This window comes from Maribacter huludaoensis (genome assembly GCF_029350945.1).
GTDB lineage: Bacteria > Bacteroidota > Bacteroidia > Flavobacteriales > Flavobacteriaceae > Maribacter > Maribacter huludaoensis.
Genome location: NZ_JARKMS010000001.1, coordinates 981356 through 1039026, shown reverse-complemented (window position 1 = coordinate 1039026; position 57671 = coordinate 981356). Strand labels below are relative to the sequence as shown.

Genomic DNA, 57671 nt, shown 5'->3' with positions numbered 1-57671 from the left:
CGGTCTATACCCACACAATACAGATGCAGAACAACTATCTTGGCCCTTGCCAGATGATAAAAACACCTTCGTTGAACAACTTCATAATTCTGGATACTGGACCGGGTTGGCGGGCAAGCATCATCTTGGCGAATCTGTAAACGACGCCTTTGATACCATTTATGAAATGCAGTGGAAAGATGCACCCCTTGGGCTAGACCGAAGATTAGTGGGTGACGGTAGCGGCTGCGACGAATGGATTAAACTGCTAAGAAGTAGGGACAATAACAAACCTTTTTTTACTTGGCTAGCTTCCTTTGACGCGCACAGGCCTTTTTCAGAGGGCATTATCGATGATCCGCACAGACCAGAAAATGTAATCTTACCTCCATACCATCCAGACACGGATAGCGTAAGAAAGGATTATGCATTATACTATGATGAAATCTCCAGGATGGATGATTACGTGGGCAAAGTAATTGGTGAACTAGAAAACCAAGGTGTCGCAGACAACACCATAATTCTTTTTATTACAGATAACGGAAGGGCTTTTCCAAGAGATAAGACCACACTTTATGAGGGCGGAATAAAAACCCCATGGATTATAAAATGGCCGTCCAAGATTAAACCTGGCACTACAAACGATCACCTTGTCAGTTCAATTGACATTGCACCTACCTTTATGAAATTTGCGGGTCTAGAACCACTTTCAGAATTTGAGGGCAAAGACTTCACGCCGCTTTTAAATAATAATTCGGCCCCTATTAGAGATCAAATTTATGCCGAGGACCATTTTCATGATTTTGAAGACTATACAAGAGCTATTAGGACTACTGAATACAAGTACATTAAAAACTTTTATCCTGACCTTCCCAATACACCGTCCGCTGATATTATTAGAGATTTGACCTGGAAAAGCATGTTAAGCGAAAAAGAAAAAAAATTATTGAACGAGGCTCAAATGAGATGCTTCATCATACCCAGACCAACAGAAGAACTTTATGATATAGCAAATGACCCCAATGAGCTTAACAATCTTGCACAAAATGAAGCACATGCCAATATTCTAACTGATATGCGCTCTAGATTAAAAAAAATGCGCAATACCACAAATGACTCCCTACCAATTGCCAGAACAAATGATGATTTTTTTAGGGATACGGGACTACCTACCAAATACAGGTTAAGACCAAGGCCATCTAAAGATATAATGATGAAGGCAATGTTAGCAGGCGAGGAACTAATTAATCCAGACTTCGAATAAATTCATGGAGGTAATTTTCATATGTAATGCAGGCAAAATTAAATTTTAAAATGCCGTGTACACGAATAATTCAGATTAGGACCATGGTTTACCCAATCAATCTTTTGGCCAGCTTTAAATCATTGGTATTGTTGCTTGTGGCTTTATGTTTTATGGGATGTAGTTCCATATTTCATATCAATACTTTTGGCAGCGATCTTGAGGTATTGAACACTATTGACGATTTACATGTCTTAAAATCGGAAAACTCAATGATAGCGGTTTCAGGCGAATTGCAGGGCCGCGTTTTTACAAGTAGCTCTAATGGTTTAAATGGCAAAAGCTATGGTTGGTTCAATCGAAAAAGTATAAAGGACCATAGTTTTAAAAACAGGTTTGGCAATTTAGGTGGTGAAGATAGAATGTGGTTTGGACCACAATACGGCAAGTTCAATGTATTCTTTGAACCCGGGCTTACATTTGATGACAAAAACTCCCGTATAGCACATGATCTTGACACCCTATTATTTGAAACTAAAAAGAAAACCCATAAAGAAATAATTAGTAAGGGCCGTATGCACATAAAAAATTATCAAAACTATGTGTTCAATATAGATGTAGAAAGAAAAATCTCTATTTTAAATAAACATGAAATAGAACAAAATCTTAATATTTCTATAGATGATGAGGTTACCTACGTTGGTTTTGAATCTGTTACTAAGATGACCAATATAGGAACAAACAAGTGGTCAAAGAACACCGGACTTCTATCAATTTGGATCTTAGGCTGTATGGTCCCTACCAAAAACACCGTAGCCATGATACCGGTTAAAGGGCACCTTGACGAGGTCACCAACTATTTTACGCCCTTAGATGATTCACGAATAAAAATCAAAGACGGTATGGTCTATTATAAAGCCGACGCCAATTACCTGAATAAAATTGGCATACTTCCACAAAATACCATTCCTGTGTTTGGAAGTTATTCCCCTGAATTGAATTTACTGACCCTAATAGAATTCACCTTTGAGAACAATGAGCACTATGTTAACTCTAAAAGAAAAGATAACCAAGATCCTTATGCGGGTGATGTAATAAACATTTTTAACGATGGTGTTACCTCAACAGCAGGTCCTTTTGGTCCTTTTTATGAATTAGAAACTTCTTCCAACGCACAAGAACTTGAAGCAGGAAAAAACATGGTGCATATTAGCAAGACCTATCATTTTGAAGGTAAGAAAGAGTATTTAGATAAAATTTCCTATAAAGTCTTAGGTGTAAAATTATCCAATAGGGTTAAGCTATAACTCTTTGGAAAAAAGTAAAATATATCATAATCAGAAAAATTAAATGAAATCCCTTCTTAAATCAATAATTATAATCGGTTTGTGTATAGCATGCAAGAATAGCAACCATAGAAAACCTATGACCAAAGCTATAGCCGATACCACATACCCAACTATTGGGTATTTAGAAAAGATAGATGATGCATTTTATGAGCATATATCAAAATCTGCAAAAATTGAAGTGATTTCCAAAGGTTATGTTTGGACGGAAGGCCCCGTGTGGGTTGCCGAAGAACAATGCCTTTTATTTTCTGATGTGCCACAAAACATCAATTACAAATGGACACAACAAAACGGTGCCGTTGAATTTTTGAACCCCAGTGGTTATACCGGTAAGGACAAAAAACTTCAAGGCTCTAATGGTATGTTTCTGGACCATGAGAACAACTTAATTCTTTGCCAGACCGGTGATAGGGCAATTGCTCGATATTTAGGAAACTTCAATAATCCAAAACCTAAATTTGAAATTATTGCGAATCAATTTAATGGTCAAAAATTTAATGCCCCTAACGATCTAGTAGTTGACAAAAAGGGAAATATTTATTTTACGGACCCTAATTTTGGACTTGAAGATGGTTCCAAAGAATTGGATTTTGAAGGTGTATATAGAATTAACACCAATGGTAATGTTAAACTGCTAACTTCTAAATGGCCAACGCCCAACGGAATTGGTTTAAATGAAGAAGATTCAAAATTATACATTGCCAATTCAGAACCGCCATTATTTGTGAGCTACGATATTTCTGAAGATGGTAATTTAACAAACGAGAAGATTGTTTTGGACCTAAAAGAAGCACTGGACAAAAGTATTGCCAAACAAAAACCCGATGGTATGGCCATAAAAAAAGACGGTACCATTTTTTTGACCGGACCGGACGGTGTTTTTATAATCGATAAAAATGGTAATCACTTAGGCACTATAAAAACTGACAAACTAACATCTAACTGTACATTCAACGAAGATGAATCTGTTCTGTATGTTTCATGCCATGAACTTATATTAAGAATAAAATTAAATTAAATATGAAAAAATTTTCAGAAGAGCTTTTTGCACAAACTCCTATTGTTGGCATTTTAAGAGGCTATGATAAAGAGACCGTATTAGAAATTGCCAGAACTTTTGTGAGCGAGGGATTTACAAATTTGGAAATAACTAAAAATAGTCCAAATGTATTTGAAATCATAGAAGCTTTAGTTGATGAATTTCAGGGTAAACTAAATATAGGTTGTGGTACCGTTCTTACTAAAAAAGATACCAAAAAAGCGCTAAAAGCGGGTGCATCTTTTATAGTTACACCAATAGTTAACAAAGATGTAATCCGTTTTTGTGCCAAAAAGGAAATCCCTGTTTTTCCCGGGGCTTTCTCTCCAACGGAAATCTATACTGCCTGGAAATTAGGAGCTAAAATGGTTAAGGTATTTCCATCTGCCAATCTTGGTCCAAGCTATATAAAAAATGTTGCCGCCCCTTTAGATTTTATAGACTTTATGCCTACAGGCGGTGTTTCATTAGATAACATAGATGAATTTAAAAAAGCCGGCGCAAAAGCATTTGGTATGGGCGGCCTACTTTTTGATTCGGAAATGATCGAAAGAAAAGATTGGCACTCCTTGGCACTCCATTTTAGAAAATTCAAGGAGGCGCTATAAATTATTTATTCTCAGTAGGTTTTAAAATCGAATATTATCCAAAAGAAGGGTTTAGCGCTAGTTAAACCCTTCTTTTATAGTTGGTTCTTACTAATGAATATACCTGCTAAACTTTATACCTCCCTAAATATTTTAAAAACCAATTCTTTGGTCAAAGGCCTGCCGTTTGCTTTTTCACGAATGGCATCAAAACTACATCTAAAGTCGCAGCCCGATCTATAGTCACTACAGCCATAAGCAGTTTTACCTTTAACGATGGTACCTGTATTACATTTTGGACAGCTATTTTCCTCAGGTTTAGGCTTTGCTTGAACTTTTGCTTTCTTTGGTTCTAATTTCAATTTAAAACTATCGTCAAACCTAACCAAACCTTCTACCGAAGCACCATCAACCTTAAAACCTTTTAAATTTACCGTTGAACCTTTTTGAAACAGTCTAATAAATTGTTTTTCTGAAATGGTTTTTCCTTCAAACTTAAACGGAATTACAAAATCGCAGGTTGTATTAAACTCAGAACAGCCATAGGCAGCTTTTCCTTTACGGATGGTTCCTTTTTTACATTTAGGACAATTCTCTGCAGACAACCCTTTTGATTTTTCGGCTGCCTTTTTATTTGTCGTTTTTACGGGTTTATTATTTACTGCCGATATATTAGCCTTTCTAGTTTCACTTCGCACCTCATAGACCAATTGATCTACCATTTGCTTCATTTGCTTAATAAAACTACCGGCATTAAAGGTACCTTTTTCAATGTCTTTTAACTGCTTTTCCCATTTACCGGTAAGTTCGGCAGACTTTAGCATTTCGTTTTGTATAGTATCAATCAATTGAATACCGGTAACTGTTGGTATAACCTGTTTCTTGTTTCGCTTTATGTACTTTCTCCGGAACAAGGTCTCAATAATATTGGCACGTGTAGAAGGCCTGCCTATACCATTTTCTTTCATCAGCTCACGCAGCTCTTCATCTTCTACCTTTTTCCCTGCCGTTTCCATAGCCCGTAAAAGCGATGCTTCTGTAAATTGTTTTGGCGGTTTTGTCTGCTTTTCAAGAAATGAAGGTTCATGAGGTCCTTTTTCCCCTTTCTTAAAGGTTGGCAACATCCCTGATTCTTTAGCTGTGCTGTTAGGTGTTTCAAAAACCGTACGCCATCCTTTTTCTATGATTTCCTTTCCAGTGGTCTTAAAATTTACCTTATCGGCTTTTCCTATTACCGTGGTATTGGAAACTTTACAGTCTGGATAAAATACTGCGATAAAACGACGAACAATGATATCGTATACCTGCTTTTGATTGTATTGTAAGTTCATTTGTTGACCAGTAGGAATAATGGCGTGGTGATCCGTCACCTTACTATCATCAAAAACCTTTTTGCTTTTTTTCAGCTTCTTACCATCAAGTGGTTTTGTCAACGTATCATATTCCGTTAGGTTTTTTAGTATTCCCGGTACTTTAGGGTAGACATCATTTGGTAAAAAAGTGGTATCTACCCTTGGGTAGGTTACAACCTTTTGCTCATATAATTTCTGTACTATCTTTAAAGTTTCATCTGCACTATACCCAAATTTGGTGTTACAATAAACTTGTAATCCCGTTAAATCGAAAAGTTTGGGCGCATACTCGTTACCCGCTTTTTTAGTGGTAGAGACAATTTCAAAATCATGTTCTTTTACAATGTTCGCCAATTTCTCACCATCTTCTACCTTAAGAAAACGCCCTTCTTCATAACTAAATAACGTATCTCTATATAATGTTTGCAGCTCCCAATAAGGTTGTGGCTTAAAATTCTCTATTTCTTTAAATCTATTTACCAGCATTGCTAAAGTGGGCGTTTGCACGCGACCTACGGATAAAACTTGTTTATAACCGCCATGTTTTAAAGTATATAAACGGGTAGCGTTCATTCCTAAAAGCCAATCGCCTATGGCACGAGAGAAACCTGCGTAATATAAATTATCATAATCCGTTGACGGTTTAAGATTTTTAAAACCTTCTTTTATAGCCTCGGTGGTAAGGGAAGAAATCCAAAGTCGCTCAACCTTGCCTTTATACTTAGCCTCGTTTAATACCCAACGCTGTATCAATTCTCCCTCTTGCCCAGCATCCCCACAATTGATAACCACTTCTGCCTTATCAAACAATTGCTTTATAATCTTGAACTGTTTTCGAATACCGGAATCTCCAGAAACTTTAGTCTCAAAATGATCGGGCAACATGGGAAGGTTATTTAAATCCCAACTTTTCCAATGTGGCTTGTAATCATTAGGCTCCTTAAGTGTACAAAGATGTCCAAAAGTATAGGTTACCGCATAGCCATTGCCTTCATAATATCCATCTTGCTTAGAACTTGCACCAAGTACAGAAGCAATTTCTCTTGCAACAGATGGTTTTTCGGCAATGCAGACTTTCATTTTAGAAGTTAATTATTTAAGATTTAGGCTTGCTTTTTCGCCCGGCAAATATAAAAATTGTTTGCAGAAACCACCACCATTGGATAACTAGCATCCATTGGGTTTAATTGAACGGTAAGTTAATGAAATTTAGGTTTAGATATTTTTTTAAGCACCAGAATAGCTGCAAGCTTTTTCATGTTAGAACAATAAACTCTTCTTTAGCCAACTCTTCTTTTTTGTTTACGGATACTAAACTTAGCGATTTTAACAACAATTCTTTTAGCCCTTTAAAAGATGAAGATTTTTTCAAAAATTGATTAGCACCATCTAACTTTAGCTGATTTACCTCTCTATCTCTATAAATAGAAGAATATGCTATAATATAGATGTTATTGAATTTTTTAAAATTCCTTATATCCATGAGACACTCAAACCCATCCATAATAGGCATATACAAATCTAAAAATATAACGTGTGGCAATGTAACGTCAGTGAACAATTTATCCATTAAATCAACACCATTATCAAATTGAGACACTTTAGTATTTAAAGGAATACTGTTTAGTGCTTCCATAAAAAAATCTCGATCATCATAATCGTCATCCGCAATATATATCTTTAAATCTTTCATGATATCCATACAAAACTAGTATGGACATAAAATTATGTACAAGTGCTACATAATTTTCTACCAATAAAATGGAATCGTAACTCAATACCATTTTAACCATAATATATACTTAACAAAATCAAAAAAATGTAGTAAATTACTTACATTTGTTTTCTAAAATCATTAAATATTCCCCAGTTAATTTATGTAATGTACTATGGCATTTAAAAACTGTAATGAACTTTTAGAGACCCTAGAGCAATATCAGCAGGACTATTATACTAAAGGTAAAGCCTTAAAAATTCATAATGCCCTTACAGATGTTCTACCTAAACTAAATTTTAGAAACGATAAGGATTCTTTAGAATTTTATGAGCGCTACAAAAATTTAAAAAAAATTGAAAGCCTAACGAATATTAATGAATATTCAGAAAAATTTGCCCATAACCTGTTACGACTTATGCTAATAGTGAATAATTCAAAATTTTCTTCTGAAGAAAATTATAATTAATATTCGCATGTTGAAGCTTAGAATGACCAGGAAAAAAGAAATACAACCTAACTTATTTCTTTAACTTCTTTAATTAAAATTTTCATGCCCTATTTTATGAAGAAGTGCTTTTGCGGCAAGCCAAAATCTTTTAGAAGTTGGGTTAGGTAGAAAAGATTTGCCTACCGGTTCTGTTCCTGAATCAACTAGTTGTTCTATATACCTAAAAGCTTCGTTAGGCAGTTGATTTGAAAGGTATGCCATGCTCCAAGTATTAAATTCCCTAGAATAGATATTGCCTTTAGAGAGCAAATTGACCGCTCTGTGCCTCTTGTCCAATTTAATCTTTTCAAACAAGGCCAGGACAACCTCTGCTTCTCCCTCTAAATATTGAATAAAAAAACCTTGATGATAAATGAGGCAACCGGTAATGTCATGCCTAGCATTAAAATCTCTAGATACCGCTAAAATTTCATTGACCTGTGCTAACGTAAGAGTGTTGGCAATAGATTTATAGACAAGATTGTACATATTAGAATTTATATGACGCTACTTAACAAACCTTTAAGTTACTACCTTTTAGCAAATGAGTACTATTTTTCTTACTTATTATTTACAAACAAATTTTTACCGCAATCAATAAAAAAACATCACCCTATTTGACGAGTCAATTTTAAATGTGATTGCGTCTATAGCAAGTTATTTTAAATCATACTTTTCTACAAGAATCTTAAAATATGAAAATTATGAAAACCAATATTGCAATTATACTTGCCTTAACGTTTATTTTGACCTCTTGTTCAACTACAAAAAAAGCCTCTTCTACTACAGAAAAAGTTACTACACAAAATGAACTGGATAGCGGATCAACTGATGCCATGAACAAAACAGAAGTTCAAAGTACTTCAGAAAGTTTTAAGAGCGAATATGCAGACCTGTTTTCCGAACTGGAAATGAACAAGGACCAGATCAGCACTTTTACCGCTGCAATGAATCGTTTTAAAGAACAACAGGCCAATACCGCCAGTGGAGAAATTTTAGGAAGTATAGATAGTGAACGTACCCGCCAATTGGAAAATATTTTATCTAGTTCCCAATATGCAAAATACGAACAATGGATGGCAAAAAATAAGTAAAAACTCTTACAATTATGTATTGCACTATTAGTAAAAGGTATATAACAAATGTATACCCTTTAGCTTCTATAGCTTTATAACATATTAATTATAAAAAAATATTACAATGATAAAACCTACAACAGAAGTACCGCAATTAAAAATACCTTTAATTAACGATACACAATGGAGCTTGTACGACCAAACGAGCACTTCTTTTACCATGATCGTATTTTACAGAGGATTGCACTGCCCAATTTGTAAAAAATACCTAGAAGATCTGGCTACTAGATTAAAAGATTTTAGCGATAGAGGTGTACATCTAGTAGCCGTTAGTAGCGATAGTGAAGAAAGAGCGAAAAAAGCAGGAAAAGAATGGAACGTACCTGAACTACCAATTGGTTATAATTTACCTATTGAAACTGCGCGGGAATGGGGTTTATATGTTTCTAAAAAAACATCTGACAAGGAACCAGATGAATTCTCGGAACCTGGTTTGTTCCTAATTCGCCCAGATAATACACTATATGCAAGCGCCATACAAACAATGCCTTTTGCACGACCCCATTGGGACGATATTTTAAATGCCATAGACTATGTCAATAAAAACAATTACCCTGCCAGAGGCGGTGAATAATATACTTAAGATATAGGCAAAACAGTAAAAATGCCGGTAGGTTTCAAAAACTTACCGGCATTTTTATTGAAATAGTTGGTCTAGTTTCTTTCTAATTTCCAGTTTTCAAATTCCGCCTTTATACTTTCATCTACCATAGGGTATAGACCTATTACCGCCCTACCACGTTGAACTTGCTCAATAACAAACTCTTCATACATGGTCATTTGAATACACTCCTCTGCAACTTCATTAGCCAAATGTGCCGGTATTACCATTACTCCGTCATCATCCCCCAATATTATATCGCCTGGAAAAACGGCAACATCACCACAACCTATGGGATCATTGATGGCAATTGCCTGGTGCAACGTTAAATTAGTGGGTGCCGTAGGCCTATTATGATATGATGAAAAATCAAGGTCGGCTATTTCTGCGGAATCCCTGAACCCGCCATCTGTTACAATACCTTCTGCATTTCTAACCATTAGCCTTGTAACCAAAATAGACCCTGCAGATGCTGCTCTGGCATTTTGCCTACTGTCAATGACCATAACGGCGCCTTCTGGGCACTCTTCTACCGCTACTCTTTGTAAATGCTTTGGGTCTCTAAATACCGAAATAGGATTTAAATCTTCACGTGCTGGTATGTAACGTAAGGTATATGCCTCTCCCACCATAGTAGGCCTCCCTAGTTTAAGTGGCTTAACATGTTGTATAAACTGGTTCTTAAGTCCCTTTTTAAATAAACAGGTTGCAACGGTCGCCGTACTTACCTTTCTTAATTTATCTTTAGTTGCCTTAGCTATTTTGGTCATTGTTTTGTTATCTATTATTTATATTACTCAGCCTTTTTCCAGGTTTCCTTTAAAAAGCTCAAATCTTTTTTCATCTTGGCAAATACTTCTTTTTTATCCATTGTAATTTTGGATGCCCCTTTTTCAGCGCCGCCAAGTTCATATTCTAAATGCAAAGATATTGGCACGTTAATATTATATTTTTTGAGTAGGGAAAAGTATCTATTAAAATCTACCATACCCTCGCCCAAAGGAGTATTTATCGGCTCCCATGAACCATTTTTATTTCCCCATTTAAAATCTTTGATTACAATGGATTTTATATAGGACCTAATACGGCGTAGGTCTAATTCCCAACTTTTTCCTCCTTCTACAACAGCATGCCTTATATCATACTGACAACCTATAAATTCGCCATTAGTTCTTGAAAAAATAGTGGGCAAATCCCAAATTGGTGCCCCTACATGATTTCCTGCATGGTTTTGATAGCAGCCAACCAGACCTAAATCTTTATTCAATGTTTCCAATTTTTGGGCTTGACCTGCATATTTTAGTAAACTTTCGTCAATAGATGTATCATCCGGATAACTTAACCAACCTGTACGATAATAGCCAACCCCTAACTTACTTGCCGTTTCCAATACTTTTCGCTGACCTAAATCTTCTATATCCCAAACATTGGTGGTGATCATTTTAGGTGACAATCCAAATTTTTTCATCGCTTCTACCGCGGTAGGCAAATCTTCCTGTACTTTTTCTGGAAGTACATGGCCTTTTGGGCGTACGGTTAGATCTAATCCGTCAAAACCTATTTCTACCGCTGCGGCAGACATTTCGTGATAATCAAGAAATTGCAAATGTTTAGAAAAAAGGTGTACCTCAACAGCATCGTTGCTGTCAATTTTAGACCGTAAAAAATCGTCCTGAAACTTCACCAATGGCAAGCCAGCCAACGCCATAGCAGATTTCTTGGTAAAATTTCTTCTAGAAATCCCTTTTTTATCTTCTCTCATTTTTAATATCCCTTTTATATTTTATCAATAGGTTTTGTGTTAATTAGTTGTCATTCTTACAAATATATGTATTTTTGGTCAACCAAACTGGTTAACCAGTTTATTGTAATTTTCAGGTAAATTGCATTTATCAAACCTACAATTAGTTTCAAACCAGATTAATAACACACATAATGAAAAAGGTTTTCTTACTATTAACATTTATTTCCCTACTGTTTTCATGCGGTGAAAAATCTAGCACAAGTACTATTACCGTGAACGACATTAACGAACTAAACTCGGCAATTACAGATGCTAAGCCAGGTGATGACATTGTGATGGCCAATGGCAATTGGAAAGATGTGAGCATTAAGTTTGTAGCGTACGGTAATGAGAAAAACCCCATTACACTTCGTGCAGAAACTCCTGGTGAAGTTTTAATTACAGGCACTTCAGATTTAAAGCTTGCCGGTGACTACTTGAACGTTAACGGGCTATATTTTACTAAGGGATCATCTCCTTCTTCTGCGGTCATTGATTTTGGCATTAGTGAAGACTCTGTGGCCAACCATTGTAAAATTACCAATACTGCCATTGTAGATTTTAATAAGGCACAACGAAATCAAACAGATTTATGGGTATTGTTCAAAGGTCGCCACAATGAACTGGACCATTGCTACATTGCAGGAAAGTCTAATAGGGGACCTACCGTAAGAATAGATTTGGCAGGCAACAATAGCATTAAGAACTATCATAAAATCACCAATAACTATTTTGGTCCTAGGCCACCTAAAGGCGGACCCAGTGCAGAAACCATACAATTAGGAAATAGTTTTACTTCTATGGCACCAAGTTTCACCTTAGTGGCCAATAACTTCTTTGACAAATGTAACGGCGAGGTAGAAGTGATTTCCAGTAAAAGTAATTTTAACGAGTTTAGAAACAATGTTTTTTATAAAAGCGAAGGGTCTTTGGTAACAAGGCATGGCAATTATTGTATTATTGACGGTAATGTATTTATAGGGGACAAAAATTCTGAACAAATTGGTGGTGTACGTTTAATTGGCACCGGACACTGGGTTACCAATAATTACTTCTATAATTTAAAAGGGCAAACCTTTAGAAGTCCGCTGGCTGTAATGAACGGTATTCCAAAATCTCCTTTGAACAGATATTTACAGGTTACAGATGTTGTCGTTGCCAATAATTCTTGGATAAATTGTATATCGCCTTGGCAGTTTGGTGTAGGATCCAATACTGATCAAAAAGATATTTTACCAAAATCTGAAATTAGGTCTGCCACACCTATTAGAACTATAGTTGCCAACAACCTTATTTATAACGACAAGGGCGATAAGCAACCTATTGTTAAACATGACTCAATTGACGGTATTAGATTTAAAAGCAATATCATCAACAATCAAGGAGTTATGTTCAATACCGTTGACGGACTTACACAAAAGGATTTTGGTACTACTGTAGCCGATGGCGATATTTTAATGCCCGATAATTCATTGGCCGAATTTGAACTTTATTACGGATTTGAATTTGACCAGATAACCGCAGATCTGTTCGGTAACTCTAGAGGCGACAAAAATTTGGTAGGTGCCGTAATTGGGAAACCTGTCAATAAAAAAGATATGATGGATGTATCTCAATACGGTACAGACTGGTATTCTAACACAACTTCTAAGAACGAATCTGGTAAAACACATGCAGCGGGCACAACAACAGAACTTGTAAATGCACTTACATCTGCAAACAATGGAGACACTATCAACTTAACCGCCCAACGATACGATTTAAGTTCTCCATTAAAAATTGATAAATCTATAACTATAATGGCTGCTACACCAGATGCAAAAGCAACTGTTGAATACAAAGGGGCGTCTGAAAGTCCGGCATTTGAAATGAATCCGAAAGGGCAACTTACGCTTAAGAATATTCAACTTGTAGGTAACAAAGAACAATACGCTTTTGCTAGTTTAAAAAACAACATGTCTAGCCTTTACAATCTAAATGTTATCGATTGTGAAATATCAAATTTCGATTATGTTTTAAAAGCATATAAATTAACGTTTTCAGAGAACATCAGTTTTACTTCTACGCAAATTGAAAATTGCGCCAACGGTTTAGAACTAGCTGAAGAAACCGATGATAAAGGCGAATACAATGCCGAGAACATTACCATTGACAACTGCTTATTCGATGGTGTCGCCAATAATATTATCAATTACTATAGAGGCGGCTATGATGAATCTACCGTTGGCGGTAATTTAATTGTTACCAATAGCACATTTACCCATTGTGGATTAAAGGCGGACGAAAACCTGCTTTTTAATACTTACGGAATCATCAATGTAAATATTGCCAATAACAAATTCATTGATAACCCCGTTAAACTAGTTGCGCGTTTATGGGGTGCGAAAAACAATAGATATTCTAACAACGATATTCAAAATTCAGGAAAGATAGTAGTACAAGAAAACCTACCTCTTAAACTAATGTATTAATCGTACTTATAAAATTACTATAAATGAAAAAATCAATAGCTACCATCATTGCAGTAGTAACATTATTTGCATGTAAAGACAACTCAAAAAAAGCTTTAAATACTACTGAAAAAACTACAGAAGATAGTGTAGTTACCACAAAATACCCAAGCGATGTCATCCCGTTTATGGATGAATGGAAAATTCTTTTAGGTGATGGCACCTATGAAGATAATCTTAAAGATTACGCTAAAGATGATTTCTTTTACGTTGAAAACGACGGAAAAACGGATTGGGTAGTCTATAAAACACCAAACAGCGGAATCACTTCAAGAACCTCTAGCAATACAAGAACCGAGCTTGGCCAAAAGGAACATTGGATACCCGAGACAGGAGGAAAATTGACGGGAACTTTAAAAGTACAACACGTATCTACTTCTGGAGATGCCAGGGTAGCTGCTTCTTATGCCGTGGTCGTAGGACAAATACATAGTGATGAAGGACACGAAAATGAGCCGATAAAAATATTCTACAAGAAATTTCCGGGCCATACAAAGGGTTCCGTATTTTGGAATTACGAAATTAACACTGAAGGAGATAATTCAAAAAGATGGGATTACTCTTCAGCTGTATGGGGACATGACATGTCTGTAGTAGGATCAGACTCAACCACAGCCCCAAATGAACCTGAAAATGGAATTGAACTAGGAGAAGAGTTTAGCTATGAGATCAATGTTTACAAAGGGTTTATGTATTTAACCTTTAAAAGTGAAGGTCATGAAACCATCAAATTCACCAAAAACCTATTGAAATCGGAATTTACCAAGACCTTACCGGAACAAATTAAAACATTGTACGCCTCTATAGGTCGTAACGGTCTGGAACGTGAAAATGCCTATGCGGGCGAAATTCAGTATTTTAAGCAAGGCGCATACAACCAAACCAATGGTAAATCTCCTGAAGATAATATTGTTTGGAGCACGGGTGCGGACACGTATGATGGCGATATTGAAAAGCAATATGCAAATGGTGATTATGCAGAAGTCTGGTTCAGGGAAGCTACTGTAGGCGCTGGCACTCCGCCAAATGAAGAATAATATCCACTAATTATATTTAACCAACAATAGAAGTCCGTTCAACTAGAGGGAATATATTTTCACTAATAAACAGACTTCTATTCTTTATAAAATTGGTTGTTTACAAATTATTGAATTGATGAATTTTGAAGTAAATCATTATTGATTCGTAATTTAAACCACCCTTTTTATGTTAAATACTTGCCAGTCTTACAAATATCCTTATTTTTGGTAAACCAATTTGGTAAACCAATTTTGATTTATGAAACTATCTCGCCTTCTATTTTTAGTTGTTCTTATATGCCTGGCATATTCCTTTACCACACCAAAACAAGTATATACCGTAAAGAACGTAGCAGAGTTTACAGCTATTCTTAAAAAAGTACAACCTGGTGACAGCATCGTTCTTGCCAATGGTGTCTGGATGGATTCCGAACTTTTGTTTGAAGCCAACGGCACTAAAGAAAACCCTATAACCCTCATAGCGGAAGAAAAAGGAAAAGTGATTCTTTCCGGAGCTTCAAACCTTAGAATTGCCGGTGATCACTTAGTGGTTAAAGGCCTTGTTTTTAAAAACGGCCATACCCCTACTAATGCTGTTATCTCTTTTAGAAAAAGCAGGGAACAAATGGCAAATAATTCTCGCCTTACCGAATGTGTAATAGACAATTTTAACAATCCCGAAAGACAAGTACAAGATTATTGGATTATTATCTACGGAAAGAATAATAGAATTGATCATAATCATATTGCAGGGAAAAAGAACCTAGGAGTAACCATGATCGTTGGTTTGGATACTGAAGACAGTAGGGCCAACAACCATCAAATAGATCATAATTATTTTGGACCTCGCCCTACCTATGGAAACAATGGCGGAGAAACCTTAAGAATTGGCACGAGCCACCACGCTTTAGAAAAATCGAACACTGTAGTTGAATCCAATTATTTTGACAGAACCAACGGCGAACATGAAATTATCTCAAACAAATCTTGCAACAACACTTTCAAATACAATACCTTTTTTGAATGTACAGGTACATTGACCATGCGCCATGGAAACGAGACCTTGGTTGACGGCAACGTATTTATTGGCAATAACAAACCAAGTACTGGTGGCATTCGTGTAATCAATGAAACACAGACTGTCATCAACAACTACCATATTGGGCTAACAGGATATCGCTTTAGAGGTGCTTTTGTTATGATGAACGGTGTACCTAACTCACCCCCTAACAGATATGTACCGGTTATAGATTCTAAAGTAAACAACAACACTTTTGTTAACTGTGACAATATACTTTTTGGAGCCGGTAGCGATGCAGAAAGAAGTCAGGCACCACGTACTTCCGAGTTTTCTGGAAATATCATTTATAATGACACCAAAAAAGATGTTTTTACGATTGACGATGACATTAGCGGCATTACCTTTAAGAATAACATTCTTGGAGAAAATTCTGAAACTACGATCGAAGAAGGATTTAAGAATGCCAAAATTACATTGGTAAATGACAAAAATGGATTTCCTATTCCTACTTCAAATAAAATAAAATCAAAAGTATCCATTAGTCCAAAAATTGCAACAAAGGAAAATACCGGAGTATCATGGTATTCAAAAGCGGATAATACTGTTGCACTAAACTCTGGTAAAATTATAAATGTAGCCGCCGGCATCAACACTTTGTATGATAAAGTAAAAGAAACAAAAGCCGGTGATATCATTGTTCTAGAAAATGGCGGCACCTACTTGTTGACCAAAGCCGTTAAAATTAACCACCCGCTTACCTTTAAAACACTTGGAAAGGAAAAGGCTACCATCTTGTTTGAAAGAATGATGGCTTTTGAGATTGAAAACGGCGGTAGTCTTTCTCTAGAAAACATCGCTTTTGATGGCACCAAATCTCCTGACTATGCCGGTAACTCGGTTATTAGTACCAGTAAAAAATCTATGATCGAAAATTATAAGTTGTTCATAGACAACTGTGAATTCAAAGATATGGTCGTCAACCACTCTTTTGACGTACTTCGTGTTTCCAAAGGTACCTTTGCAGATACTATTAGTATCCAAAATTCAAAATTCAAAAACATTTCCGGTAGTATAGCGGCATTAGATAAAGAAACCGATGATATTGGCGCTTATAATGTAGAGTACTTTATTATGAAAAATAATAGTATTAATGATCTACAAGGTGCCGCGTTAAGATTATATAGGGGCGGTAAGGACGAAAGTACTTTTGGTCCGTTTTTAGAGATGGAGCATAACGTATTTGACCATGTTGGCTATGGCTCCAAAAATAAATATGATGCAACTGTTTCTTTATATGGCGTTCAAGAGACTGAAATTAAAAACAATATTTTCAAAGATAGCAAGGCCATTAACATGCACTTGGTCGTTGGTGAGCCTATTGTAAAAATTTTGAACAATGCCCTTAGTAATTCTGAAAAATTAATGGTTACCGGTGACCAAAAATATCTTGTTGAAAACCAATGGGAGCTTGAACCTGAATTTTCCAAAGAAGACGATTATTCATTGAGTACAGATTCTCCGCTTAAAGGAAAAGGTACTGACGGCAAAGATCTAGGGCTACTTAAAAACAGATAATATACATGACCAAATACTTAAATACCTTAAAAGCTTTTATCTGTACTGTTTTAATAACATTTAGTACAGTTGCACAAGAACACCCCAGTCTTATACTTACTAAGGACGGTGTTTCTAAAATTAGAGCAGAACTGGGAAACGTTCCCTTGTTCGATGCATCTCTTAAAAAAGTAAAAGAAGAAATAGATGCGGAAATTGCTTTAGGCATAGATACACCTATACCCAAAGATTATTCTGGTGGTTACACCCATGTTAGGCACAAGCAAAATATGTTTGCCATGCATCAAGCCGGCGTTCTCTATCAAATTTTAGAAGATGAGAAATATGCCAAATACGTAAAAGACATGCTCTTGCAATATGAGGAAATGTATAAAACATTACCCTTACATCCCAAAACAAGATCATATGCACGTGGCAAATTGTTTTGGCAATGTCTAAATGATTCTAACTGGTTAGTTTATGTTAGCCAAGCGTATGATTGTATTTATGACTACCTGAGCAAGGCAGAAAGAAAAAAATTGGAAAATAACCTCTTTAGACCTTTTGCAGACCATATTTCAGTAGATAGTCCGCAGTTTTATCAAAGAGTGCACAATCATAGTACCTGGGGAAACGCAGCTGTTGGTATGATCGGGCTTGTAATGAACGATAAGGAATTAATTGACCGAGCGCTTTACGGAATTCCGGGATTGGACATGGATAAATCTGCAAAAGATGATGACGGAGGATTTATAAATAAAGAGGGAAAAGCTGGATTTCTAGCTAATATAGAAGAACCTTTTTCTCCGGAAGGATATTATAATGAGGGTCCATATTATCAACGTTACGCCATGTATCCGTTCTTAATATTTTCAGAAGGTCTGCACAATGTAAAACCCGAGCTTAATATTTTTGAATATAAAGATGGCGTTTTATTAAAATCTATAAATGCACTGTTAAATTTATCTAATGCAGATGGTGATTTCTTTCCCCTTAACGATGGCCAAAAAGGAATGTCCTATTACACAGACGCATTGGTGTCAGCTGTTGATATTTCTTATTATTACGGATCACAAGACCCGGGACTACTAAGTATAGCGGCCAAACAAAATAAAGTTTTGTTAGATGATTCCGGTTTGGCGGTAGCCCTAGGCGTTAAAAATGGAAAGGCTATACCATTCGATAAAAAATCAATCAATTTATCCGACGGTCCGGAAGGTAAACAAGGTGGTGTAGGTATTTTACGCAGCAAGAATACGGAACTTGTATTTAAATATGCCTCGCAGGGATCCAGTCATGGTCATTATGACAAATTATCCTATTCCTTCTACAATACCGGAAATGAAGTATTACAGGATTACGGATTGGCCCGTTTTGTAAATATTGAACAAAAAGGCGGCGGAAATTATTTAAAGGAAAACAAAACTTGGGCAAAGCAGACCATTGCCCATAATACGCTGGTACAAAACGAGAGATCTCATTATCAAGGCAAATATGATATTGGAAGTAAATACCACCCCGAACTCTATCTTTATGATGATTCTAATGTTGCGGTACAAATAGTAAGCGCCAAAGAAACCAATGCTTACCCTGGAACGGCAATGCACAGAACCATGGCATTAATAAAGGATGACAGTTTTGAAAATCCATTTTTGCTGGATATTTTAAAAATAGATTCAGATAGTATAAACCAGTATGATTTGCCTTTCTACTTTATAGGACAAGTCATTAAAACTAATTTTGAATACGAAGTACCCAACACTCTTGAACCTTTAGGTACATCTAATGGATACCAACACCTATGGTCTGAAGGTTCTGGAATTTCAACAGACGAGAACACAAAACTGAGCTGGTTAGACCAAGGTAAATTCTATACATTGACATCGGCAAGCTTAAAAAATGACGAACTAAAGTTCGTTAGGATAGGTGCCAACGATCCTGATTTTAATTTAAGAAGAGAAGCAGGTTTCGTTATACGTAGAAAAAATACCCAAAACACCTTATTTATATCAACTACAGAAACACATGGTGGTTATAGCCCCGTGACGGAATCTGCTGTAAATTCCTATAGTAATATTAAAGAACTTAAGGTAATTTTAGATAATGAAGATTACACGGCCGTAATGATAACCACCGTAAAAGATATTACAAAGGTTTTCATCATTGCAAACAACAATGCTTCAACAGAAGCTACGCATGCATTAAAAATCAAGGATAAGAACTATGAGTGGTCTGGCTCATATTATTTTAAATAAAAACAGAAAATTAATAATTATGAAGAGATTTAGCGAAAAGTACGTGATCACAAAAGATATGGAATGGGAAGTACTTGGTGGCGGAGTATCAAGAAAATTCTTAGGTTATGACAACCAAATCATGATGGTAAGGGTCAAGTTCGAAAAAGGTGCACTAGGGGCTCCACATCAACATTTTCATACACAGGCAACTTATTGCGTGTCAGGAAAATTTGAATTTGAAATTGACGGCGAAAAGCAAATTGTAGAAGCGGGAGACGGTGTTTATATAGAACCAAATTTACTACATAGTGCAGTCTGCCTTGAAGAAGGTGAACTTATTGACACTTTCAGCCCAGTAAGAGAAGATTTCTTGACCGGTGAAGGTCCATCTTACTTTGGTGACAAGAAATAATTAAGATTTTATTTAAAATAATGCTACATTCAGCACAACTAATTGGTGTTTTTCAAAAAATCCCCTCTTTTATGACTATTGCCATAAAGGATCAACATTAAAATTTTAACGAATGTAGTATACCATTTTAATTCGTTTTCATTGAAGTAACGAATATCAATTTCAAAGCTGAACCAAAAGATAATGGCTACAAAAAATTTACCCTTTTTAGGAAAAATAAAACAACGCCTTAAAAATTTTGGTCCAGCTTTTTTTATTATTGGCTATGTTGTAGGAACAGGAAGCGTGACCTCTATGGTGGTTTCCGGTGCCAAATATGGTCTTAGCCTGTCATGGGCACTATTACTATCATGCTTTTTCACCTATTTTCTTCTTGTCTCCATAAGTAAATTGACCATAGTTTCTGGAGACACCTTAATGTTCAATTTTAAAAGAACTTTTGGCAAACCATTAACCATATTTATAATTACTGCCCTACTCGTCTCTATAGTTTCTTCATGTATAGGTGTAATGGGTGTGGTAGCAGAAGTTACTATGGAATGGATTTCGGTAAAAACAGAAATCTCTTTCCTTAACGGTCCTATGGTATCCATTTTCTTTATTGCATTGCTTATTGCTCTTTTCTGGACCGGAAAACACGAAAATTTTATAAAAGCAATGAGTATAATGGTCGGTTTTATGGCGCTGGCCTTTATGATAACCAGTTTTATGGTCGTTAATGAAGCAGGTACCTCTATCACCGAATTTTTTCCGGAGCTACCTAAAGGGGATAATAATGGATTAGTTATAGCCGGTATTGTAGGTACCACAATGGCAGGTGTATGTTTAGCCTCTAGAAGTATTTTGGTTCAAGAACAAAATTGGGGTTTAAAGGACTTAAAGACCGAAAATAAAGATGCCATGTCATCTATGATTATGACATTCTTTATTAGTTTTGCCATTATGATCAGTGCTACCGGAACATTATATTTTAAAGGCGCACCGGTAGATGATGCAACGGACATGATGCATGCCTTAGGACCTTGGGCCGGAGATTTTGCCTTAACCCTCTTTACACTGGGTATTATTGGGGCAGGTTTATCTTCCATATTCCCTAACCTACTTCTTTTCCCATGGCTAGTGGCAGATTATACCAATACGGAGCGTAACATGAAAAAACCGCTGTATAAACTTATGGTTGTTTTAGTGGCGTTATCCGGTCTAATCGTTCCTGTCCTAGGCGGTAAACCAGTTTGGATCCTAATAGCCTCACAAGCTTTGAGTCCGTTTGTGATGCCATTGATTACATTGTTTTTACTTATTCTTTTAAATAAAGAAACGGTTATGCAAGAACATAAAATTAGCTTGTGGATGAATCTTGCCCTAGGTGCTACCTTCATTTTCAATTGCTATATGCTTTATGTAGCCCTAAACGGGTTTATTGATTTTATTTAGAATTACATTTATAGGAATAATTTTGATTGCAATAAAAAAGGGCTAACAAATAACTTCATTATTGCAAGTCCTTTTTACATCTTCTTAATTGATAAACACTTTCTTAACTAGGAGGGTAACATAGCAAAATTTTAGATGCTATGGTAGACGAAAATTTCACTTCGTCTATTGCTGCCGAAAAAAATATTTCATCTCCCTGGGCAAAACTATACTCCTTACCTCCACTAATAATCGTACCCTCACCATAATAAATAACAGCAACAAAAAAACTACCATTAGCTTTTAAGGTATGTTCGCCATTTACAGTTAAATCCAATTCACTTAAACCAAAGCAATCTGTATGGCTTTCATTAAATATTGTATTCAGGGTATGTTTATCAGATGAGTCAATGGTCTTTGGAGAAACTTTCCATCTTTTCAATGCCTCTTCATAGGAACAACCATTATAATGAAAACAGTCTAGCATATTTTGCTCACCAACACCTTGGTGTATCAACTCATCGGAAATTGTTAATCCTGCGGGAGTCACTTTTTCTACACGCATCGTATAATCCGTAGGCTCTTGTACTTCCATTAAAAAACACCCACTACCAATGGCATGTGGCACTCCGCCATAAATCATATAAGCATCACCAGGGTTCACCTCTATTTTATGAAGGCAGTCTAGCATACCTTCTATATCTTGATTTTTAAATAAGATTTCCCATTTTTCTCGGGTCACTCCTTCTTTAAACCCCATGTAAATGACACTCTTTTCGCCATTTATTTCACGTTTGTTCAATACATACCAAGATTCTGTTTTTCCAAAAGCGGAATCTAACATGGTTTTAGCATAGTCTTTATCAGGGTGTACCTGTATGGTTAATCGCTCTTTTGAGTCCAACATTTTTATCAGCACACCGGTAGTGCCAAATTTATCAGCCAAAGCTTTACCCAAATAAAGTTCTTTGTTAGACGCTACCAATTCCTTTAAAGAATAAGTTCCAGAAGGTGTTTGGACCATAGACAGACCTTCATTATCAGGTCTACCCTTACCCCTAGCCGTCACAGTTGACATTATCCACTCCTCTGGCATGCTCCCATCAACTTCTGGAGCATCTTTTTTCCATTTATCTATTAAGGCTCCCCCTTCATATGTTCTCCAAACCCTATTAGAAAATTGTTTTAGCGGTATATAAGCGTATTGTTCTAAATCAGTGTTCATATTGATATTTTATAGTATGTGAAAATGTTGAAAATCAATGAAACTTTACTTATCAAATTCACTGATTTTAATCAAAAACCAAATTGAAGTTTTAGAATTCTAGAGAGGAAAATCGTTCAAATCTAGGCATTTATATGCTAATTATAAGCAAATTTCACCTCAAAATAACCCATAAAAAGTCATTTTTCATAAACAGCTCATGTGTTAACAAAATATCAAATCCTCAATATTTGCAGGGCTTAAAAGCGGATTTGAAAAATTGGGAGGCCTTGAAAGTTGTTAAAATGAAAAATTCTCTTTTTTTAACGAATAAATAACATATATTTGGTAAACCAAATTGGATAACCAGTTTGGAAAACCAAAATTTTAAACTTTACTCAAATTAGAATTGAACTTTAACTTTTATCAAACTCAATGAAAAAAAAATCAGATTAACACATTTACGAAACATCATTTAATCCATCTTTAGGACTAAAACTAAAAGTGTACTATTTACTGTTCAAAATTTTCAAATTAAAAACTAAGGAAACCAAAGAACAGATGTAAAATGAAAAGATTAATCTTTTTCAGTTTTAATGCTTTAATCAGACTTAGCAAAGTCGAACTTAAATTAACATAACAAGATTACAAATGAATTTAAAAACGAAATTAGTATTAATGATGGTATTGTTACTCAACGTATCATTATTCGCACAAGACGGCTATACCTTAACAGGTACTGTTACCGATGAAACTACCATGCCGGTACCAGGTGCCAATGTTGTTATACAAAATACAACTACTGGTACTTCTACAGATTTTGATGGAAATTTCTCCATTAAAGTTTCCAGTGGTGATGTCTTAGTGTTTTCCTCTATAGGGTATGCAACAAAAAATGTTGAAGTTAACGGACAGCAAACGTTAAACGTAGTTTTAGCAGAGGATGCAAGTCAACTTGAAGAAGTTGTCGTTGTTGGTTACGGTTCGCAAAAGAAATCTCATTTGACCGGTGCCGTGGCAAAAGTAACAGGTGCAGATGTCGCAGGAGTTCAAGCAACACGTATTGATGATGCAATTGCTGGTAAACTACCGGGGGTTTTAATTCAAAACCAAAGTGGTGAACCAGGTGCCGATCCAAAAATTCAAATTAGAGCAGCGTCATCATTATCAGGAAACACTAACCCTTTAGTTGTTGTTGACGGTTTTCCTATATCGGGAAGTATAGCAACCATTAATCCAAATGACATTCAAAGTTTAGAAGTCTTAAAAGATGCCGCTTCTGCTGCTATTTACGGTTCTAGAGGTGCAAATGGTGTTATACTAGTAACCACAAAAAAAGGTAGAGACAGCAAAACCAGTATTAGTTACAATGCATACACAAGTTTTTCTAGTAAATACAGAGATCGTGTAGACATGTTGAAGACAGCTGGAGAATGGGCAAATGAATTACGCTCAGGTCTTGCAGACGGAACATATAATTCTGAAATTGACCCCCAACTTTTAGAATATAGATTAAGTGCTTACGAAAATTCGCCAGATGTTGAAAGTAGAGAAGATTGGCTTTTTAGAACCGGAAACACTCAAAGTCATGACGTAAGTATTACCGGAGGCTCTGAGAATGTTAATGTATTTGCTTCTTTAGGTTACCAAGACACTGAAGGTGTTGCACTAAAACAATCCTTTGAAAGAATAAACGGTAGATTAAACATTGATGCTAAGATTGGTAAAAATCTAAAAGCAGGAGGTAGTTTCAATGGTTTCACTTCCAACAGAAGCCAATTACCTCATGACCAAAGAGACCTTTTAAGAGCCTATAGCGTTGCGCCTACATATCATACAACAGAATCTATTGCATTTGTTCAACAATTAGACCAACAAAGACAGGCACTTTTCAATTCTACCGGCATTAGCGCTCTTGAGCCTACCTTTGACTCAGGTTACAGAGGAGGTTTAGGTAATAGCATATACGATTTACAGGTAGGAGATGCCTACCAAGAATGGCATTATGGAAGAAATGGTAATGGTATTGGTGGTTCTGGAGATGCCGGACCAGCAGTTAAATTAAATAATGCAGAGTTAACAACTAGAACGTTCTATTTCAATGCAAACACTTACCTACAGTACGAACTAGCAGAAGGATTAACGCTTAAAACTGTATTGGGTGCTGATTTAAATGATACACAAGATTATTACTACCAAGGAGTATTAGCGGATGCAAGAGAAAGAACAGACCAAAGTGATTTAGACCAAACTGATCTTAAGCAGTATTCTTATTTGAGCGAAACCACATTAAGTTATGTCAAAACAATAGGAAAACACGATATTTCTGCGGTTGCCGGTTTTGAATTTCAAAACACCTTTTTAAAAGGTACTTCTTTAAGAGGAACAAACGTGCCTATTACAGATTTCTTGAATTTCAATAGATTGGAAGCTAGTGATATAATTACAACAGAAAGAGATGAGACCAGAACAAGAAGAAGTGTGTTTGGTAGAATTCAATACGCATTTGATGACAAGTATTTAGTTTCGGCATCAGTAAGAAGAGATGGAGATTCACGTTTTGGAGCAAATGAAAGATACGAGGTCTTCCCTGCTTTTTCACTAGGATGGAATGTACATAACGAATCTTTTTGGGAACCACTATCTGAAACAGTAAGTACTTTTAAACCAAGAATAAGTAGAGGTTCTTTAGGAACAGCTTCTTTCTTAGGTTCTTATGACGCATTAAGTTTATTAAATCCAGGGCAAACAGCGTTTGGTACAGGATTCTTAATTCCTGACAATATTGCCAATCCAGATTTAACGTGGCAATCAAATACCGAAACAAACTATGGTATTGATTTAGGATTTAGCAACAACAGATTTAAATTGAGCGTTGATTACTATACCTCAGATATTACAAATATGTTGTTAAACCAGAGTGTCTCTGAAGTTTTTGGTGTCTCTTCTGTAATTCTTAATCGTGGAGACGTGAGAAGTTCAGGTTTAGAACTAGAACTATCTGCACGTTTGGTACAATCAGAAGATTTTTCTTGGAATGTTTCAGCAAACTTATCTACTGTAGATACCGAAATTTTAAGCTTGGGTAGTGTTGAAGAATTATCTCAAGTTTGTTGTGGACCTAGCGGAAGAGGACCATTATTCAGAAACTATGTTGGTGGTGAAATCGCTGAAATGTGGGGCTACGAAGTTACAGGAGCTGTAGAGACAGAGTTTATAGCTGACCCTTCTCGCGCAATTGGAATTTCTTCTTCAGAATACTATGTAGTAGACCAAAATGGTGACGGAGAGATTACCGAAGATGGCGACTATGTTAAACTCGGAAAAAATACACCTGATTATTATTGGGGACTGAACACCAACATGAATTATAAGAATTTTGATTTATCATTACAATTTCAAGGTTCACAAGGTGCTTCCGTATATAATATTGATCCTATTTACTGGCAGTCTGAATTTGGTGGTAGAGTTAGTGATAGTTTTGATGCCAACGGAGACGGCATTGCTGATGCTAGTGGTCTATTCTATGAAGAATCAAGAAACGCGCACGGCGCACATGTCCAAGATGCTGGTTACCTAGCCTTAAGAAACTTAACTTTAGGATATACATTAGATAGAGATGTTTCTGAAAAAATTGGACTAAGCTCATTAAGGGTGTATACGGCTGCAACCAATCTATTGTACGTTTTTGGAGACGATTACACTTCTTATAACCCTGAAGGGGTGTTAACAAGTGGTGGTGGATATGCAGGACCAACAACTTACGGTTTTCAACAAGGTGCAAGCCCTATCGTAAGAAGCTTCACTCTTGGATTAAATATTAATTTTTAATTAAGAAAAAAATGAAAAAAATAAATAGAATATTTGCGTTATTCAGTTCAGTATTACTTGTTACGGCATGTAATAATGACCTAGACCAAACACCAGATAACATTCCAGATGCTGGCTCATTGACCAATTTTGAGGAAGTCTTAAATGCAGCTTATTATTACCAACAACCGGCAGCAACCCCTTTAGCCGTTATGGGCGACTTTAGAGCGGACAATGCGTTATTTGATGAAGAACCATATCCAGCATTTGACAGATTCGATACTGATTTAGGAAGAGGAGATTTAGTGGAACAATTTTTCCGTCCATTTTATGCCAACCTTTACAAATCAATTTTAAGTGTAAACAACATCATAGAAAATTCAACTGATGCGAATGATATTGCCGAAGCAAAATTTTTAAGAGCAATGGCATATTTTAAGCTTGTTACCGTTTTTGGAGATGTAACCTTAAACTTAGACCCGAGTCCAAATACTTCTGATAGCTCTATTCTAGTTAGACAACCTGCAGAAGACATTTACAACAATGTAATTATACCAGACTTGACAGATGCTATTGACGGTTTAGGTACTGATATAGTTTATGGAAGAGCTTCAAAAGCAGCAGCAGAAGCTTTATTGGGTAAGGTATACACCTATTTAAATGATTATCAAAATGCAGAAACTTATTTAGCAGATGCAATAAGTACTTCCACCGCTGCCGGTCTTGTGTTGGAGGCAGATACTTTTTCTGCCATTGCAGACGGTAGTTCAGAGATTATCTATTCTATACCTATGTCAGCTTCTATACCAGATGCGTACAGCTCAACAGAATTTACGGGATGGTTTGAAGGTGGCGACCCTAAAGCCGATTTACCGGTCGATCCTGATTTAGTTGCCGCTTTCGACGCAGTAGCTAATGACACTCTAGCCGGTGGAGATATAAGAAGATCAATGACTATTGATTCCGTTGGTCTTAGAAGCACAAAATACCCACTTCGTGATGAACAAGATTTTGTAGAATTTAGATTATCAGATGTAATCTTATTATACGCTGAGGCATTAGATAAAAATGGAGCTACTGCAGCAGAAGCACTTGGTCAATTAGATGGTATTAGAACAAGAGCAAATTTAAAACCTTTGGACCCTACAGTTATTACTGATGTTGCTCAAGCCATACAGGATGAGAGAAGATTAGAGTTAGCTTTTGAAGGACACAGATGGTTTGATTTGGTAAGAACGGGTACCGTTGACCAAGAAATGGGACAAACAATCAGTGTCGACTATAATATATTTCCAATACCATTTACCGAGATTCTTGCATCAAATGGTGTAATTACCCAAAACCCAGGGTACTAAAAAAAATATAAAAGAAAGTTGTTTGAGTTAGTTTTTTAAGATGGCTGGCTTTTTTGAGAGAGCCAGTCCATCTTTCTTTAAAATATTAATGAAGTTTTTAATATTCAACTCATTAAAAATTTGATAACACATATATTTTTATAAATTTGACAAACCAATCTGGTTAACCAATTTTTTCATTTAAATAAAATGTGAGTTATGAAGCTAGAGATACTAACAAAAAACGACCATCAGCAACTTCACAATGAAATCATTGCTAAGATTAGAGATTTAATAAACAATAAAAATCTTGAACCTGGCGATAAATTACCTTCAGAACGTATGTTGTCTGAACGCTTTGAAGTTAGTAGGGGAAATGTGCGGGAAACTATTCAGAAACTTGAATTTTACGGCATATTAAAATCTAAACCACAAAGCGGAACCTTTGTAGCAGATATTGGCTTGGTTGCTATGAACGGTATGATAAACGACATTCTTGCATTGGAAGATCCAGATTTTAAGTCATTGGTTGAAACAAGAATTTTACTAGAGCTTAAAACAGTAAGACTTGCAGCAAAACGAAGAACAAAGGACGATCTGGAAAAGATAGAGTCGGCATTAGAGTCTTACAAAGAAAAAGTCCTGAACAATGAAGATGCCGTTCAAGAAGATTTACTTTTTCATTTAGCAATTGCTCAGGCTTGTAGAAATAGTACCATTAATAGAATGATGTTGATCATAACCCCAGAAATCATCAACAACTTTGAGAAATATCATGTTTGTGATAAGAATCAGGGTATTAAACGAATAAAAGAGCATCAAGATATTTTTAATGCCATCAAAAATCAAAATACCCAAGAAGCCAAAGAAATGATGAAAATTCATTTTGGCGAGCTTTATAAGTATTGTTACAATTTATAAGAATTTAAGATTAGCATATAGCGTAACCGACCAAATGAAAATAAAGATCTATTTATAACTTAATTAATTGATCGATTATTCTCATCAAGAAACAAGACCAAAAAGAACAGAATTATGAAAATTAAAGGATTAAGATGGTGGGTTATAACCTTGATAGCAATAGCCACAATTATAAATTACATTGATCGGCAGTCTATTGGAGTTCTTTGGCCAGATATAGCAGAAGACTTATTTCCTGACAAAACTAATGATGAACGTAAAGAGGTATTTGCCACTATTTCCGTAATTTTTATGTTCGCATATGCCTTTGGGCAAGCCATTTTTGGTAAAATATTAGACTGGTTGGGCACTCGAATAGGTTTTGCCATTTCAATTGGTATTTGGTCCATAGCAACAGCACTTCATGCCTTGGCGAGAGGGGTATTAAGTTTTGGTATTTTCAGAACTATTCTAGGTATTGCCGAAGCCGGCAACTGGCCGGGTGCCGCTAAAGCAAATGGAGAGTGGTTTCCTACTCAAGAAAGGGCTTTTGCCCAAGGCCTCTTTAATTCCGGAGCCGCTATTGGCGGTATAGTCGCTATACCGGCAATTGCAACTATGACCGTATATTTTAGCTGGCAAATGATATTTATAATAGTAGGTGCCCTTGGGTTGTTATGGTTGATACCGTGGATGATCTTAGTAAAAGCTCCACCAAAAAAACATCCTTGGATTTCAGATGAAGAACGTAACTATATCTTGACCGGGCAACAAAATCAAGATATAGATAATGACGGTACACCTGATGATGGATATAATCCCGATACCAAAAAACTTTTGTCACATAAGCAAAGTTGGGGCGTTATTATAGCTTCTGCTACCATTGATCCCATATGGTGGTTGTTCGTAGTATGGATTCCGATCTACCTGAACGAGGTGTATGGCATGGACGTTAAAACAATAGGTATATATGGTTGGGTACCTTATGTAGGTGCCATGCTAGGTGCTTGGTTTGGCGGGTTATTTGCCCAAAATAGATTAAAAGCGGGATGGACGGTAGATAAAACCAGAAAAATTATTATTACAATTGGTTGTTTGATAATGTTGCCAAGTTTGCTTGCAATGGCCAATCCGGGCGGACCAACTACAGCCGTATTGATTATGGCCCTTATCCTATTTGGCTTCCAAACTGCAATAGGTAATGTTCAAACCTTACCTAGTGATTTCTTTGGAGGCAAAACAATTGGAACTTTATCGGGTATTGCAGGTATGGCAGCAAAGTTGACTGCTGCTGCATTAATTTACTTAGTGCCATGGTTAACTTCCGGGGGCAATTATACTCCTGCATTTGTAATAGGCGCAACTATGGCTATTATTGCCTTGGCCAGTATATGGTTGTTATGCGGTAAAATTGAACCGTTAAATGAAAATAAATAAACTGAATTAAGAATAGATTAAAATAAATTATAACATGAGTACAGAAGGAAAAGTAGCAGTAATTACAGGAGCAACTGGAGGAATCGGATTTGCAGTTGCTAAAAGATTAGGACAAGATGGTTACACCGTTATCTTAAATGGAATAGATGACGAAGCTGGTGCCGAAAGAATTAAAGAACTTACTGCAGAAGGTATTACTGCCGAGTACTTAGGATTTGATGTTACCAATGAAGAAGCGGTAACCAAGAACATTAAAGCAATCGGTGAAAAATACGGTAAAATAGATACACTTATCAATAACGCAGGTGGTCTAGGCGGTAGATCCCGTTTTGAAGAGATGACTACTGAATTCTATAGAGGTGTTATGGCCTTGAACTTAGATTCAGCTTTCTTTGCCTCTAGAGCTGCAATACCTTACCTTAAAAAAGGTGATCATCCATCTATCATCAACTATACCTCTAATGCAGGTTGGACAGCTGGTGGACCAGGTGCTGGTATCTACGGTACTTCTAAAGCAGGAGTTCATGCTTTGACAAGAGCTTTGGCAAAAGATCTAGCTGAATATGGTATTAGAGCAAATGCAGTATCTCCTGGTACTATTGACACTCCTTTCCATGCTCAGATCAAAGCTACAAAACCAGAAGTTTTTGCTTCTTGGGCAAATAACATTATGTTAGGTAGATTGGGTCAACCAGAAGATGTTGCCGGTGTTGTTTCTTTCTTAGCTAGCAAAGATGCTGCTTTTATTACTGCTGAAACTGTACAGATCGGTGGTGGTCAAGCTTTAGGTATCTAAAAACATTTATATTTGAAAAAAAGCGTTATCGTAACTTTACGATAACGCTTTTTTTATTTGGACGAATCTCGTACAATTAACGCCGAGTCCAGAATTAATTTATTTAAAGATTGTTCTACCACATCTTTATCCACGTAACCTAAAAAGGTTTCGGCAGCCAATTTTCCTATCTGTTTACTGTGCTGATCTATACTTGTAATGGAAGGTGTTACCAAAGAAGTAAACGGTTCGTTCCCAAAACCTACCAATTTTATTTCTTCGGGCACTTTAATGCCCATCTCGTTCAAAACCTGTAACGCTCCTAGCGCGGCATAATCACTTGCAACATAGACTGCATCGGGCCTGTTCTTCAACGAAAGTAATTTTTCAATCTGTTTTCTGCCATCTTCTAATGTAAGGCTACTTTCTATAAGTAATTCATCATCATGTGGTAGGTCGTGCTTTTTTATGGCATCAATATATCCTCTTATTCTGTTATTGAATATTCTGGTTCTGCGGTAACCACCAATATGTGCAATTCTTTTGCAGCCTTGTTTGACCAAATGCTCTATAATCATATGACTACTATCATAATCATTGATCCCAACATAATCCACATTCAAATCATTCTCTCCCCTATCAAATAAAATTAAAGGAATTCCATTGGACTTAATTTTTTCATAGTAGGACAAATCAACCGTTTCGTTTGCCATAGATGCTATAATACCATCAACTTGCAAGTATAACAGCGTATCAATATTGTCGCATTCCTTTTCAAAAGATTCGTTAGATTGGGTTATTATAATGTTGTACCCTGCTTTATTTAGAACCTCTTCCATGTTTTCTACTACAGAAGAAAAAAAATTGCTATTGGTTCTAGGAACGATCAAACCAACTAATTTACTTTTCCCTTTCCTTAGGGCACTTGCCAAATGGTTTGGTTGATAATCAAGTTCTTTGGCTACTTTTTTTACCGCATTCTTGGTTTTTACACTAATACGCGCATCATCATTTAAAGCTTTTGACACGGCGGCGGTAGAAATACCCAAAACGATTGCAATGTCTTTTAAAGTTGTTCTTTTTTTATTCAATTAGTTTATATATATTTGTTTAATCGATTAACCAAAAGTAAGACTTTAATAGTTTTAAACAAAAAATGTCTGTTTTGGTTATTTTTTACCGAAGTTGGTTAATCGATTAAACAAAATTATAAATCAGTACATATTAAATTTATTAAACAACATGAAAAAAGTAGTAACATTCGGTGAAATCATGCTTCGTTTGGCACCACAAGGATTTTTAAGATTTTCTCAAGCTAATAATTTTGATGTAGTTTACGGAGGTGGAGAATCTAACGTAGCTGTTTCATTGGCTAATTATGGTGTTCCTGTAGATTTCGTAACACGTTTGCCAAAGAATGATATTGGTGAGTGCGCCATGATGGAAATGCGTAAGAGAGGCGTTGGTGTAGATAAAATAGTATACGGTGGTGATCGTTTAGGTATCTATTTCCTAGAAACCGGTGCGGTATCTAGAGGTAGTAAAGTAGTTTATGATAGAGCTCATTCCGCAATTTCAGAAATAGAATCTGGAATGATCGATTGGGATGCCGTTTTTGAAGATGTAGAATGGTTCCACTGGACGGGTATTACACCTGCAATTTCCCAAGGTGCTGCAGATGTTTGCTTAGAAGCTGTTAAAGCTGCAAGTGCAAAAGGAATTACTATTTCTACGGATTTAAATTATAGAGCCAAACTTTGGACATATTGTGACGATGCTCACAGAGAAAAAATAATGGCCGGATTAACCGAATATTGCGATATTATTTTAGGTAACGAAGAAGATGCCGAAAAGCACTTTGGTATTCACCCAGAAGGGTTAGACGTACATAAAGATGGTGCCGATGTTAAGGCTGAAGCTTTCTTATCCGTATGTAAGCAAATGATGAAGAAATTCCCTAAAGCTAAAAAAGTGATCACTACTTTAAGAGGTTCTATTTCTGCATCGCATAATACATGGGCCGGTGTTCTTTGGGATGGAACTAAAATGTACGAAACCCGTCAATACCAAATTACCGATATTGTTGACCGTGTTGGTGGTGGAGATTCTTTCATGGGCGGTTTGATCTACGGATTATTAAAATACCCAGAAGATGACCAAAATGCACTTGATTTTGCAGTTGCAGCATCTTGTTTAAAACATACGATCAAAGGTGATGCCAACCTAGTTACAGTTTCTGAAGTTGAGAAACTAATGGGCGGTGATGCATCTGGTAGAGTTGCTAGATAATAAAAACACTATCCTTTATCCTCTAAAACCAAAAATATGTCTCAAAAGTCAATTTTAATCCTCTGCGGTGGCGGTCCTGCTCCTGGTATAAATACCGTGATCAGTACTGTGGCAAAGGCATTTTTAAAGGACAGTTATCGTGTTTTAGGTTTGCATGAAGGTTTTAAAGGAATTTTCGATGACAATCCGCAAATCAAGGAGTTTGATTTCTTCCATGCGGACCGTATTTTTAGTAGAGGTGGCTCCACTTTGATAATGAGTCGTTTTAAACCTAAAAACGAAAAACTAAACACTAACCTGTTTATTGATAATAATGTGAAACTGTTGGTAAGTATAGGTGGTGACGACACCGCCTCTACTGCCAATAGAATTACAGGTTATCTAGAAAAAGAAGGTATCTCAATAGCCAATATTCACGTACCTAAGACTATTGATAACGATTTACCATTACCTGACAGAAACCCAACATTTGGTTTTCATTCCGCTAAAGATGAAGGTGTACGCATAGGTAATACAACTTATGAAGATGCACGTACCAGCCAAAACTGGTTTGTTATGTCTACTATGGGAAGATCGGCCGGTCATTTGGCATTTGGTATTGCGGCAAGCTGCCATTTTCCAATGATGATCATACCAGAAATGTTTGATCGTACCACTATTACGTTTGATAAAGTAGTACGCATGGTCATTTCATCTATGATCAAACGTAAAATTGAGAACGTTCATTACGGTGTTGCCTTAATTAGTGAAGGCGTGTTTCATAACATGCCAGATTCAGAATTAAAAAAGTGTGATATAAATTTCACCTATGATGATCACGGGCACCCAGAATTAGGTAATGTTAGTAAAGCGCATATTTTCAATATGCTCGTTCAAAAGAAATTAAAGGAATTAGGTATAGATATTAAAAGTAGACCAGTAGAACTGGGTTACGAATTACGCTGTTGTAGGCCTATAGGCTTTGACCTAACCTTATGTACGGTATTAGGTCTGGGCGTAAAAAAATTATTTGATGAAGGTAAAAGTGGCTGTATGGTCACTGCAAATTCCAGAGGTGAAATTACACCATTATTTCTATCCGATATTCAAGATGAAAATGGTAAAATAGCTCCTCGTTTGGTCAATATCAATTCTGAGTTGGCGGAACTATGCTTTCAAAATTTATTCTATGTAGGTGAAGATGATTATGAAGATGCAAAAAAATATGTGGACAATCCTTCAGACTACGATTTCAACAAAATTTTAACCGAGAAATAAAAAACAAATGGCACAATATTCAAGAATAGAAGTAGCAAATGTAATGAAGGAATCTGGTATGGTACCTTTGTTCTACCACCCAGACATTGAGTTAGGTAAAAAGGTTTTACAAGCTTGTTATGATGGTGGTGCGCGTTTAATGGAATTTACCGCTCGTGGCGATTTCGCTTTTGAAGTATTTTCTGAATTGAACAAATACGCTATTAAGAACTTACCAGGTATGATTATGGGCGTAGGTTCTATAACCGATGCTGCTGCAGCATCATACTATATGTCTATAGGCGCAAACTTTATTGTGACTCCATCTTTAAGAGAAGATATTGCTATAGTTTGTAACCGTAGAAAAGTATTATGGTCTCCTGGTTGCGGTTCATTGACCGAAATCAACAAAGCCGAAGAAATGGGCTGTGAGATCGTAAAATTATTCCCTGGTTCTCTATATGGCCCTGGTTTTGTAAAAGGTATTAAAGGACCTCAACCATGGACCAGCATTATGCCTACCGGTGGCGTAAGTACAGATGAAGGCAACCTAAAAGGTTGGTTTGATGCAGGCGTTACCTGTGTTGGTATGGGATCACAATTGATCAGTAAAGACATTTTAAACAATAAAGATTACGCAGGTTTAGAAGCTTTGGTAAAAGAAACCTTGGCTACTATCAAGAAATTAAGATCATAAAGTATAGAGACAGTACCTGAAACATTTTTGTTATCGGGAAAGTCTTTTAAAAGTGCATATTTAAGTTGTTAGTTGAAAAAGGGCATTTAAACTTTGGCATAACGCCGAGGTTTGGTGCTCTTTTTTTTTGACAAAAGTCAGGACAATACAAATTATTAGTCATCAAACATTGAACAACCTGACCTTTAGTTTTCAGTAACTATAACTATTTTAGACAGTTACCATCTTAGAAAAAATTCAATCATATTATTAACCAATTAGTTTATATTTAGGGGTATGAACAACAAATTAAGCATAATCATACCTCAATATATATTCCTTGCTTTCTTTATATTTCTAATACCCAATAGCTCCTTAGCACAAATTTCAAAAGATAGTTCACTACATTACAGAAAAGCAATTCTAAACCCTTCTCAACCTCAAGACCTGCCCTCTGGCGTTCACTATTTTACCAAGAAAAAAGAGCGGGATATAGAATCAAAAGATACCTTAAATGCAATTTATGACCTTAGGCTGCTTTCTATAGCTGAATTTAAAATTGGTAATAATTTCAGTAGTGAAAATCATATTGTTGAAGCCCTTAATCTTATTGAGTCAATGCAGACCAAAGATACTTTGATCAACTCTAGGGTAGGTCTTTACAACCAATTAGGGCGTATTTATAGAGCATCGAACAACGCAACCGAAGCTATTAGAACTTTTGACAACGCATTACAAATTGCCAATAAACTAAGCGATAGTGTTATCATCTTGAACAATAAAGCCAATATCTACAAAGATCTTTTCGACTATAAAAACGCATTGGACATTTATTCGTTTCTATTTGAAAAACGTTTTGATTTTGCCAATGATTATCAAACCACCTTGGTAACCGATAATTTAGGTCTTGTACAGTCTAAACTTCACATTCCAGAGGGATTGGATAATTTAAAAAATGCTTTAATACTTCGTCAAAAAAATAATGACCTTATTGGTCAGCACGCGAGCAACACTCATTTATCAGAGTATTACTTGGATAGAAAAGACACTACAAAAGCATTATTCTATGCAGAGAAAGCGCTATCCCTTTCAGACAAGATCAACAGTAGTTCTTTTAAACTAGAATCCATATCATTACTTATGAATATGGATAAGAATCCTCTTATTCATGAATATAAAAAACTGACCGACAGCATAGCCAATGCCAAGCAAATAGCAGAGAACAAAAATGCATTTCTAAAATATAATGTAGCCGAAGAACAAAAGAAAACTCAAGCCAGTATACTACTACAAGAAATAGAATTACGTAAGCGGTTGGCTTACCAAGCCCTTGCCTTTATTATTTTTCTAATTCTAGTTGGTTCTTATTTTATCTACAGAAACCGATACAGAAAGGCTAAAATCGAAGAAATCTATAAAACCGAAACCAGAATTGCCAAAAAAGTGCATGATGAAGTTGCCAATGACATGTATAAAGTGATGACATCTCTTGAGAACAATTCAGAAATTGACACTACTATTTTAGATGAAATGGAAAAAATATACACCAAAACACGAGATATTTCTAGAGAAAATAGTGCAATTGACCTTAGAAAAGATTTTGGCAAGCAATTAAACGATTTATTGCTAGGATATAAAAATAGCAAAGTCAATATCATAACCCGTAACCTTTCTAAAATGCCTTGGGACGGTATTTCTGAAATGAAAAAAACAGCTATCTATAGGGTATTGCAAGAGCTCATGACCAATATGCGCAAACATAGCCACGCAACTTTTGTAACCCTAGTTTTTGAAAAAGAAGGAAAAAAAATTCATATTAATTATCGTGATAATGGCGTTGGATGTGATCTTTTTAAGAAAAATGGCCTTCAACATACGGAATCCCGTATCACTTCTATAAATGGAACTATTAATTTTGAATCCAAGCAAGGTGATGGCTTTAAGGCATCAATAATAATTTAATGCATGTTCAAAAAAGTTTTAATTGCGGAGGATATGGAAGACATCAACAAAGGTGTATTTTCATTACTGACCGAATTGGGTGTTTCACAAATAGATCAAGTTCAATATTGCGATGATGCCTATTTAAAAGTAAAAAGGGCGGATTTGGATTCGGTCCCGTTTGATCTAGTAATATCGGACCTATCATTTAAGGTGGACCACAGGTCACAGACTTACCCATCAGGGCAGGCTTTAGTGGCTAAACTAAAGTCAGATTTCCCTTCTCTAAAAGTCATTGTATATTCTGTTGAAGATCGCTTGCAAGCTGTGCGCACTCTCTTTAACCAGCATGATATAGATGCATATGTTTGCAAAAGCAGAACCGGACTTAAAAATTTGACCCAAGCCATTTGTGAAGTTGCTAAAGATGGAAAGTTCTTATCCCCAGAAGTTTCAAATGCATTTAGTGCCGAGAACGAACTGGAAATTGATGACTACGATATTTCACTTTTAGACAACCTTAGTAAAGGCTTATCTCAAGATGAGATCAGCGCACTCTATAAAAAAGAGAATATTTCACCTGCTAGCCTAAGTTCAATTGAAAAAAGATTGAACAAATTGCGAATACAATTCAACGCCAATAATGCCATTCACCTTGTGGCCATCGTAAAAGATTTAGGGCTAATCTAAAAATAAACCGTTGCCTTACGGAAAACCGTAATACTGTTAGTTATAATGGTGTTAGGTTTGTTCTTGCTTAGCAATAGGCACACTAACCAGAATTAAAATACATATTGCTATGGCCATCCTGCTGAAGAGGTATTTCGGGGGAACTGACCGATTTGGTAGGTATGGCCTATTTATAAATCAACCACTCAACAAAACATTATGCGTAAACTAATTACCCTATTATTTATTCTTTCAATTCTAATTCCTACCAAAAACTATGCTCAAGACAATGGTGCCGTTGTCGCAGGAGCAGTGGGTGCCCTTGCTGCAATAGGAGCAGGTGTAGCAGCAGTGGAACAAATGAAAGAACGTGCTGAACTAACTGCCACGGAATGGTTATTGGCAAACAACCCCAACATAACCAGTTTTTCATTAAAGACTATAGATTTTGATGGTAAAAAGTTAAAAGACATGTCATCTGCTTCTGTCATCACCTTTAAAATTCAAGAATTTGAACCTGCGGACAAGCCAGTTTTAGATGGCAAAAAACAAGTACTGTTAGGTTTTACTAGTCACGGGTGGATTAATGAGTATGGTATTGATTTCAATAAAATAAAATGGTTTTTAATCGATGAAGCAGAATGGGTTAATATGATGGTTTCCTACGTTAAGGTTGCATCTGGAGAATCAAGTGACTATAATGTGGCTTCTACTTTACAAGAAGGACGTATTGTTAATAAAGGTGTCAAAATTAAAAACAAAATGACCATACCATTTTATCAACTTTCCGGCGATATGTACGTTGTTACAGACTATTCTAATGATATGAAATTCATTTATAATGAAAGATCTTTAGGTATTTTCTTAAAAGACACGAGAGACCTCGTTCAAATTAAAAGAAGTAGTTTAATTGAATTACATGAATTCTTTTTTGAAGAATAAACAACTTAAACCACAGCAGCAATATCAACCGCCACTTTTAATTTACTCTGTCCGCTACCATATACAACCCCTTTTAAAGGCGGCACGTCATAATAGTCCCTACCCCAGCCTACCACAATGTGTTGGTCTTTGGGTATCTGGTTGTTCGTTGGATCAAAATCTACCCAACCAAAACCTGGAATATAAATAGCAAACCATGCATGGGAAGCATCGGCTCCTATTAATTTTTCTTTACCGGGAGCAGGTAAGGTTTCTATATAACCACTTATATAGCGTGCCGGTAACCCTACAGACCGTATACAAGCAATGGCTATTTGGGCAAAATCTTGACACACTCCTTTTTTCTCTTTCATTACCTCTTCAATCGGTGTGGAAATAGTGGAGAATTCCGAATCAAAATCAAAGTCGGTATAAATGCGTTGCATCAATTCATATGCAGCTTCAAAAACTGATCTATCGCCCTTAAAGGACAATTCTGCATAGTCCCTAATCGCCTTATCCGTCCTTCTAATAAAAATAGATTCCAGCACATATTGCTTAGCTTCCAAAGTTTCCGCATCCATCTCTTGTAATGCAGCTAGGGCATGGTTCATGGTAATATTTTTACATGCCTCGCTATTGAATGATTCATGGTATTGGGCGTATTCTCTTTTAATCTTACTCTTTGTGGTTACTTTTAATGTTCTATGCTCGGTTTGAATGGAAAAACGTGTTATATAATTTCCAAAAAAATCTTTACGCTCCGTAATTTCAGCCGGTTCAGGCGATATTTCAATGGTATAATCCAACAGTTCCTGGCCTTTTGATTCTCTAGGGCGTAATGTCGCAATATTATGACAATAGCTTACAGGAGCGTTATAGTCATACTTGGTAATATGTGTAATATTGAATATCATTATTAAATGGGAAATGACTGTGTAAACAATTGTGTTTGCTTGTCCGTATGATTAAAATAGGTGTTGGATATAGATTGTGAGGTTTTATACAACAAATCAGAAAGTTCTTTTAAAAGAGTATCTAACTGCTCTCTTGTAACATCTGTTTCAGATTTTGTCTGAACCAGCTTAGAAGACTCTGCCAATCTTAACTTTGAAAATGCCTCAAATACAAATTTTTGATAGTTACTTAACTGATGGTCATGTTTGGAGTGTGGCAATCTTGCGATATCTTTTTGCAATCTATTGATCATAAAGGTCAATGAACGTGCATAATCCAGATCCAACACCACTAGATCCAACACATGTGCCAATTCTATATGAGAGCGGTAACTGTATCTGTATATATTAAGGCTTTCATGACTGGTCAACAGGTACTCCAACAAATCATACTCTACCTGCTCATCATATTTTATGGTCAATAAGGCCCTACATTTAGTAATATTCAAACTACTTTGCTCCAATTGCAACCCTATAAAGTATAATAGCAAACCTTGTTGCACCATAATACTTTCTTCAATAAGCCCCATAAATGCAATTAACCGTGTAATCAATTGATTTAAAACTTTGAGAATTTTATTTATGGAGTGATCATCACCATCTACCAGGGAGTTCCAAATTTTTTGAATATTCTCAAATACGCGCCACATATCCGAGGACCATAAATTACGGATGGAATAATAGGAGTTCCCGAACATACTTATGGTATGCGCCAAACTGCCCACCCTATTCTTATCTAAAATTACGGATAACATTTCCTCATACGGATTATCCATGGCCAATTTGCCATCTTTTGCTCTTTCCACGAAGCCAGGATAGGTACCCGTTAATTGTGTAACCGCTTTAAAAAGCACTTTAAGTTTTTCAGAATCGGGTTTTTCGTTTCTGTTCTGCACTATGGCCATTTGTCGCATTACCGTACGTAAAAAACGTGCATTTACCAATGTACGCCCTACATATCGTCCTGCCCAATATAAATTTTCTGCCGTTAAGCTGGGCAAATCATTTAGTCCCGAAATGGCAATAGATGATTTTTGCTGCCAATGCCTATTTTTTTCTTCCACAATGGGTTCATCGTCCAATATCCAAAAATCTTTACTGGTGCCACCTCTTTGATTGGACACTCTTACCGTCTCGCCATCTGGCGCCACCCTGACCAAACCACCTGGCATTACGGAATAGTCTTTTTTAGATGCGATACAAAATGCTCTTGCCACAACATTTCTTGGCGCTAATTTATCATTGGTAAAATTGGGTGCCGTTGAGAAATTAATGCGTTCCTGTGCAACAAAACGATAGGGACGTTCCAAAATGACCTTTTTAAGTTCATCCAATGCTTCCGCACTCATTAGTTCTCCAAAATAGATACTTTCCCTATTGGTACGATCTATTCTTTTTATGACCAATTTTGATATGTTATCCAAGACAAAATTTCTTTCCTTTTCTTGTCCGCACCACCATGATGCAATCTGAGGTAATTTTAATTCCTCATCCATAAAGAATTTTGCTATGGCCGGCATAAACGGAATCAATCCCGGATTTTCAATAACTCCACTTCCTATAGGGTTTATGACCGCTACATTGTTTCTTCGTACAACATCCAATAATCCGGCTACGCCCAAATGTGAATCTTCACGTAGTTCCAAAGGATCGGTAAAGGCATCGTCTACCCTACGCAATACCACATCGATCTGCTTTAAGCCTTGCAAAGACTTCATCCAAAGAAAGCCGTCACGCACCACCATATCATTACCTTGTACCAATGGATACCCTAAGAAAGACGCCATATAGGCATGTTCAAAATAGGTTTCGTTATGTGAGCCCGGTGTAAGAATCACAATATTCGGATTTTCCTTTTTGCCCGGTGCTGCATCAATAAGCATTTGATTGAATTCCTGAAAAAATCCGGATAAACGCTTCACTTTCATTTCCGCATATAAATCCGGCAGAATTCTACTGGTCGTGGATCTATTCTCTAGAGCATACCCCATACCTGATGGTGCCTCTGTCCTGTCATTTACCACCCATAAACGCCCATCCGTTCCACGGCATAAATCTGCGGCATAAATAGATAAATACTGTTCTAACTGAAGCTCCATACCGGAACATTGCCTAAGAAAACCCCTATGCCCATAAATTACTTCATAGGGTACGATACCGTTTTTTATTAATTTTCGGTCGCCGTAGACATCTTTTAACACCAAGTTGAGCAATTCTGCCCTTTGCTTTAACCCTGCCTCTACCTCTGCCCACTCATTCTGGTGCAGCATAAAAGGAACCACATTAAGGTTCCAAGGTCTATGCATACCCTGTGGATCGTTGTATACATTATAGGTGACCCCGTTTTCTGACAATAGCCAGTCTATATCTTTTTGACGTGCCGTTAGGCCCGTGACCCCCAAGGTATCAAAACTGGTCAACAGTTTACTCCAATAGGGTTTTATACCATTGTTCAATGAATACATTTCATCATTGCCCTGTTGGGTATCATAATTATTGAACCACGTGGTTTTTGTTGTTGGCATTACCTCTTCAATTACTTCTTACGCAAATCTGTTACATGTGGATACTCTGGGTTGACCGGCATCTCTTTGTATGCAAATGTATTTGAACCTTTCTTAGGTTCTACCATTCTGCCCGTAAAATTTGTTGAAGCCACCAATTCTGTAGGTGTTACCTCATCTTGTGTCATGCCAATATCCCAAAATCTATTAATTCTGCGCGATTCTGCTTCTAAGCTATTTACCGGAAAGGTATCATACGACCTACCACCTGGGTGTGCCACAAAATAGGTACAGCCACCAATAGACTTTTTGTTCCAATCATCCACTATATCAAATACCAGTGGAGTATCTACCCCAATTGTCGGGTGTAAGGCAGACCATGGTTCCCAGGCTTTAAAACGCACTCCCGCTACGTACTCGCCCTTTGTTCCCGTAGAGCTCAATTCAATTTTAACTCCATTACACGTTAACGAGTATCGCTTTTCATTAAAATTATTGACTTTTACCTGTACACGCTCTAATGAAGAATCTACATAACGGGATGTTCCGCCACCGGTCATTTCCTCACCAAGCACATTCCACGGTTCTATGGCCATACGCAATTCCATTTTTATGGTATTAACATCTACCATACCGTACAACGGGAAACGGAATTCAAAGAAGGGATCAAACCAATCTAATTTGAACGGATATCCCGCTTCGTTCAACTGCTCTACAATATCCTTAATATCTTCTTTTACATAATGCTCCAGCAAGAATTTGTCATGCAATTCCGTACCCCAACGCACCAATTTGTGTTTGTACGGTTTTTTCCAAAACCATGATACCAACGTACGCACCAACAACATTTGCATTAAACTCATTTGCGCATGAGGAGGCATATCAAAAGCACGTAGCTCCAAGATACCCAAACGCCCGGACGAAGAATCCGGAGAGTATAATTTATCTATACAAAACTCTGCTCTGTGGGTATTCCCTGTTATATCCGTCAACAAATGCCTGAACAGACGGTCTGTGATCCAAAACGGTACCTCTTTATCATCTGGTATTTGTGAAAAGGCAATTTCAAGTTCATACAAGTTCTCCAACCTTGCTTCATCTACTCGTGGAGCCTGACTAGTAGGTCCTATAAATGCTCCTGAGAACAAATAGGATAGCCCGGGGTGATGTTGCCAAAAAGTCAACAAGCTTCGTAATAACTGCGGGTTACGTAATAACGGACTATCAGCCGGAGTTACACCGCCCAAGGTAACGTGATTACCACCACCCGTTCCGGTGTGCTTACCATCTAGCATAAATTTTTCGGTTCCTAAACGGGCCTGCTTTGCTTCGGCATATAAGGTTAGCGTATTGTCCGTAAGTTCTTGCCAATTTTTTGCAGGATGTACGTTTACCTCAATAACACCTGGATCAGGGGTCACCTTTAAAACTTCTAACCTATTATCACGAGGTGGCTCATAGCCTTCTAGAATCACCGGAACTTTCAATTCTTTTGCTGTAGCCTCTATACTTGCCACCAAGTCCAAAAAGTCTTCGGCACTATCTAACGGAGGCAAATAAAGAAATAATTTATTCTCCCTTACCTCTGCACAAATTGCCGTACGCACATAAGGATGCTTTCTTGGGTGACCTATAGATTTTAATTTCAATCGTTTTTCCAATGCATCGCCAGGTTTTGGCAAATCCGGCGAGAGTTCAAACAACTCTACCTCTGCCGTTGGTTCTGAAGGTATTGGCGGGTCTTGGGGCAATGCCGCCAAAGGCAAACGAAGTCCTATAGCGGAATTACCGGGCGTAAGAAACAAATGTTTATTTCTAAACTTCCATTTGTTCGTAAGCCATTTATTGTTCTTTTTGGTCAAAGGATATACGTGACCTACTACTTCACCAATTCCATTTTCCAATATTTCACCCAATTTTCTACGTAGGTGACCATCATCTTTATTATATTTTTTAGGATTGACATCTACCGGTAATTTTCCTTCTTCCCATAAAAAGTAAAAGGCATCTTCATAGGCTGGCATTACACTGTTGGTCTTACAACCCAAATAGCCCCCTAAAGTCTTTAAAAATCGTTTGGTAATATTTCTGGGCATTTTATATTCCTCAGAAAAAGATGCCAATAAACTTAGATCGTTCCAAATGGGTTTTCCGTCTTTGCGCCAGTGGATACCAATGAGCCAACGCGGCAAGGCCTCTCCAGGATACCATTTACCCTGTGCGTGGTGCAAGAGCCCCCCTTTACCAAATACCTCTAGTAACCTAATGGAAAGTTTGCTAGCCAATTCCCTTTTGTGTTGACCATCTGCAGCGGTATTCCACTCCTCAGACTCCATATCATCTATAGAGACAAAGGTAGGTTCGCCACCCATAGTTAAACGAACATCATTGGCCTGCAATTCTTCCTCTACCTTAAAACCAAGATCATAGATTGCTTGCCATTGTTCATCTGTGTAGGGCTTGGTTACACGTGGCGATTCAAAAATTCTAGTAACCGAATTTTCAAATTCAAAGGTAGTTTCGGCAAAATCACTGAATCCGCTTACCGGTGCGGCACTTTCATAAGATGGTGTACATGCCAATGGAATATGACCTTCACCCGTAAACAAACCAGATGTGGCGTCTAGACCGATCCATCCGGCACCGGGCAAATATACTTCTGCCCACGCATGAAGATCGGTAAAATCCTCTTCTGGACCAGAAGGCCCATCCCGTGATTTTTCATCGGACTTCAATTGTACCAAATACCCGGAAACAAAGCGAGCCGCCAAACCTAAATGACGAAGTGTTTGCACCAGTAACCATGCAAAATCCCTACAAGAACCCAACTTGGCCTCTAAGGTTTCTTCACAGGTTTGTACCCCGGGCTCCATTCTCAACGTATAATCCAAGTAATTATACAATTTGCTATTTAGCCCAATTAAAAAATCTATACTTCTTTGCGGAGTCAAATCTATCTTTGACAACCACTCTTTCAATAACGGACCACTCTCCACCTTTTCCAAATAAGGCAAAAGTTCTTTCTTAGCCTCATCGGAATATTTAAATGGAAACTCCTCTACAGCTTCCTCAACAAAAAAATCGAACGGATTGATCGTTTTTAAATCGGCTATAATCTCTACATCAATAGACAGCTCAGTGGTTTTATCGGGAAAAACAATTCGTGCCAAATAATTTCCAAAAGGGTCTTGTTGCCAATTAAAAAAATGATTTTCAGGTTTAATTTTAATTGAATAAGCCTCTATTGGTGTTCTACTATGTGGTGCCGGACGCAACCTAAAAATATGTGGCGATAGATTTATACTTCTATCGTAGATATACTTGGTCTTGTGTTTAATTGCAACTTTTAATGCCATACGGTTGTGGGATTTCGGTACTACCTAATATAAGCACTATAATCAGCAAATGAATATAAGTAGGCGTGAATCACAAAATTTTTATTCAAATTGGAGTTGGAACGCTATTTATTGATAGATTGCTAATGTTAGGGGGTGTTTGTTGATCTTTTTTGGATAGAATAACATTAAAAAAAAGATGGTGCTGAATAACGCAACCCAAGGGGTTACTATTTTTTTGTAAATTGAAACATACATAAAACGCTCTACTTATGGAAAAGGCACTGCAAACCATGATCGACAACATGCCTGAAAAGACAGGAAAATCATTGAATGAATGGAAGACCATTCTTAAAGAAAAGTCATTTGCTAAACATTCTGAAGGTGTCAATTATTTAAAGAAAGAACATGGTGTAACCCACGGTTTTGCAAATACTATTGTTACCCTTTCAAAAGAAGAAAACCATGCTCCAACGGATTTGGTAGATCAGCAATATAAAGGGATAGAAAGCCTACTCCCTATTTATGAAAAGCTGCTACTTGTAATAAAGCCTTTTGGAGATGATATTACCATAACCCCAAAGAAAACCACTGTAAGTATCATTCGTAAAAAGCAATTTGCATTGATAAAACCTGCTACCAAAACTAGAATAGATTTAGGATTAAAAATAAAAGACAAGCCAACTACAGACCGACTTGAATCTTCTGGACCTTTTGGCAGTATGTGTACGCACCTTGTACAACTTACAGATGCTGATCAGGTTGATGAGGAACTGACCGATTGGTTGAAGGAGGCATATGAGAAAGCGAAGTAAGATTATTTAGTTCTAGAAAATTATCCAATGAAAAGCATATCCATATCAATTTCAATTCTTATTCTAAGTATCATATCTACCAGTACTCTTTTTAGTCAAGATTCTATTTTCAAGGATATATCACCTGACGAACTTGAAATCATATTACTTGGTGAACAGTCTCATGGAGATGGTGCCGTTTTTGATAAAAAATTTGAAATGGTAAAAGAGTTACATGAAAACTATGGTTACAATTTGTTGGTTTTTGAAAGTGGTATGTATGACAATTTTAAGGCAAACGAACTATACCAAAACAAGCAGGAAAACATAAAAATTTTTAATCAAAGTGTCGGTTGGCTATATACTACTACCAAAGTTTTCCAAGAATTATTAAACTATTTGGAAACGCATCCTGAATTGAAAATTCTTGGGTTCGATTCTCAAGAATCAAATCTCTTTGAAGAGTACTTCCTTGATGACTTTAAAACTTTATGTTCCAAAAACAGGATTGAAGTTTCAAATGAAACTTATATCGAGATTGAAAAAACCATGGTTGCTAGAGATTTTGAAAAGTATGCTTTTAATAAAAAGGATTCCACCGAGCTATATAACCGTATCAATGCTGTCATTGAAAAATTAGACCAAATCCCTAAAAATGATATTAAAACAAAAGTAATCGTCCAAACATTTAAAAGTGTATTTTCTGATTTGGATTTTGGATTAAAGAGTCTTCAAAAAGAAAAAATTGCCATTCAGAACCCTAGGGATAAGCAAATGGCAGAAAATCTTATTTTCATAAAAGAAACCTTTCCTAATGAAAAAATAATGGGCTGGGGCGCAAGCTATCACTTTGCGAATAAATTGAACCAATTCGAGTACACCTTAGAAACCGAAAGTTTTATTAAAAAACAAATTGCAATCATAGACAGTGTTCAAGGCGATAGCCATACTAGCGCTGAAGAAGAAATTGCACAAATAAAAGAATTGAAATATGCCTTACCAATGGGTCAAATTCTTAAAGAAAAGTACGGCTCAAAGTTGTTTAGCTTAGCTTTTACCTCTTATGAAGGTTTATATTATGATTTTTCCGTACAGCAGATTATTCCAATTTTACAACCGCCATTTAATAGTATTGAATCCGATTTTAAAAAAAAGAGTTTTAAGTCAGACCTATATGTTCTAGATGATATTCCACATCAATTTTATTCATCCGCTTTAGGCTACCTTCCGTTATCTGCCAATTGGGAGAACATTTTTGACGGTATCTATTATATCGAAAATATGTACCCACCTAAGTATATTGATTACAGCGATAAAACGACTGAGATAACAAACTACAATAAAACAGACAACATAACTGGTTTTATCTTTGACAATGATACTTCTACACCTATTAATTATGCAGACGTTTATTATTCTAATTTGAATTCAAGTACGGTTTCAAATTCAAAAGGACAGTTTAACATTCCCCGTAAAGTAAGTTCAAAAGAATACTTAGTCTTCTCTGCGATAGGGTATGAAAGCGATTCGGTTCATATAAGCTCAATTAAATCAGAAAATAACATAAGACTTAAAAAATCTAAAGATGATATTGTTTTAAATGAGGTTGTTGTTTCGGCTGCAAGAGTAGAATTAAGCGCTGAAGAAATCATTAAAAAAGCTCGGGAAAATATTGAAATGAATTACGTGCAAACTCCCTATAATCAAAGTTTTAATTACAAAGTAATTACATATAGTACTAAAGATTCTGTAAATAAAGGAGAAGAAGCTGTAATTGAAACTTATAATAAAAAGGGTATTAATGGATCCGTAAGACCTGAAAATAATATCTATGCAGAAATTCATCATCTAAGAACCAATACCGACATCTATGACAAAAAGAACACCCTTAACGGTATTGGTAGTTTATGGGTAGTTTTAAATAGAGACATTATTTTAAGTAAAACCAATGTTCTATATCGCTCTGGATCTTATGATTTACAAAAGGACGCAGTTTTAAATTATGAAGGGCAAAAAGTCTATAAAATAAATTTCAGCAACAACTCTCCAGGTTCGTATTCTACGGGTTATGGCTATCCGGCACCCATTGCTTCTTCTGGCAGTATTTATATAAGTTCAGAAACTTTTGCCGTATTAAAATATAAACACGACATAGAACGTGCCGAATACGAAACCAAAAAAACGAAAAATCTAGTAAAACAAAATCATAGCATTGTACAAACCTATAAAAATGTACATGGTAAATACTTTTTCAATCTTTTAGATGTATCTACAAATACAAAGGTATTTTCACCCAAACATGAATATTTATATTCCATATTTTACAAAAACAACCTTGTATCCAATGACATTGAAACTAATGCTGTAAAAACTATTAAAAGACCACTAACCGAACTAAAACAGGACTATAAAAAACAACTAACCGATTCTTACTGGAACGATAAACCAATGGATTTTCAATCACATATAACGACAAATAAAATTTGATTTTAGATAATTAACTTTAAATAATATCCTTTCATTTCCAAGTCTGCTACCTTTGTCCTATGAGTATTGAACAGACTGCCATTAAAACAACATACTTTAGCATTGTAGGTAACATTCTCTTGGCTCTTACCAAAGGTTTAGCGGGATTCTTTGGTAATTCTTACGCTCTTATTGCAGATGCCATTGAATCTACCACTGACATCTTCTCCTCTATTTTGGTGTTATTAGGATTTAAGTATGCAGAAAGACCAGCAGATGAAAATCACCCTTACGGTCATGGTAAAATAGAACCCATTATTACTTTTTTAATTGTTGCTTTTCTAGTGATATCTGCAACCGTTATTGCCTATGAAAGCATTGACAACATACAAACTCCACACAAAACCCCAAAATCATGGACATTAATAGTTCTTGGCGTTATCATTCTTTGGAAAGAAATCTCATACCGAATCGTCATTAAAAAAAGTAAGGAAACCAATAGTACTTCGCTAAAAGCGGACGCTTGGCACCATAGAAGTGATGCCATAACATCGATCATGGCTTTTATAGGCATTTCAATTGCCCTAATTTTTGGAAAGGGTTACGAAACGGCCGATGATTGGGCCGCCCTAATTGCTTCGGGTTTTATTCTTTACAATAGCTACCTAATCTTACGACCTGCGTTAGGCGAAATAATGGACGAGCAACGGTATGACGAACTATTGGAAGAAATACGTAAAAAATCACTGGAAGTACCCGGGGTTACCGGTACAGAAAAATGTTTTATACGAAAAGCCGGAATGAAATTTCATATTGACCTCCATGCCATGGTAGATGGCACTATATCGGTTACAAAAGGGCATGATATTGCACATTTACTAAAAGACCATCTACATCATGAAATTCCGAACCTAGGTCACATATTAATACATATTGAACCTGATGATTTGTAACTAAACCCCCAAATGCAACAAGGCTAAAGCATCTTCTGTTTTTCCTTCTGCCAACCACTGTTGTGCCAGTTTGTGCAATGCTACAGCATCTTCATTACCGTTTAGTATAGATTTCACCTCAGCATGTTCAGCAATAGCAGCAATTGCTTCTTTAGTAGGTAACTCTTCTAGATTGCCTAATCTGCCCAAATTATTCCCTGTCAGTACCGTACTGTTACGCACAGCTTCTGGCAACATATCTACCCCAATACCTTTGGTTCGTATAGGTTTTGGTATTTCAAACAAGGCATCGCCATTAGCTCTGCAATACCAATTGCCTCCCATACGGGCTACTAAATCTAACTTAGGAGTATCTAATTTTCCTTCGGCATCTAGAAATGCTTTCTTTACGTGTATCTGAACTACTTTTGCCAACACTAGATTTCCTGCCCCTGGACCATCACCCAATGCTATTACCTGATCCACCACACACTCAAAAGCTACGGGAGCCTCCCCTACTCTTGGTGGCTTTACCTTATCACTTGGTACTTGGGTTAATCCTGATTTTACAAATTCATTTACCCCGTCACCGTATTCCGTACTTGACAAAGACATTTGCTCTACCATGTCATAATTCACAATATTGATTACCGTTTCCTTTACTTCCAATACATTCTCCAAGGTGTGCTTGGTGGTATTATCACGACCTCTTCTCGAAGGGGAAAAAACCATCATCGGAGGGTTAACACTGAATAGGTTGAAATAACTGAACGGACTCAAATTTACATTGCCGTCCTTATCAATTGTGCTGGCAAAACAAATAGGTCTTGGCGCTACAGCAGATAATAAATACCCATGCAACTCTTGTTGAGATATACTTGCCGGGTCTATTGTATTTATTTCTTCGTGTTGTGACATTGTGCTCATATTCTAAATTACTTACTGGGTAAAATAGTACCCGTTACTTCACCAAAACCAACCCTTACGCCTTCTTTCTCCGCGAATCCTTTCAAGGTTATGGTGTCATTATCTTCAATAAAGGTGCGTTTGCTTCCGTCTTTTAATTCGAAAGGTTTTTTACCTCCCCACGAAATCTCTAGCAATGACCCATAGGAACTTTCATCTTTGCCCGATATGGTACCCGATGCCATTACATCGCCTACATTTACATTACATCCGTTTACGGTATGGTGCGCCAATTGCTGCATCATATTCCAATACATATACTTAAAATTTGAGCAACTGATTATTGTTTCTTCCGAAGATTTGGAAGACAAGCCTACTTCTAATTGTATGTCATAATTTTTGGCTCCATCATATTGTAAATACGAAAGTACAGCTGGATCTTGCTTAGGACCTTGAACCTTAAATGGCTCCAGTGCCTCTAACGTAACAATCCAAGGCGACATGGATGATGCAAAACTTTTGCCCAAAAACGGACCTAAAGGTACATATTCCCATTTTTGAATATCCCTAGCGGACCAGTCATTGAACAACACCAATCCAAAAATATGTTCGGAAGCATTTTCAACTGTAATTCGATTTCCTAATTGTGTAGTTTTACCTACTATGAAACCCATTTCCAATTCAAAATCTAAACGCCCCGATGCTTGAAAAACCGGCGTTTCCATTTCATTGGTTTTCACTTGACCCATAGGTCTATGAATATTGGTACCGCTTACCACAATGGAAGAAGCGCGACCATGGTAGCCTACCGGAATATGCCTCCAATTGGGCAATAGCGCATTTTCTGGATCACGAAACATTTTACCTACATTGGTAGCGTGCTCAATACTCGAATAAAAATCCGTATAATCGCCTACTTGCACCGGTAAATGCATCGTAGCGTCTTTCTGTTGCACAAATGCTTCAGGATGATTTTTTAATGGCGAATTTTCAATCACTAGCAACTGCTGTATATCTAAACGGACTTTATTGGTAATCTTCTTTCCTAGAGCGATAAACTCGTTTAAAGTTGATTGATTAAAATAGTTGGCATTGACCTCTATCAACCCTAACTCTGATACCACAACCAAATCAATAATTTGCGTTCCAATAGCGATACCTGCTCTTGGCTGATCATCGTTCACCGAAAAATTGCCAAAAGGAAGATTGTAAATGGAAAAATCTGAATTATGGGGTACGTTGACCCATGTTTTTAGTGTTGTCAAGTGTTTTCTTATTTCTGTTATAACCAAGATTGATAATAATCGCCATCATCTAATTTCATGGCATTCTCAGTAACCATCAACGGCTTAAAGGTGTCTATCATAACCGCTAATTCTTCAGACCCTTTTTGACCTATGCTACGTTCTGCAGCACCTGGATGCGGACCGTGTGGTATACCTGCGGGATGCAAAGAAATATTACCCGGTTGTACACCGTTTCTGCTCATGAAATCACCATCAACATAATACAGCATTTCATCTGAATCTATATTGGAATGGTTATATGGTGCCGGAATGGACTGCGGATGATAATCGTACAGTCTTGGCACAAATGAACAAATTACAAAGGCATTTGTTTCAAAAGTTTGATGCACTGGTGGCGGCTGATGAATCCTGCCCGTAATAGGTTCAAAATTATGAATGGAGAATCCGTATGGGAAGTTATATCCATCCCAACCCACAACATCAAAAGGATGCCCTACATATACCATCTCATGCATGACCCCTTGCTTCTTTACCTTTATCAAATGTTCATTGGTATCGGTAAATGTTTCAAGGTTTTGTGGCAATTTATAATCGCGCTCACAGAACGGAGAATGCTCCAATAACTGCCCAAACCAATTGCGATACCTTTTTGGCGTATAGATCGGTGAATATGATTCGGCATATAATATGCGATTGTCTTCACTATCAAAATCTATTTGATAAATGGTTCCTCTGGGAATGATTAGATAATCACCATATTCAAAAGGAATTTGTCCAAAAATAGTCCTTAAGGTACCAGAGCCTTTATGTATGAACAACATTTCATCGGCATCTGTATTCTTATAAAAATATTCGCGTAACGACTTTCGTGGTGCCGCTACCCCAATGATGATATCACTATTGACCAAAAGTGGCTCACGAGCTTCTAAAAAATCGTCTTTTGCAGATGCATTAAAACTAACCAACTTTAACGAACGTATATTCTTCTCCAAAGCAATCTTAGGAGACACATCTGTACTCTTTACAATCTCTTTGACCATGGTAGGTCTATTATGATGATATAATAAAGAGGACATACCGTCAAAACCAATGGTACCGAACAATTGTTCTGAATACAATTCCCCATTGGGTTTTCTAAACTGCGTGTGCCTTTTAGGCGGCAACGCACCTTGCTTATGATAGATAGGCATATACGTTCGTTTTGTTAGTTACTACTATTTTATTAAAATTAAACTATTCTTGGCTTGTCAAGAAATCTGTTGAACTTATAGCGTTCCTCTTAATTCTTGCTCACGCTCAATAGCTTCAAACAAAGCTTTAAAATTTCCTTTTCCAAAAGAAGTTGCTCCTTTACGCTGAATAATTTCAAAGAACATGGTTGGTCTTGCCTGTACCGTTTTGGTAAAAATTTGCAACAGATACCCTTCATCATCACGATCCACCAAAATACCTAGTTTTCTCAATGATTCTATATCCTCATCAATTTCACCAACTCGCTCTGTCAATACATCATAGTATGTTGTTGGTATGGTCAAGAACTCCACACCTCTACTTTTTAAATCAGATACCGTTTTTACAATATCATCGGTTGCTACGGCAATATGTTGTACACCTTCACCTTCATAAAACTCCAAATATTCATCTACCTGAGATTTTTTCATTCCTGGAGCAGGCTCGTTGATCGGGAATTTAATACGACCGTTACCATTACTCATTACTTTACTCATGAGCGCTGTATAATCGGTAGAAATATCCTTATCATCAAAAGACATTATTTGCTTAAAGCCCATTACATTGGCGTAGAAATCTACCCAATAATTCATTCTGCCCTCGTTCACGTTACCTACCATGTGATCTACAAACTTTAACCCAGTAGAGGTTGGCTGATAATCGCTTTCCCATTTTTGGTAGCCCGGTAAAAATGTACCGTTATAGTTTTTACGCTCTACAAAAATATGTACTACTTCACCATAAGAATAAATACCAGAACTTACCACCTTACCATGCTCGTCTTGTTCGGTTTTTGGCTCCATATAGCTTTTAGCTCCTCTTTTCATAGCCTCGTTATATGCATAGGTAGCATCATCTACCCACAATGCCGTTACCTTAACTCCGTCACCATGCTTGTCTATGTGCCTACCCACATCTGTACCACTCTTTAACGGTGATGTCAAAACCAATCTAATTTTATCTTGCTCTACCACATAGGATTCAAAATCCCTACTACCGGTTTCAAGACCTTTATAAGCTAAAGATTTAAAACCGAAAGCGGTTTTATAATAATGTGCCGCCTGTTTAGAGTTACTTACATAAAGCTCTAAATAATCGGTACCGTTAATAGGCATAAAATCTTGTGCCTCTTTGTGTTTGTTTTCTGCTACTGTTGAAGTTGACATAGTATATGATTTAGTTTTATATTATTTTTTTGTTGCTCATGCAACATATATGATAAAAAAAATTATGCTGTGGTCGTTCGGTTCTTCATTAAAACCTCAATTGCGGCCAAAAGTGCTTTGTTAGCCTCTCTTACCCCAAAAGATATACGCACTTTCCCCGGCGCACCAAAATTACCTACAGGGCGTACCATTATACCTTTCTTTTCTAAAAAAGAGGTAAACTCCATATCATTCACCGGTGGATCTATTAGCACAAAATTACCCTGTGTTGGCCAATATTTTAGATTCATTGTATCAAGACCGTTCAAAACGAACCTTCTTTCTTCCTTAACCAATGCTACAGTTTTGTTTACAAACGCTACATCTTCCAAAGCAGCAATTGCGCCCTCTAAAGCCAATGATGACAATAGAAAAGGTTTACAAATCTTACGCATGTAATTACTTAGTTCTAAAGGGGCATAACAATAGCCAACCCTTAGACCTGCCAAGCCATAGGTCTTTGAAAAACTATTGATTGCAATTACATTTTTACCTTCTACTACAAAAGGAATTCCCGAAGTGTAATCTTCGGCTTCGGCAAAATGTCTGTATACCTCATCTAACACTAATACTACATGGTCAGGTAATTTATCTATGAAATTTCTTAAATCTGTCAGTGGAATATAATTTCCTGAAGGATTGTTGGGCGATGCTAGAAATATCAACTTTGTTCTATCATTAATAGCCTCTAGAATACCGTCCAAATTGTAATCATAATCCTCGGTCATGGGTACGTTGATCGCCTTGGCTCCCATCCAACGGGTAAAGGCCGTATAAGGTAAAAAGCAAGGCTGACTCACAATTACCTCGTCATCTTCGTTCAAAAATGCCTTAGAAATCATATCTATAATTTCTGAACCACTATTTGCAGTAATAAAGTTATCTACGGTAAGTACACCATCAAAATCTTTCACCAACGCCTCACGTAACCTTATATCCGTATTATCCGGATATAGGCTCAAACCATCTAAGGTATTTGCCAAGGCTTCCTTAACTTTTGGGGAATACCCTAACGGATTTTCGTTAGAGGACAATTTGTGAACGGTAACACCATCGGGCATTACAATCTTCTTACCTCCGCCTTTGTAAGTGCTATCTTCTAATATATATTTCTTAAAACCTGGTTGCATATTTCTAGTACTTTTTGCCAATTTGAACTAAGTAAAAATACAACTTTTTTTCAATTTTGTTGCATTAACAACAATTTTAACGATAAACTCCTGTATTTTTGGAAGAATAACTTTGAGATTATGGACAGGACGGAGGGCTTCGGCGTTTACATTGATCGTACTTTAAAAAAAGTACAGAGCACTTTTTTACAGGTATTTGCAGAAAACAACATTGATCTTACTATTGAACAATGGGTAATTTTACAACGTGTACATTTAGAAGGAAAAGACGCTTCGCAAGCTGATATTGCCAAATCTAACTTTAGAAATAGAGCTACGACTTCTAGGGTGATCAGTGGATTATGCAAAAAAGGGTTCTTACGCAAATCTAGATTTAGGGATGACCAAAAAAGATTTAAACTGGTAATTACGGAAGAAGGCTCTGAACTTATAAAAAGGGTAATGCCTTTTATTACCGATTTAAGAAAAGTTAGTACCCTGGGAATCACTGAAGAAGAATTTGAAATTTTCTACAAAGTACTTGACCAATTATGGGAAAATTTTGATCAATACGAAGGTCGTTCATAGTCATATTCCTGTCTATAAAAGAAATAATTAAATTTTTATTGATTTTCGTTTTACCAGTCTATAAAAATCACTAAGTTTGCACCCACATTTGAAAAAATGGTGTCGGTCGCATAGCTCAGCTGGATAGAGCATCTGCCTTCTAAGCAGACGGTCGGAGGTTCGAATCCTCCTGCGATCACTCAAAAGCCCCTTCTAGGGGCTTTTTTGTTGCATAATATTTGCTTAACCCTATCTCTTACTATCTTTTTTAAATGGTGTACTTCATTTTTTAGCATTTTTATTATTTTTGCCCATTAAGGATAACTTCAACAATATGTATACATTGACATATGAATCTGTAGCCACTAAAAAATTAAAAACTGTGGAAATGGAAGAGCTTCTTGAAAATGCTCGTGCCAATAATGAGAGAGATGATATTACCGGATGTCTTATTTATTACAAAGGTGGATTTGTTCAACTTTTAGAGGGCAGTAAAAAGAATATCACCGAACTTTATGATAAGATCAAAAAAGATCCTCGCCATACAAATGTTACCTTATTTTCCGACGATGAAATTAGCAAAAGAACTTTTCCAAATTGGGGAATGGCATACTATCCTATTGATGAAAATAATACCTCTAAATATGAATATGAGCAGTTTAAACGAAATTTAACCCTGCTAGCCGATTTGGTAACACCTACAAATGTTACCTCTAAACAATTTTGGAAAAAGATAAAAACTATGGTTGCAGAGCCGCCTATGTAATCTTGACCAAGACCATATTACAAATATTATCTAATAGCCATCAATCCCCATCCTCATTCTTTATTAGTGGATGATCCGTTCTGCCTAATCCTATTATTTTTATAATATTGATTATAGTATTGTATAACATCAATACCACTACAATTAAACCAGAACTCAATATGGCGCTTACACCGATAGTAATGTAATAAATGGCATCAAAATAGTTTTCCGGGATATTTTCACTTTCCGTAACAGGCAGATTAAACACCAAAAAGAACAGCAAAGAGGCTATAAAAATTGCCGTATCCAGCTTTGCAATTTGCATAATATGTAAATAATGATCATTCTTCAGTTTAGAGTTCGTGCCTGAGCTTACCCCTAAAAGAGTCAACATTAAAGCCAATATGGTTGCCGAGGCCAACACAATGGTATTACATAATGTATTTAATCCCGTAAGGCTAGACTTTATTAAAACTTTAGCTTCATAACCGCTTAAATTTCCAAGCATAAAAGTTCCTAAACCAATAAACCCTAAAGAGATTAAACCGCCTATAATTGCCCGCTTTGTATAAAGTGAAATTTCTATACCCATATTACATTAAAAAATTACTACTAATTAAACTTTGTTATATGTATTCCACTAGATCCTTGTGATTACCCATGAAACTGTAATACCAAAAATCATATGTGCAAGAATCAATTGTAAAAAGAAATATGTCCAGTTAATTTTGGGCGGATCATTATGGCTACTTATAATCATTGACCACCCGCCTACACCAACAATCCCTAGTATGAATCCAAAAATCAAACCCGTCCAAATAACGTCACTATAATTTATGTGAGAATAAAAGACATATATGATAGCCGCCATACTTATGCCTATACCAAAATGAATTAACCAGCCTAAAAAATAATTATGTTTCACGTTTCTTTTAAAGGTCTTGGAAAGATCAATAAGCTGATTTAATAAATGTGCCTCGTTAAATTTATTGCCGCTTAACAATTCAACCACATGACTAAAACCTGTCATAATCGTAGTTC

46 protein-coding genes and 1 tRNA gene (2 of these 47 running past the window's edge) are annotated in these 57671 nt (G+C 36.5%); 30 read left to right on the top strand and 17 right to left on the bottom strand.

Features of this window, described 5'->3' with window-relative positions:
- The 4 genes from PXC01_RS04510 to PXC01_RS04495 form a co-directional block, all read left to right on the top strand.
- Window positions 1-1243 carry the 3' portion of a sulfatase family protein gene (locus PXC01_RS04510; protein ID WP_276471170.1) on the top strand. It extends 398 nt beyond the left edge of the window, so only the last 1243 of its 1641 coding nucleotides appear in the window; its start codon lies off the left edge, out of view; the stop codon is at window positions 1241-1243.
- Between the two features lie 83 nt (window positions 1244-1326).
- Window positions 1327-2529 carry a DUF6786 family protein gene (locus tag PXC01_RS04505; RefSeq protein ID WP_276471169.1) on the top strand — a complete coding sequence of 401 codons (1203 nt, stop codon included), beginning with the start codon at window positions 1327-1329 and terminating at the stop codon, window positions 2527-2529.
- A 118-nt stretch (window positions 2530-2647) separates the two neighbouring features.
- On the top strand, window positions 2648-3589 hold the full coding sequence (locus PXC01_RS04500) for an SMP-30/gluconolactonase/LRE family protein (RefSeq protein ID WP_276471168.1): 942 nt from the start codon (window positions 2648-2650) through the stop codon (window positions 3587-3589).
- 2 nt (window positions 3590-3591) lie between these two features.
- The gene (locus PXC01_RS04495) at window positions 3592-4218 is read left to right on the top strand and encodes a bifunctional 4-hydroxy-2-oxoglutarate aldolase/2-dehydro-3-deoxy-phosphogluconate aldolase (protein WP_276471167.1); all 627 of its coding nucleotides are present in this window, start codon (window positions 3592-3594) and stop codon (window positions 4216-4218) included.
- 113 nt (window positions 4219-4331) lie between these two features.
- Here PXC01_RS04495 and PXC01_RS04490 read toward each other — a convergent pair whose 3' ends face one another.
- Together PXC01_RS04490 and PXC01_RS04485 are read right to left on the bottom strand one after the other, a co-directional pair.
- Entirely contained in the window at window positions 4332-6629 is a 2298-nt protein-coding gene (locus PXC01_RS04490; RefSeq protein ID WP_276471166.1) for a type IA DNA topoisomerase, read from the bottom strand.
- 175 nt (window positions 6630-6804) lie between these two features.
- Window positions 6805-7242: a response regulator gene (locus PXC01_RS04485; protein ID WP_276471165.1), complete on the bottom strand. Its 438-nt coding sequence runs from the start codon at window positions 7240-7242 to the stop codon at window positions 6805-6807.
- A 196-nt stretch (window positions 7243-7438) separates the two neighbouring features.
- On the opposite strand from PXC01_RS04485, the gene PXC01_RS04480 reads away from it, so the two are divergent.
- The gene (locus PXC01_RS04480; protein WP_276471164.1) at window positions 7439-7732 is read left to right on the top strand and encodes a hypothetical protein; all 294 of its coding nucleotides are present in this window, start codon (window positions 7439-7441) and stop codon (window positions 7730-7732) included.
- A 69-nt stretch (window positions 7733-7801) separates the two neighbouring features.
- Here PXC01_RS04480 and PXC01_RS04475 read toward each other — a convergent pair whose 3' ends face one another.
- A complete protein-coding gene (locus PXC01_RS04475; protein ID WP_276471163.1) occupies window positions 7802-8242 on the bottom strand; it encodes a BLUF domain-containing protein in 441 nt (146 codons plus the stop codon).
- A gap of 215 nt (window positions 8243-8457) precedes the next feature.
- Between PXC01_RS04475 and PXC01_RS04470 the strand changes: the two genes are divergently transcribed.
- Together PXC01_RS04470 and PXC01_RS04465 are read left to right on the top strand one after the other, a co-directional pair.
- Window positions 8458-8847, top strand: coding sequence for a hypothetical protein (locus tag PXC01_RS04470; protein ID WP_276471162.1), 390 nt, complete (start codon window positions 8458-8460; stop codon window positions 8845-8847).
- A 106-nt stretch (window positions 8848-8953) separates the two neighbouring features.
- Entirely contained in the window at window positions 8954-9463 is a 510-nt protein-coding gene (locus PXC01_RS04465) for a peroxiredoxin-like family protein (protein ID WP_276471161.1), read from the top strand.
- Between the two features lie 80 nt (window positions 9464-9543).
- On the opposite strand, the gene PXC01_RS04460 is transcribed toward PXC01_RS04465, so the two are convergent.
- Together PXC01_RS04460 and PXC01_RS04455 are read right to left on the bottom strand one after the other, a co-directional pair.
- Window positions 9544-10260, bottom strand: a complete 717-nt coding sequence (locus PXC01_RS04460) for a ribonuclease activity regulator RraA (RefSeq protein ID WP_276471160.1) — start codon at window positions 10258-10260, stop codon at window positions 9544-9546.
- Between the two features lie 23 nt (window positions 10261-10283).
- On the bottom strand, window positions 10284-11252 hold the full coding sequence (locus PXC01_RS04455) for a sugar phosphate isomerase/epimerase family protein (RefSeq protein ID WP_276471159.1): 969 nt from the start codon (window positions 11250-11252) through the stop codon (window positions 10284-10286).
- 173 nt (window positions 11253-11425) lie between these two features.
- Here PXC01_RS04455 and PXC01_RS04450 point away from each other — a divergent pair, with 173 nt between their 5' ends.
- From PXC01_RS04450 to PXC01_RS04425, 6 genes are all read left to right on the top strand, one after another.
- Complete coding sequence (locus tag PXC01_RS04450; protein ID WP_276471158.1) at window positions 11426-13744, top strand: chondroitinase-B domain-containing protein; 2319 nt, start codon at window positions 11426-11428, stop codon at window positions 13742-13744.
- 23 nt (window positions 13745-13767) lie between these two features.
- Complete coding sequence (locus PXC01_RS04445) at window positions 13768-14820, top strand: polysaccharide lyase family 7 protein (RefSeq protein ID WP_276471157.1); 1053 nt, start codon at window positions 13768-13770, stop codon at window positions 14818-14820.
- A 241-nt stretch (window positions 14821-15061) separates the two neighbouring features.
- Entirely contained in the window at window positions 15062-17398 is a 2337-nt protein-coding gene (locus PXC01_RS04440; RefSeq protein ID WP_276471156.1) for a chondroitinase-B domain-containing protein, read from the top strand.
- Between the two features lie 5 nt (window positions 17399-17403).
- Window positions 17404-19632 (top strand): alginate lyase family protein, encoded by a 2229-nt coding sequence (locus PXC01_RS04435; protein ID WP_276471155.1) that lies wholly within the window; start codon window positions 17404-17406, stop codon window positions 19630-19632.
- Between the two features lie 19 nt (window positions 19633-19651).
- Window positions 19652-20026 carry a cupin domain-containing protein gene (locus PXC01_RS04430; protein ID WP_276471154.1) on the top strand — a complete coding sequence of 125 codons (375 nt, stop codon included), beginning with the start codon at window positions 19652-19654 and terminating at the stop codon, window positions 20024-20026.
- Between the two features lie 183 nt (window positions 20027-20209).
- Window positions 20210-21460 (top strand): Nramp family divalent metal transporter, encoded by a 1251-nt coding sequence (locus tag PXC01_RS04425; RefSeq protein ID WP_276471153.1) that lies wholly within the window; start codon window positions 20210-20212, stop codon window positions 21458-21460.
- A 103-nt stretch (window positions 21461-21563) separates the two neighbouring features.
- Here PXC01_RS04425 and PXC01_RS04420 read toward each other — a convergent pair whose 3' ends face one another.
- Window positions 21564-22664: a type I phosphomannose isomerase catalytic subunit gene (locus PXC01_RS04420; protein ID WP_276471152.1), complete on the bottom strand. Its 1101-nt coding sequence runs from the start codon at window positions 22662-22664 to the stop codon at window positions 21564-21566.
- A 630-nt stretch (window positions 22665-23294) separates the two neighbouring features.
- On the opposite strand from PXC01_RS04420, the gene PXC01_RS04415 reads away from it, so the two are divergent.
- The 5 genes from PXC01_RS04415 to PXC01_RS04395 all read left to right on the top strand — a co-directional run bounded on the left by PXC01_RS04415 (window position 23295) and on the right by PXC01_RS04395 (window position 30920).
- Window positions 23295-26474: a SusC/RagA family TonB-linked outer membrane protein gene (locus PXC01_RS04415; protein ID WP_276471151.1), complete on the top strand. Its 3180-nt coding sequence runs from the start codon at window positions 23295-23297 to the stop codon at window positions 26472-26474.
- Between the two features lie 11 nt (window positions 26475-26485).
- Window positions 26486-27808, top strand: a complete 1323-nt coding sequence (locus tag PXC01_RS04410; RefSeq protein WP_276471150.1) for a RagB/SusD family nutrient uptake outer membrane protein — start codon at window positions 26486-26488, stop codon at window positions 27806-27808.
- A gap of 198 nt (window positions 27809-28006) precedes the next feature.
- Window positions 28007-28708 carry a FadR/GntR family transcriptional regulator gene (locus tag PXC01_RS04405; RefSeq protein WP_276471149.1) on the top strand — a complete coding sequence of 234 codons (702 nt, stop codon included), beginning with the start codon at window positions 28007-28009 and terminating at the stop codon, window positions 28706-28708.
- A gap of 114 nt (window positions 28709-28822) precedes the next feature.
- Window positions 28823-30124, top strand: coding sequence for an MFS transporter (locus PXC01_RS04400; RefSeq protein WP_276471148.1), 1302 nt, complete (start codon window positions 28823-28825; stop codon window positions 30122-30124).
- A gap of 34 nt (window positions 30125-30158) precedes the next feature.
- Window positions 30159-30920 (top strand): SDR family NAD(P)-dependent oxidoreductase, encoded by a 762-nt coding sequence (locus PXC01_RS04395; protein WP_276471147.1) that lies wholly within the window; start codon window positions 30159-30161, stop codon window positions 30918-30920.
- Between the two features lie 53 nt (window positions 30921-30973).
- On the opposite strand, the gene PXC01_RS04390 is transcribed toward PXC01_RS04395, so the two are convergent.
- A complete protein-coding gene (locus PXC01_RS04390; protein WP_276471146.1) occupies window positions 30974-31990 on the bottom strand; it encodes a LacI family DNA-binding transcriptional regulator in 1017 nt (338 codons plus the stop codon).
- Window positions 31991-32141: 151 nt separating this feature from the next.
- Between PXC01_RS04390 and PXC01_RS04385 the strand changes: the two genes are divergently transcribed.
- The 6 genes from PXC01_RS04385 to PXC01_RS04360 all read left to right on the top strand — a co-directional run bounded on the left by PXC01_RS04385 (window position 32142) and on the right by PXC01_RS04360 (window position 38652).
- Window positions 32142-33188, top strand: a complete 1047-nt coding sequence (locus PXC01_RS04385; RefSeq protein WP_276471145.1) for a sugar kinase — start codon at window positions 32142-32144, stop codon at window positions 33186-33188.
- 36 nt (window positions 33189-33224) lie between these two features.
- The gene (locus PXC01_RS04380) at window positions 33225-34445 is read left to right on the top strand and encodes a 6-phosphofructokinase (protein ID WP_276471144.1); all 1221 of its coding nucleotides are present in this window, start codon (window positions 33225-33227) and stop codon (window positions 34443-34445) included.
- Window positions 34446-34452: 7 nt separating this feature from the next.
- Window positions 34453-35121, top strand: coding sequence for a bifunctional 4-hydroxy-2-oxoglutarate aldolase/2-dehydro-3-deoxy-phosphogluconate aldolase (locus PXC01_RS04375; RefSeq protein ID WP_058105185.1), 669 nt, complete (start codon window positions 34453-34455; stop codon window positions 35119-35121).
- A 276-nt stretch (window positions 35122-35397) separates the two neighbouring features.
- The gene (locus PXC01_RS04370; protein WP_276471143.1) at window positions 35398-37062 is read left to right on the top strand and encodes a tetratricopeptide repeat-containing sensor histidine kinase; all 1665 of its coding nucleotides are present in this window, start codon (window positions 35398-35400) and stop codon (window positions 37060-37062) included.
- Window positions 37063-37065: 3 nt separating this feature from the next.
- A complete protein-coding gene (locus tag PXC01_RS04365; protein WP_099191241.1) occupies window positions 37066-37731 on the top strand; it encodes a response regulator in 666 nt (221 codons plus the stop codon).
- 198 nt (window positions 37732-37929) lie between these two features.
- Complete coding sequence (locus PXC01_RS04360; RefSeq protein ID WP_058105182.1) at window positions 37930-38652, top strand: hypothetical protein; 723 nt, start codon at window positions 37930-37932, stop codon at window positions 38650-38652.
- Window positions 38653-38657: 5 nt separating this feature from the next.
- Here PXC01_RS04360 and PXC01_RS04355 read toward each other — a convergent pair whose 3' ends face one another.
- From PXC01_RS04355 to PXC01_RS04345, 3 genes are read right to left on the bottom strand one after another with little or no spacing between them, the layout of a single operon-like run.
- Window positions 38658-39548: a transglutaminase family protein gene (locus tag PXC01_RS04355; protein ID WP_276471142.1), complete on the bottom strand. Its 891-nt coding sequence runs from the start codon at window positions 39546-39548 to the stop codon at window positions 38658-38660.
- A gap of 2 nt (window positions 39549-39550) precedes the next feature.
- A complete protein-coding gene (locus PXC01_RS04350) occupies window positions 39551-42112 on the bottom strand; it encodes a circularly permuted type 2 ATP-grasp protein (RefSeq protein ID WP_276471141.1) in 2562 nt (853 codons plus the stop codon).
- 11 nt (window positions 42113-42123) lie between these two features.
- Window positions 42124-45447, bottom strand: coding sequence for a transglutaminase family protein (locus PXC01_RS04345; RefSeq protein ID WP_276471140.1), 3324 nt, complete (start codon window positions 45445-45447; stop codon window positions 42124-42126).
- 251 nt (window positions 45448-45698) lie between these two features.
- On the opposite strand from PXC01_RS04345, the gene PXC01_RS04340 reads away from it, so the two are divergent.
- From PXC01_RS04340 to PXC01_RS04330, 3 genes are read left to right on the top strand one after another with little or no spacing between them, the layout of a single operon-like run.
- Window positions 45699-46241, top strand: coding sequence for a DUF4287 domain-containing protein (locus PXC01_RS04340; protein WP_276471139.1), 543 nt, complete (start codon window positions 45699-45701; stop codon window positions 46239-46241).
- 27 nt (window positions 46242-46268) lie between these two features.
- The gene (locus PXC01_RS04335) at window positions 46269-48707 is read left to right on the top strand and encodes a carboxypeptidase-like regulatory domain-containing protein (RefSeq protein ID WP_276471138.1); all 2439 of its coding nucleotides are present in this window, start codon (window positions 46269-46271) and stop codon (window positions 48705-48707) included.
- 59 nt (window positions 48708-48766) lie between these two features.
- Window positions 48767-49639, top strand: coding sequence for a cation diffusion facilitator family transporter (locus PXC01_RS04330; RefSeq protein ID WP_276471137.1), 873 nt, complete (start codon window positions 48767-48769; stop codon window positions 49637-49639).
- Here PXC01_RS04330 and PXC01_RS04325 read toward each other — a convergent pair whose 3' ends face one another.
- The 5 genes from PXC01_RS04325 to PXC01_RS04305 form a co-directional block, all read right to left on the bottom strand.
- Window positions 49640-50536 (bottom strand): flavin reductase family protein, encoded by an 897-nt coding sequence (locus PXC01_RS04325; protein ID WP_276471136.1) that lies wholly within the window; start codon window positions 50534-50536, stop codon window positions 49640-49642. It abuts the gene before it with no gap.
- 17 nt (window positions 50537-50553) lie between these two features.
- Window positions 50554-51789, bottom strand: coding sequence for a fumarylacetoacetase (fahA, locus tag PXC01_RS04320; protein ID WP_276471135.1), 1236 nt, complete (start codon window positions 51787-51789; stop codon window positions 50554-50556).
- A gap of 17 nt (window positions 51790-51806) precedes the next feature.
- Window positions 51807-52961 (bottom strand): homogentisate 1,2-dioxygenase, encoded by a 1155-nt coding sequence (locus tag PXC01_RS04315; RefSeq protein WP_276471134.1) that lies wholly within the window; start codon window positions 52959-52961, stop codon window positions 51807-51809.
- A gap of 75 nt (window positions 52962-53036) precedes the next feature.
- Window positions 53037-54167 carry a 4-hydroxyphenylpyruvate dioxygenase gene (gene hppD, locus PXC01_RS04310; RefSeq protein ID WP_276471133.1) on the bottom strand — a complete coding sequence of 377 codons (1131 nt, stop codon included), beginning with the start codon at window positions 54165-54167 and terminating at the stop codon, window positions 53037-53039.
- A gap of 62 nt (window positions 54168-54229) precedes the next feature.
- Complete coding sequence (locus PXC01_RS04305; protein ID WP_276471132.1) at window positions 54230-55357, bottom strand: pyridoxal phosphate-dependent aminotransferase; 1128 nt, start codon at window positions 55355-55357, stop codon at window positions 54230-54232.
- Window positions 55358-55456: 99 nt separating this feature from the next.
- Between PXC01_RS04305 and PXC01_RS04300 the strand changes: the two genes are divergently transcribed.
- From PXC01_RS04300 to PXC01_RS04290, 3 genes are all read left to right on the top strand, one after another.
- Window positions 55457-55903, top strand: a complete 447-nt coding sequence (locus PXC01_RS04300; RefSeq protein ID WP_276471131.1) for a MarR family winged helix-turn-helix transcriptional regulator — start codon at window positions 55457-55459, stop codon at window positions 55901-55903.
- A gap of 104 nt (window positions 55904-56007) precedes the next feature.
- A tRNA-Arg gene (locus PXC01_RS04295) sits at window positions 56008-56081 on the top strand.
- A 135-nt stretch (window positions 56082-56216) separates the two neighbouring features.
- Window positions 56217-56648: a BLUF domain-containing protein gene (locus tag PXC01_RS04290; protein WP_276471130.1), complete on the top strand. Its 432-nt coding sequence runs from the start codon at window positions 56217-56219 to the stop codon at window positions 56646-56648.
- A 40-nt stretch (window positions 56649-56688) separates the two neighbouring features.
- Here PXC01_RS04290 and PXC01_RS04285 read toward each other — a convergent pair whose 3' ends face one another.
- Both PXC01_RS04285 and PXC01_RS04280 read right to left on the bottom strand, forming a co-directional pair.
- Window positions 56689-57222, bottom strand: a complete 534-nt coding sequence (locus PXC01_RS04285; protein ID WP_276471129.1) for a hypothetical protein — start codon at window positions 57220-57222, stop codon at window positions 56689-56691.
- A gap of 48 nt (window positions 57223-57270) precedes the next feature.
- A protein-coding gene (locus tag PXC01_RS04280; protein ID WP_276471128.1) for a DUF6789 family protein crosses the window boundary here: on the bottom strand, window positions 57271-57671 show its 3' portion. It continues 37 nt past the right edge of the window; 401 of the gene's 438 nt are visible here — the last part of the coding sequence; its start codon lies beyond the right edge, outside the window; the stop codon is at window positions 57271-57273.

Excerpts from the sequence above, each read along its gene's own strand:
- PXC01_RS04375 (WP_058105185.1), top strand. The coding sequence starts at position 34,453 with ATGGCACAATATTCAAGAATAGAAGTAGCAAATGTAATGAAGGAATCT.
- PXC01_RS04470 (WP_276471162.1), top strand. The coding sequence starts at position 8,458 with ATGAAAACCAATATTGCAATTATACTTGCCTTAACGTTTATTTTGACC.
- PXC01_RS04325 (WP_276471136.1), bottom strand. The coding sequence starts at position 50,536 with ATGTCACAACACGAAGAAATAAATACAATAGACCCGGCAAGTATATCT.
- PXC01_RS04490 (WP_276471166.1), bottom strand. The coding sequence starts at position 6,629 with ATGAAAGTCTGCATTGCCGAAAAACCATCTGTTGCAAGAGAAATTGCT.
- PXC01_RS04330 (WP_276471137.1), top strand. The coding sequence starts at position 48,767 with ATGAGTATTGAACAGACTGCCATTAAAACAACATACTTTAGCATTGTA.
- PXC01_RS04360 (WP_058105182.1), top strand. The coding sequence starts at position 37,930 with ATGCGTAAACTAATTACCCTATTATTTATTCTTTCAATTCTAATTCCT.
- PXC01_RS04435 (WP_276471155.1), top strand. The coding sequence starts at position 17,404 with ATGACCAAATACTTAAATACCTTAAAAGCTTTTATCTGTACTGTTTTA.
- PXC01_RS04285 (WP_276471129.1), bottom strand. The coding sequence starts at position 57,222 with ATGGGTATAGAAATTTCACTTTATACAAAGCGGGCAATTATAGGCGGT.
- PXC01_RS04460 (WP_276471160.1), bottom strand. The coding sequence starts at position 10,260 with ATGACCAAAATAGCTAAGGCAACTAAAGATAAATTAAGAAAGGTAAGT.
- PXC01_RS04445 (WP_276471157.1), top strand. The coding sequence starts at position 13,768 with ATGAAAAAATCAATAGCTACCATCATTGCAGTAGTAACATTATTTGCA.
- PXC01_RS04385 (WP_276471145.1), top strand. The coding sequence starts at position 32,142 with ATGAAAAAAGTAGTAACATTCGGTGAAATCATGCTTCGTTTGGCACCA.
- PXC01_RS04480 (WP_276471164.1), top strand. The coding sequence starts at position 7,439 with ATGGCATTTAAAAACTGTAATGAACTTTTAGAGACCCTAGAGCAATAT.
- PXC01_RS04355 (WP_276471142.1), bottom strand. The coding sequence starts at position 39,548 with ATGATATTCAATATTACACATATTACCAAGTATGACTATAACGCTCCT.
- PXC01_RS04455 (WP_276471159.1), bottom strand. The coding sequence starts at position 11,252 with ATGAGAGAAGATAAAAAAGGGATTTCTAGAAGAAATTTTACCAAGAAA.
- PXC01_RS04340 (WP_276471139.1), top strand. The coding sequence starts at position 45,699 with ATGGAAAAGGCACTGCAAACCATGATCGACAACATGCCTGAAAAGACA.
- PXC01_RS04430 (WP_276471154.1), top strand. The coding sequence starts at position 19,652 with ATGAAGAGATTTAGCGAAAAGTACGTGATCACAAAAGATATGGAATGG.
- PXC01_RS04425 (WP_276471153.1), top strand. The coding sequence starts at position 20,210 with ATGGCTACAAAAAATTTACCCTTTTTAGGAAAAATAAAACAACGCCTT.
- PXC01_RS04495 (WP_276471167.1), top strand. The coding sequence starts at position 3,592 with ATGAAAAAATTTTCAGAAGAGCTTTTTGCACAAACTCCTATTGTTGGC.
- PXC01_RS04410 (WP_276471150.1), top strand. The coding sequence starts at position 26,486 with ATGAAAAAAATAAATAGAATATTTGCGTTATTCAGTTCAGTATTACTT.
- PXC01_RS04400 (WP_276471148.1), top strand. The coding sequence starts at position 28,823 with ATGAAAATTAAAGGATTAAGATGGTGGGTTATAACCTTGATAGCAATA.
- PXC01_RS04365 (WP_099191241.1), top strand. The coding sequence starts at position 37,066 with ATGTTCAAAAAAGTTTTAATTGCGGAGGATATGGAAGACATCAACAAA.
- PXC01_RS04415 (WP_276471151.1), top strand. The coding sequence starts at position 23,295 with ATGAATTTAAAAACGAAATTAGTATTAATGATGGTATTGTTACTCAAC.
- PXC01_RS04370 (WP_276471143.1), top strand. The coding sequence starts at position 35,398 with ATGAACAACAAATTAAGCATAATCATACCTCAATATATATTCCTTGCT.
- PXC01_RS04475 (WP_276471163.1), bottom strand. The coding sequence starts at position 8,242 with ATGTACAATCTTGTCTATAAATCTATTGCCAACACTCTTACGTTAGCA.
- PXC01_RS04335 (WP_276471138.1), top strand. The coding sequence starts at position 46,269 with ATGAAAAGCATATCCATATCAATTTCAATTCTTATTCTAAGTATCATA.
- PXC01_RS04395 (WP_276471147.1), top strand. The coding sequence starts at position 30,159 with ATGAGTACAGAAGGAAAAGTAGCAGTAATTACAGGAGCAACTGGAGGA.
- PXC01_RS04485 (WP_276471165.1), bottom strand. The coding sequence starts at position 7,242 with ATGAAAGATTTAAAGATATATATTGCGGATGACGATTATGATGATCGA.
- PXC01_RS04505 (WP_276471169.1), top strand. The coding sequence starts at position 1,327 with ATGGTTTACCCAATCAATCTTTTGGCCAGCTTTAAATCATTGGTATTG.
- PXC01_RS04440 (WP_276471156.1), top strand. The coding sequence starts at position 15,062 with ATGAAACTATCTCGCCTTCTATTTTTAGTTGTTCTTATATGCCTGGCA.
- hppD (WP_276471133.1), bottom strand. The coding sequence starts at position 54,167 with ATGTCAACTTCAACAGTAGCAGAAAACAAACACAAAGAGGCACAAGAT.
- PXC01_RS04290 (WP_276471130.1), top strand. The coding sequence starts at position 56,217 with ATGTATACATTGACATATGAATCTGTAGCCACTAAAAAATTAAAAACT.
- PXC01_RS04465 (WP_276471161.1), top strand. The coding sequence starts at position 8,954 with ATGATAAAACCTACAACAGAAGTACCGCAATTAAAAATACCTTTAATT.
- PXC01_RS04500 (WP_276471168.1), top strand. The coding sequence starts at position 2,648 with ATGACCAAAGCTATAGCCGATACCACATACCCAACTATTGGGTATTTA.
- PXC01_RS04380 (WP_276471144.1), top strand. The coding sequence starts at position 33,225 with ATGTCTCAAAAGTCAATTTTAATCCTCTGCGGTGGCGGTCCTGCTCCT.
- PXC01_RS04420 (WP_276471152.1), bottom strand. The coding sequence starts at position 22,664 with ATGAACACTGATTTAGAACAATACGCTTATATACCGCTAAAACAATTT.
- PXC01_RS04345 (WP_276471140.1), bottom strand. The coding sequence starts at position 45,447 with ATGGCATTAAAAGTTGCAATTAAACACAAGACCAAGTATATCTACGAT.
- PXC01_RS04315 (WP_276471134.1), bottom strand. The coding sequence starts at position 52,961 with ATGCCTATCTATCATAAGCAAGGTGCGTTGCCGCCTAAAAGGCACACG.
- PXC01_RS04450 (WP_276471158.1), top strand. The coding sequence starts at position 11,426 with ATGAAAAAGGTTTTCTTACTATTAACATTTATTTCCCTACTGTTTTCA.
- PXC01_RS04405 (WP_276471149.1), top strand. The coding sequence starts at position 28,007 with ATGAAGCTAGAGATACTAACAAAAAACGACCATCAGCAACTTCACAAT.
- PXC01_RS04350 (WP_276471141.1), bottom strand. The coding sequence starts at position 42,112 with ATGCCAACAACAAAAACCACGTGGTTCAATAATTATGATACCCAACAG.
- PXC01_RS04300 (WP_276471131.1), top strand. The coding sequence starts at position 55,457 with ATGGACAGGACGGAGGGCTTCGGCGTTTACATTGATCGTACTTTAAAA.